This window comes from Paramagnetospirillum kuznetsovii (assembly GCF_003284725.1).
Taxonomy (GTDB): domain Bacteria; phylum Pseudomonadota; class Alphaproteobacteria; order Rhodospirillales; family Magnetospirillaceae; genus Phaeospirillum; species Phaeospirillum kuznetsovii.
On sequence record NZ_PGTO01000006.1, the window covers coordinates 1 to 55,701 of the forward strand.

The 55,701-nt window shown below is 64.8% G+C and carries 55 protein-coding genes (1 of these 55 only partly in view); 21 read left to right on the top strand and 34 right to left on the bottom strand.

Annotation, left to right across the window (positions count from 1 at the left end):
* Positions 1 to 453: electron transfer flavoprotein subunit alpha/FixB family protein (locus CU669_RS09625; protein ID WP_205119418.1), on the top strand; the 453-nt coding region annotated here is incomplete at its 5' end.
* A gap of 37 nt (positions 454 to 490) precedes the next feature.
* Positions 491 to 1,369: a 3-hydroxybutyryl-CoA dehydrogenase gene (locus tag CU669_RS09630; RefSeq protein ID WP_112144122.1), complete on the top strand. Its 879-nt coding sequence runs from the start codon at positions 491 to 493 to the stop codon at positions 1,367 to 1,369.
* A 60-nt stretch (positions 1,370 to 1,429) separates the two neighbouring features.
* Here the strand turns inward: CU669_RS09630 and CU669_RS09635 are convergent, their stop codons facing one another.
* The 4 genes from CU669_RS09635 to CU669_RS09650 form a co-directional block, all read right to left on the bottom strand.
* Positions 1,430 to 2,176: a PhoH family protein gene (locus CU669_RS09635; RefSeq protein ID WP_112144124.1), complete on the bottom strand. Its 747-nt coding sequence runs from the start codon at positions 2,174 to 2,176 to the stop codon at positions 1,430 to 1,432.
* A gap of 360 nt (positions 2,177 to 2,536) precedes the next feature.
* A complete protein-coding gene (locus CU669_RS09640) occupies positions 2,537 to 3,829 on the bottom strand; it encodes an HlyC/CorC family transporter (RefSeq protein ID WP_112144125.1) in 1,293 nt (430 codons plus the stop codon).
* 23 nt (positions 3,830 to 3,852) lie between these two features.
* Positions 3,853 to 4,962 (bottom strand): 3-dehydroquinate synthase, encoded by a 1,110-nt coding sequence (gene aroB, locus CU669_RS09645; protein ID WP_112144127.1) that lies wholly within the window; start codon positions 4,960 to 4,962, stop codon positions 3,853 to 3,855.
* Positions 4,959 to 5,528, bottom strand: coding sequence for a shikimate kinase (locus CU669_RS09650; RefSeq protein WP_112144129.1), 570 nt, complete (start codon positions 5,526 to 5,528; stop codon positions 4,959 to 4,961). Before CU669_RS09650 ends, aroB begins: the two co-directional genes overlap by 4 nt.
* Before the next feature lie 185 nt (positions 5,529 to 5,713).
* On the opposite strand from CU669_RS09650, the gene CU669_RS21575 reads away from it, so the two are divergent.
* Both CU669_RS21575 and CU669_RS09655 read left to right on the top strand, forming a co-directional pair.
* Positions 5,714 to 5,854 carry a hypothetical protein gene (locus CU669_RS21575; RefSeq protein ID WP_192884606.1) on the top strand — a complete coding sequence of 47 codons (141 nt, stop codon included), beginning with the start codon at positions 5,714 to 5,716 and terminating at the stop codon, positions 5,852 to 5,854.
* The gene (locus tag CU669_RS09655; protein ID WP_112144130.1) at positions 5,835 to 7,604 is read left to right on the top strand and encodes an antifreeze protein; all 1,770 of its coding nucleotides are present in this window, start codon (positions 5,835 to 5,837) and stop codon (positions 7,602 to 7,604) included. The genes CU669_RS21575 and CU669_RS09655 overlap by 20 nt, the downstream gene beginning before the upstream one ends.
* Positions 7,605 to 7,610: 6 nt before the next feature.
* Here CU669_RS09655 and CU669_RS09660 read toward each other — a convergent pair whose 3' ends face one another.
* From CU669_RS09660 to CU669_RS09670, 3 genes are all read right to left on the bottom strand, one after another.
* Positions 7,611 to 9,014 carry a hypothetical protein gene (locus CU669_RS09660; protein WP_239988641.1) on the bottom strand — a complete coding sequence of 468 codons (1,404 nt, stop codon included), beginning with the start codon at positions 9,012 to 9,014 and terminating at the stop codon, positions 7,611 to 7,613.
* A 211-nt stretch (positions 9,015 to 9,225) separates the two neighbouring features.
* The gene (gene ligA / locus CU669_RS09665; protein ID WP_112144134.1) at positions 9,226 to 11,313 is read right to left on the bottom strand and encodes an NAD-dependent DNA ligase LigA; all 2,088 of its coding nucleotides are present in this window, start codon (positions 11,311 to 11,313) and stop codon (positions 9,226 to 9,228) included.
* Positions 11,314 to 11,352: 39 nt separating this feature from the next.
* Positions 11,353 to 11,553: a DUF1127 domain-containing protein gene (locus CU669_RS09670; RefSeq protein WP_112144135.1), complete on the bottom strand. Its 201-nt coding sequence runs from the start codon at positions 11,551 to 11,553 to the stop codon at positions 11,353 to 11,355.
* On the opposite strand from CU669_RS09670, the gene gcvA reads away from it, so the two are divergent.
* Complete coding sequence (gene gcvA / locus CU669_RS09675; RefSeq protein WP_239988642.1) at positions 11,552 to 12,568, top strand: transcriptional regulator GcvA; 1,017 nt, start codon at positions 11,552 to 11,554, stop codon at positions 12,566 to 12,568. The genes CU669_RS09670 and gcvA overlap by 2 nt on opposite strands.
* 61 nt (positions 12,569 to 12,629) lie before the next feature.
* Here the strand turns inward: gcvA and CU669_RS09680 are convergent, their stop codons facing one another.
* The 11 genes from CU669_RS09680 to CU669_RS09730 form a co-directional block, all read right to left on the bottom strand.
* A complete protein-coding gene (locus CU669_RS09680; RefSeq protein WP_112144137.1) occupies positions 12,630 to 13,907 on the bottom strand; it encodes an alpha-glucosidase/alpha-galactosidase in 1,278 nt (425 codons plus the stop codon).
* A 25-nt stretch (positions 13,908 to 13,932) separates the two neighbouring features.
* Entirely contained in the window at positions 13,933 to 14,724 is a 792-nt protein-coding gene (locus CU669_RS09685) for a glucosamine-6-phosphate deaminase (protein WP_112144434.1), read from the bottom strand.
* A 13-nt stretch (positions 14,725 to 14,737) separates the two neighbouring features.
* The gene (locus CU669_RS09690; RefSeq protein WP_239988643.1) at positions 14,738 to 17,749 is read right to left on the bottom strand and encodes an HD domain-containing phosphohydrolase; all 3,012 of its coding nucleotides are present in this window, start codon (positions 17,747 to 17,749) and stop codon (positions 14,738 to 14,740) included.
* A gap of 88 nt (positions 17,750 to 17,837) precedes the next feature.
* Positions 17,838 to 18,536, bottom strand: coding sequence for a c-type cytochrome (locus CU669_RS09695; protein WP_112144141.1), 699 nt, complete (start codon positions 18,534 to 18,536; stop codon positions 17,838 to 17,840).
* Positions 18,537 to 18,618: 82 nt separating this feature from the next.
* A complete protein-coding gene (locus CU669_RS09700; RefSeq protein ID WP_239988644.1) occupies positions 18,619 to 20,655 on the bottom strand; it encodes a putative bifunctional diguanylate cyclase/phosphodiesterase in 2,037 nt (678 codons plus the stop codon).
* Positions 20,656 to 20,812: 157 nt separating this feature from the next.
* Entirely contained in the window at positions 20,813 to 22,705 is a 1,893-nt protein-coding gene (uvrC, locus tag CU669_RS09705) for an excinuclease ABC subunit UvrC (protein WP_112144145.1), read from the bottom strand.
* A gap of 422 nt (positions 22,706 to 23,127) precedes the next feature.
* Positions 23,128 to 23,907: an SDR family oxidoreductase gene (locus tag CU669_RS09710; protein WP_239988645.1), complete on the bottom strand. Its 780-nt coding sequence runs from the start codon at positions 23,905 to 23,907 to the stop codon at positions 23,128 to 23,130.
* On the bottom strand, positions 23,908 to 24,825 hold the full coding sequence (locus tag CU669_RS09715; protein ID WP_112144147.1) for a serine/threonine-protein kinase: 918 nt from the start codon (positions 24,823 to 24,825) through the stop codon (positions 23,908 to 23,910).
* An 82-nt stretch (positions 24,826 to 24,907) separates the two neighbouring features.
* On the bottom strand, positions 24,908 to 26,995 hold the full coding sequence (gene uvrB / locus CU669_RS09720) for an excinuclease ABC subunit UvrB (protein ID WP_112144438.1): 2,088 nt from the start codon (positions 26,993 to 26,995) through the stop codon (positions 24,908 to 24,910).
* A 23-nt stretch (positions 26,996 to 27,018) separates the two neighbouring features.
* Entirely contained in the window at positions 27,019 to 27,375 is a 357-nt protein-coding gene (locus CU669_RS09725; protein ID WP_239988646.1) for an HVO_A0114 family putative DNA-binding protein, read from the bottom strand.
* Positions 27,372 to 27,656: a toxin-antitoxin system TumE family protein gene (locus tag CU669_RS09730; protein WP_112144150.1), complete on the bottom strand. Its 285-nt coding sequence runs from the start codon at positions 27,654 to 27,656 to the stop codon at positions 27,372 to 27,374. The genes CU669_RS09725 and CU669_RS09730 overlap by 4 nt, the downstream gene beginning before the upstream one ends.
* Before the next feature lie 114 nt (positions 27,657 to 27,770).
* Here CU669_RS09730 and CU669_RS09735 point away from each other — a divergent pair, with 114 nt between their 5' ends.
* Positions 27,771 to 28,046, top strand: coding sequence for a type II toxin-antitoxin system ParD family antitoxin (locus CU669_RS09735; protein ID WP_112144152.1), 276 nt, complete (start codon positions 27,771 to 27,773; stop codon positions 28,044 to 28,046).
* Positions 28,039 to 28,341, top strand: a complete 303-nt coding sequence (locus CU669_RS09740) for a type II toxin-antitoxin system RelE/ParE family toxin (RefSeq protein ID WP_112144153.1) — start codon at positions 28,039 to 28,041, stop codon at positions 28,339 to 28,341. Before CU669_RS09735 ends, CU669_RS09740 begins: the two co-directional genes overlap by 8 nt.
* On the opposite strand, the gene CU669_RS09745 is transcribed toward CU669_RS09740, so the two are convergent.
* The 6 genes from CU669_RS09745 to CU669_RS09770 form a co-directional block, all read right to left on the bottom strand.
* On the bottom strand, positions 28,330 to 29,016 hold the full coding sequence (locus CU669_RS09745; protein ID WP_112144155.1) for an RluA family pseudouridine synthase: 687 nt from the start codon (positions 29,014 to 29,016) through the stop codon (positions 28,330 to 28,332). The two genes, CU669_RS09740 and CU669_RS09745, sit on opposite strands and share 12 nt — an antisense overlap.
* Before the next feature lie 93 nt (positions 29,017 to 29,109).
* Positions 29,110 to 31,923, bottom strand: coding sequence for an FAD-binding and (Fe-S)-binding domain-containing protein (locus CU669_RS09750; protein ID WP_239988647.1), 2,814 nt, complete (start codon positions 31,921 to 31,923; stop codon positions 29,110 to 29,112).
* Between the two features lie 113 nt (positions 31,924 to 32,036).
* Positions 32,037 to 32,693: a LutC/YkgG family protein gene (locus tag CU669_RS09755; RefSeq protein WP_112144158.1), complete on the bottom strand. Its 657-nt coding sequence runs from the start codon at positions 32,691 to 32,693 to the stop codon at positions 32,037 to 32,039.
* Positions 32,686 to 34,119, bottom strand: a complete 1,434-nt coding sequence (locus tag CU669_RS09760; protein ID WP_112144160.1) for a LutB/LldF family L-lactate oxidation iron-sulfur protein — start codon at positions 34,117 to 34,119, stop codon at positions 32,686 to 32,688. The genes CU669_RS09755 and CU669_RS09760 overlap by 8 nt, the downstream gene beginning before the upstream one ends.
* Positions 34,109 to 34,858 (bottom strand): (Fe-S)-binding protein, encoded by a 750-nt coding sequence (locus tag CU669_RS09765; RefSeq protein WP_112144440.1) that lies wholly within the window; start codon positions 34,856 to 34,858, stop codon positions 34,109 to 34,111. The genes CU669_RS09760 and CU669_RS09765 overlap by 11 nt, the downstream gene beginning before the upstream one ends.
* Before the next feature lie 111 nt (positions 34,859 to 34,969).
* Positions 34,970 to 35,572: an FCD domain-containing protein gene (locus CU669_RS09770; RefSeq protein WP_112144161.1), complete on the bottom strand. Its 603-nt coding sequence runs from the start codon at positions 35,570 to 35,572 to the stop codon at positions 34,970 to 34,972.
* A gap of 194 nt (positions 35,573 to 35,766) precedes the next feature.
* On the opposite strand from CU669_RS09770, the gene CU669_RS09775 reads away from it, so the two are divergent.
* Positions 35,767 to 37,398 (top strand): lactate permease LctP family transporter, encoded by a 1,632-nt coding sequence (locus CU669_RS09775; RefSeq protein ID WP_456095308.1) that lies wholly within the window; start codon positions 35,767 to 35,769, stop codon positions 37,396 to 37,398.
* 150 nt (positions 37,399 to 37,548) lie between these two features.
* On the opposite strand, the gene CU669_RS09780 is transcribed toward CU669_RS09775, so the two are convergent.
* Both CU669_RS09780 and CU669_RS09785 read right to left on the bottom strand, forming a co-directional pair.
* The gene (locus CU669_RS09780; protein WP_112144165.1) at positions 37,549 to 37,791 is read right to left on the bottom strand and encodes a DUF1178 family protein; all 243 of its coding nucleotides are present in this window, start codon (positions 37,789 to 37,791) and stop codon (positions 37,549 to 37,551) included.
* A gap of 65 nt (positions 37,792 to 37,856) precedes the next feature.
* Entirely contained in the window at positions 37,857 to 38,528 is a 672-nt protein-coding gene (locus CU669_RS09785; RefSeq protein ID WP_112144442.1) for a DUF2076 domain-containing protein, read from the bottom strand.
* 248 nt (positions 38,529 to 38,776) lie between these two features.
* Here CU669_RS09785 and groES point away from each other — a divergent pair, with 248 nt between their 5' ends.
* Entirely contained in the window at positions 38,777 to 39,064 is a 288-nt protein-coding gene (gene groES, locus CU669_RS09790) for a co-chaperone GroES (RefSeq protein ID WP_112144167.1), read from the top strand.
* A 24-nt stretch (positions 39,065 to 39,088) separates the two neighbouring features.
* A complete protein-coding gene (groL, locus tag CU669_RS09795; protein WP_112144168.1) occupies positions 39,089 to 40,747 on the top strand; it encodes a chaperonin GroEL in 1,659 nt (552 codons plus the stop codon).
* A 115-nt stretch (positions 40,748 to 40,862) separates the two neighbouring features.
* Here the strand turns inward: groL and CU669_RS09800 are convergent, their stop codons facing one another.
* Positions 40,863 to 42,182, bottom strand: a complete 1,320-nt coding sequence (locus CU669_RS09800) for a magnesium and cobalt transport protein CorA (RefSeq protein WP_239988648.1) — start codon at positions 42,180 to 42,182, stop codon at positions 40,863 to 40,865.
* A gap of 182 nt (positions 42,183 to 42,364) precedes the next feature.
* Between CU669_RS09800 and coaBC the strand changes: the two genes are divergently transcribed.
* From coaBC to CU669_RS09835, 7 genes are all read left to right on the top strand, one after another.
* Entirely contained in the window at positions 42,365 to 43,576 is a 1,212-nt protein-coding gene (gene coaBC, locus CU669_RS09805; protein WP_112144170.1) for a bifunctional phosphopantothenoylcysteine decarboxylase/phosphopantothenate--cysteine ligase CoaBC, read from the top strand.
* Positions 43,573 to 44,043, top strand: coding sequence for a dUTP diphosphatase (dut, locus tag CU669_RS09810; protein ID WP_112144171.1), 471 nt, complete (start codon positions 43,573 to 43,575; stop codon positions 44,041 to 44,043). The genes coaBC and dut overlap by 4 nt, the downstream gene beginning before the upstream one ends.
* Positions 44,040 to 44,495 (top strand): RrF2 family transcriptional regulator, encoded by a 456-nt coding sequence (locus CU669_RS09815; protein ID WP_112144173.1) that lies wholly within the window; start codon positions 44,040 to 44,042, stop codon positions 44,493 to 44,495. The genes dut and CU669_RS09815 overlap by 4 nt, the downstream gene beginning before the upstream one ends.
* 55 nt (positions 44,496 to 44,550) lie before the next feature.
* The gene (cysK, locus tag CU669_RS09820) at positions 44,551 to 45,519 is read left to right on the top strand and encodes a cysteine synthase A (protein WP_112144175.1); all 969 of its coding nucleotides are present in this window, start codon (positions 44,551 to 44,553) and stop codon (positions 45,517 to 45,519) included.
* A 150-nt stretch (positions 45,520 to 45,669) separates the two neighbouring features.
* Positions 45,670 to 46,470 (top strand): HesA/MoeB/ThiF family protein, encoded by an 801-nt coding sequence (locus CU669_RS09825; protein WP_112144177.1) that lies wholly within the window; start codon positions 45,670 to 45,672, stop codon positions 46,468 to 46,470.
* Positions 46,457 to 46,903, top strand: coding sequence for a DsrE/DsrF/DrsH-like family protein (locus tag CU669_RS09830; RefSeq protein ID WP_112144178.1), 447 nt, complete (start codon positions 46,457 to 46,459; stop codon positions 46,901 to 46,903). Before CU669_RS09825 ends, CU669_RS09830 begins: the two co-directional genes overlap by 14 nt.
* A gap of 91 nt (positions 46,904 to 46,994) precedes the next feature.
* A complete protein-coding gene (locus CU669_RS09835) occupies positions 46,995 to 47,465 on the top strand; it encodes a Spy/CpxP family protein refolding chaperone (protein WP_161539631.1) in 471 nt (156 codons plus the stop codon).
* Between the two features lie 60 nt (positions 47,466 to 47,525).
* On the opposite strand, the gene CU669_RS09840 is transcribed toward CU669_RS09835, so the two are convergent.
* The gene (locus tag CU669_RS09840; RefSeq protein ID WP_112144181.1) at positions 47,526 to 48,512 is read right to left on the bottom strand and encodes a 2-hydroxyacid dehydrogenase; all 987 of its coding nucleotides are present in this window, start codon (positions 48,510 to 48,512) and stop codon (positions 47,526 to 47,528) included.
* A gap of 199 nt (positions 48,513 to 48,711) precedes the next feature.
* Here CU669_RS09840 and CU669_RS09845 point away from each other — a divergent pair, with 199 nt between their 5' ends.
* Positions 48,712 to 49,161, top strand: a complete 450-nt coding sequence (locus CU669_RS09845) for an SH3 domain-containing protein (RefSeq protein ID WP_239988649.1) — start codon at positions 48,712 to 48,714, stop codon at positions 49,159 to 49,161.
* A 213-nt stretch (positions 49,162 to 49,374) separates the two neighbouring features.
* Complete coding sequence (locus CU669_RS09850) at positions 49,375 to 49,593, top strand: hypothetical protein (RefSeq protein WP_146747714.1); 219 nt, start codon at positions 49,375 to 49,377, stop codon at positions 49,591 to 49,593.
* A 3-nt stretch (positions 49,594 to 49,596) separates the two neighbouring features.
* Here CU669_RS09850 and CU669_RS09855 read toward each other — a convergent pair whose 3' ends face one another.
* From CU669_RS09855 to CU669_RS09875, 5 genes are read right to left on the bottom strand one after another with little or no spacing between them, the layout of a single operon-like run.
* Positions 49,597 to 50,172 (bottom strand): peroxidase-related enzyme, encoded by a 576-nt coding sequence (locus tag CU669_RS09855; protein WP_112144187.1) that lies wholly within the window; start codon positions 50,170 to 50,172, stop codon positions 49,597 to 49,599.
* Positions 50,173 to 50,185: 13 nt separating this feature from the next.
* Positions 50,186 to 50,608 (bottom strand): PaaI family thioesterase, encoded by a 423-nt coding sequence (locus CU669_RS09860; protein ID WP_112144189.1) that lies wholly within the window; start codon positions 50,606 to 50,608, stop codon positions 50,186 to 50,188.
* Between the two features lie 2 nt (positions 50,609 to 50,610).
* Positions 50,611 to 51,426, bottom strand: coding sequence for a universal stress protein (locus CU669_RS09865; protein ID WP_112144446.1), 816 nt, complete (start codon positions 51,424 to 51,426; stop codon positions 50,611 to 50,613).
* A 20-nt stretch (positions 51,427 to 51,446) separates the two neighbouring features.
* Entirely contained in the window at positions 51,447 to 52,583 is a 1,137-nt protein-coding gene (locus CU669_RS09870) for an acyl-CoA dehydrogenase (protein ID WP_112144191.1), read from the bottom strand.
* Complete coding sequence (locus CU669_RS09875) at positions 52,580 to 53,764, bottom strand: acetyl-CoA C-acetyltransferase (protein WP_112144193.1); 1,185 nt, start codon at positions 53,762 to 53,764, stop codon at positions 52,580 to 52,582. Before CU669_RS09875 ends, CU669_RS09870 begins: the two co-directional genes overlap by 4 nt.
* Positions 53,765 to 53,781: 17 nt before the next feature.
* On the opposite strand from CU669_RS09875, the gene CU669_RS09880 reads away from it, so the two are divergent.
* Both CU669_RS09880 and CU669_RS09885 read left to right on the top strand, forming a co-directional pair.
* Complete coding sequence (locus CU669_RS09880) at positions 53,782 to 54,126, top strand: nucleotidyltransferase family protein (protein ID WP_239988650.1); 345 nt, start codon at positions 53,782 to 53,784, stop codon at positions 54,124 to 54,126.
* Between the two features lie 34 nt (positions 54,127 to 54,160).
* Complete coding sequence (locus CU669_RS09885; RefSeq protein ID WP_239988651.1) at positions 54,161 to 54,472, top strand: HepT-like ribonuclease domain-containing protein; 312 nt, start codon at positions 54,161 to 54,163, stop codon at positions 54,470 to 54,472.
* Here the strand turns inward: CU669_RS09885 and CU669_RS09890 are convergent.
* Positions 54,459 to 55,701, bottom strand: partial view of an aldehyde dehydrogenase family protein gene (locus CU669_RS09890; protein ID WP_112144199.1) — the 3' portion only. It continues 248 nt past the right edge of the window; only the last 1,243 of its 1,491 coding nucleotides appear in the window; its start codon lies off the right edge, out of view — the gene reads right to left on this strand; the stop codon is at positions 54,459 to 54,461. The two genes, CU669_RS09885 and CU669_RS09890, sit on opposite strands and share 14 nt — an antisense overlap.

Sequence of the window (55,701 nt, forward strand, 5' to 3'; positions counted from 1 at the left end):
GCCCCGGTCGAAGCCGTGGCGGCTGGCGCCGATGCGGGCCTGTCGGCCTTCGTCGGCCAGCAATTGTCCAAGTCGGAGCGACCGGAACTGACCAGCGCCCGCGTCATCGTCTCGGGCGGTCGCGGCATGCAGTCGGGCGAGAATTTTCACCTGTTGGAAGCGGTGGCCGACAAGCTGAACGCCGCCGTCGGCGCAAGCCGCGCGGCGGTGGACGCCGGGTTCGTGCCCAACGACTTCCAGGTGGGCCAGACCGGCAAGATCGTCGCCCCCGACCTCTACATCGCGGTCGGCATCTCGGGCGCCATCCAGCATCTGGCGGGCATGAAGGACTCCAAGGTCATCGTCGCCATCAACAAGGACGAGGAGGCCCCCATCTTTCAGGTGGCCGATTACGGCCTCGTCGCCGATCTCTTCAAGGTATTGCCCGAACTCGCCGCCGAGCTCGGCAAATAATTTTCCGCTGCAACCGCCCATCATCCGGGAGCCATAAATGACTGCTATTCAGAAAATCGGTGTCATCGGCGCAGGCCAGATGGGGAACGGCATTGCGCATGTCTGCGCCGCGTCGGGCTTCGACGTGGTTCTGCTCGACATCAGCGACGAGGCCTTGAAGAAGGGTCTCGGCGTCATCGAGAAGAACCTCGGTCGTGCCGTCTCCAAGGGTAAGCTGACCGAGGCCGACAAGGCCGCCACGCTGTCGCGCATCAAGACCACCACCGCCTATGCGGATTTCGGCGATTCCGATCTGGTGATCGAAGCCGCGACCGAGGACGAGAAGGTCAAGCGCCTTATCTTCCAGCAGCTGTGTCCGGTGCTGAAGCCCGAGGCCCATATCGCGTCCAACACCTCGTCGCTGTCCATCACCCGCCTGGGCGCCGCCACCGACCGCCCCGCCAAGTTCATGGGCATGCACTTCATGAACCCGGTGCCGGTCATGCAGCTGGTCGAACTGATCCGCGGCATCGCCACCAGCGAGGAGACCTTCTCCCTGGTGCGCGACATGACCCTGACCCTGAAGAAGCAGCCGGTGTCCGCCGAGGACTTCCCGGCCTTCATCGTCAACCGCATCCTGCTGCCCATGATCAACGAAGCCGTCTACACCCTGTACGAGGGCGTCGGCTCGGTGACCTGCATCGACACCGCCATGAAGCTGGGCGCCAACCACCCCATGGGTCCGCTGGAACTGGCCGACTTCATCGGTCTCGACGTCTGTCTGGCCGTGATGCAGGTGCTGCACGAGGGCCTGGCCGACAGCAAGTATCGTCCCTGCCCGCTGCTGGTGAAGTATGTGGAGGCCGGTTGGCTGGGTCGCAAGACCGGGCGCGGCTTCTACGACTACACGGGCGAAACCCCGGTTCCGACCCGCTAAGGGGCATCCGGAAGGATCAAAGGGCGGGAGGCGAAAACCTCCCGCCCTTTTCGTTTGGTCTTAGAGAACCGTCAACATGGACGCCACCAGCGGATGGCGGACGATGTCCTTTTCATTGAGATCCACCACCGCCACATCCGACAGCACCCGCAGGCGATCGGCGATATCGGCCAGCCCCGACATGCCGGGCAGCAGGTCGCTTTGATCGGGATCACCGGTCAGGACCATGGTGGAATGCCAGCCCAGACGGGTCAGCAGCATCTTGATCTGGCCATAGGTGCAGTTCTGCGCCTCGTCGATGACGATGAAGGCGTTGTTCAGGGTCCGTCCGCGCATATAGGCGATGGGAGCGATCTCGATGGAGCCGTCGGCCAGCAGGGCGCGCAGGCGCTTACCGCCCAGACGGTCGGATAGGGCGTCATAGAGCGGCCTGAGGTAAGGCGCCAGCTTCTCTTGCAAATCACCGGGCAGATAGCCCAGCGACTCGCCCGCTTCCACCGCCGGGCGCGACAGCATGATGCGGGCGACGCGACCTTCCTCGAAGGCCTCCACCGCCGCCGAGATGGCAAGATAGGTCTTGCCGGTCCCGGCGGGCCCAAGCGCCAGCGTCAAATTCCCCTCGGCGATGGCGGCAAGCAGCCTGCGCTGGTTGTCGCTTTGCGGCCGAACCTTTCGAACATAGCTCTGATCGCGGTTTTCCTCTTCTCCCAGAGGGCTCCACCCTTGTTCGCCCCGACCCGTATTGGGATAGAGGGAAACCACCGGCTCGGACTTGGACGCGGCAATCCGCGTGGCGCGCTTGGCCATCTAGGACTCCTTCACAGTATGACGAGGGAAACGGGGCAAACAAAAAGGGCCTCTCGAAACGAGAGACCCTTGACGGAGGAGGTGGGGCCGACGGCCGCTTCCCGATTGGGAGCCGCCTTGTCCGGAAATGAAACCCGGTGCTCGGTCCTGGCATCGATACAACGTGGACTCCTCCATCCGCGATCAGTACCCAGGGAAATCTTAACCAAGCCGGACTCGCCTTGTCACCAACAAATCCGGCTTGTCATGGTGATGTCATACCATATGTAGGGTTAAGGCTCTGTGAATGGGGTCATAGTGAACAGCCGCGCTCGCAATGGGACGCCGTTTCCGGGAGCGCGGGCATCCTGCCCGCATGCCTTATTCGGCCGGGCTGCCGTCCTTGCCGGGGGGCGTGACCCGCAGGCTGGTGACCTGGTTGCGCTGGCGCTTCGCGATCTCGAAGCGGAAGCCGTAGAAGCGGAAGATCTGCCCCACATCGGGAATATGGCGGGCCTCGTGCAGGATCAGTCCGGCGATGGTGGCGGCCTCGTCGTCGGGCAGTCGCCATTCGAATTCGCGGTTGAGGTCGCGGATGGGGACAGAACCGTCGACGATATAAGACCCGTCCGATTGCGGCCGCACGCCCGCCACGGCTTCGTCGTGTTCGTCCGCGATGTCGCCGACGATCTCTTCCAGGATGTCTTCCAGGGTGACGACGCCCATCAGCGAGCCGTATTCGTCCACCACCAGGGCGAAGTGTTCGCGGCGCTGGCGGAAGGCCTGCAACTGCTCCTGGAGGGTGGTGGAATCAGGGATGAACCAAGGGGGCGAGGCCAGTTCCACCACGTCCAGCTTGTCCAGTTCGGCGTCCAGGCCGCGCACGGCGCGCAACATGTCCTTGGCGTGGATGATGCCGACGATGTTGTCGGGGTCGTCCTTCCACAGGGGCAGGCGGGTGAAGGGGCTGTTGACCACCTGATCCAGGATGGCCGAGGGGGCTTGGCCCGCGTCGATGGTCACGGCGTTGCGGCGATGGGTCATGATCTGGCCCACTTCCACGTCGGCCAGTTCCAAGATGGAGCGCAGCATGCGCCGCTCTTCCTTGACCTCGTCCTCGCCGGCATGGACCTCGATGGCGCCGCGCAGCTCCATCATGGAGGATTCCAAGGTGACCGACGAGGCGTAGCTGGCGCCGAACATGCGGAAGGTCAACCGAGTGACACCCTCCATGGCGCGAACAAACGGGGTCAGGATGAACACCACGGCGGTGACCGGCGCCGAGAAGAACAATGCCACCCGATTGGCATGATAAATGGCATAGGTCTTGGGCAGCACCTCGCCAAAGACCACGATGATGACGGTCATGCCCGCCGAGGCATAGGCGATGCCCGCATCCCCGAACATGCCGACCAGAACGCCGGTGGCCAGGGAGGATGATAGGGTGTGGGTCAGGCTGTTGCCGATCAGGAGTGCTCCGATCAGGCTGTGGCGGGAATCGATCAGGCGATTGACGCGCCGGGCGCTGACGTTGCCATCTTGCTCCAACTGGTGCATGGCTGGCCGCGAAACGGCGGTCAACGCCGTTTCCGTTCCGGCGAAGAAGGCCGACCCCGCCTGGAGGATGATAACGGCAACCACGGATAGGGTTAGGAAGAGGCTGGAGTCGATCATCGCTGTATTCCCCCAGTGTAAACTTACCGTCCGGCAGCCATCTCCGCCAGCATGGCCGCCAGCGCATCCTCCGGGACGTCCCGGGTCAGGAAGCTCTGGCCGATTCCCCTGGCCATGACGAAGGTGACCTTGCCGTCCTTGACCTTCTTGTCGCCCCGCATATGGTCCAGCAGGCGCGACACCTCCCACAACCGTCCGGAGGCGGGCAGGGCGCTGGACAGTCCCATGGCGTCCAGATGACGCTTGAGGCGTTCGCAGTCCTCGGCCGGAGCCAGTCCGATCTGGGACGACAGGCGAAGCGCCATGACCATGCCGATGGCCACCGCCTCGCCGTGCAGCATCTCGTCGGAAAAGCCGGTCTCCGCTTCCAGGGCATGGCCGAAGGTGTGGCCGAGATTGAGCAGGGCGCGCACGCCGCCTTCGCGCTCGTCGGCGGCGACGATGCGGGCCTTGGCGCGGCAGCTGACGGCGACCGCTTGGGCCAGGGCGTCCGGGTCGCCCGCGACCACGGCGGCGCCGTTGGTCTCCAGCCAGGCAAAGAACGGGGCGTCGTCGATGATGCCGTATTTCACCACCTCGGCATAGCCAGCCAGCATCTGGCGGCGCGGCAGGGTTTGCAGCGCCGAGATATCGGCCAGGACCAGACGCGGCTGGTGGAAGGCCCCCACCAGATTCTTGCCGTGGCGGGTATTGATGCCGGTCTTGCCGCCGACCGAACTGTCCACCTGGGCCAGCAGGGTGGTGGGAATCTGGACGAAATCGACGCCGCGCAGCAGGATCGAGGCGGCGAAGCCGGTCAGATCGCCGATGACCCCGCCGCCCAGCGCGACCACCATGGTGCCGCGCTCGGCCCGGGCCGCCAGCATGGCGTCCAGCAGGGCTTCCAGATGGGGGAAGTCCTTGGTCTTCTCGCCCGCTGGCAACACCGTGTGCATGGGCATGATGCCCGCGGCGACAAGGCTCTTTTCCACCCGCTCCAGATAGAGCGGCGCCACCTGATCGTCGGTGATCACCAGGGCGCGGTTGCCGCGCATGAGCGGCTGGATCAATTCGCCCGCCCGGTCCAGCAGGCCCGAGCCGATATGGATGTCGTAGGAACGCTCCCCCAGATCGACGGGGACAACCGTGGTCATTCTTTCAGCTCCAGATAGTCGATCAGGCCGCTCATGACACGGGCGACGGTGGCCTCGGGGGCCTCATCGGAGGAATCCACCGTGATGTCGGCCTCGGCATAGACCGGATAGCGGGTCTCCATCAGGCGTCCGAGGATTTCACGCGGATCACCCTGTTTGAGCAGGGGGCGGTGGTCGCGCCCCACCGTGCGCTTCAACAGCAGGTCGAGATCGGCGCGAATCCAGACCGAGATGCCGGTTTCCTTGATGCGTTGGCGGGTGGTGGGGTCGATGAAGGCGCCGCCGCCGGTGGCCAGGATCACCGGCGTCGCGTCCAGCAGGCGGGCGATGACCTTGCGTTCGCCCTCGCGGAAGCCAGCTTCGCCGAAACGGGCGAAATAGTCGCTGATGGTGCAGCCCGCCGCTTTCTCGAACTCGACATCGGCATCCACGAAGTCCAAGCCCAGGCGCCCGGCCAGCCGACGTCCGACGCAGGATTTCCCCGCCCCCATCAGTCCCACCAGAACCACCGTCCGCTCGATGCGCCCCATCAGCTCCGATGCCAGCAGGGCGAGATCCTCCGCCATAACGACTCAATCTCCCGGAATTCCAACCTGCCGGTGTTCAGCCGACGTTGATCATGGGCATGAGGGCCGATACACTGCCCATCGGAAACCATGCCCTATCAGGGCGTTGTAGCCGTCCCGCCCCGGCTGTGTCCAGCCCGGTCGTCCGTTGCCTCGCTTGTCCAATCGAAGGTTTTGCCTATCCCATGACCAAATTCGCCGTTGTTTCGGTTCTCGCGCTGCTGATCGTCGTTGTCGGCGGCGCCTTGTTTCTTTCCTCTTGGGACCCGCCGCCGCCTTCGGCCAAGGTCGAGAAGGTGGTGCCGGATGCCAAGTTCCCCCGCTAATCGTCTTGTGGTTCTGACCCTGGCGGCGCTGACGACAGGCGGGGCCGCCTTGGCCCAGCCCGTTGGCCAGCCCATGCCCCTGGGGCCGCCGGGCGCGGCGGAGCCCGGGTCGGCGCCGAACGTGTTGAAAGTGGTGCCGTCGCCGGTTCTCGACACCCAGCCGACCAAGCCCATGGCCAATGGCGAGACGCGCTTCCAGATGGAGGAGCTGAAGGCTCCCGATCTCGATGCCATCGGCACCTTGGACGACAAGCAGGGCGGCCTCGGTGCCGCCATGTGGCATGGAACCCCAGCCGCCTTGGTGCGCCAGCTTTTGCCGCAATTGCCCGCGGTGGCGGGGTCACGGGTGATGCGCTCGCTGGAACGCCGCCTGCTGCTCAGCGCCGCGACGCCGCCGGATGGCGGCAAGGGGCAGACGCCGCCGCTGCTGGAATTGCGGGCCGAGCGGCTTTACGCCATGGGCGAGATCGACGGGTTGGCGGGATTGCTGAAATCGGCGCCCAGTTCCGTGTCCTCGCCGGGCCTGACCCGGATCAAGATCGATACCTTCCTGCTGGCCGGTGATGTCAAGGCCGCCTGTGCCGAGGCCGCCACCCTGACCGGCGCCATCGATCCGCGCATGCAGGCGTTCTGCATGCTGAACAATGGCAAGGTGTTGGAAGCCAATATGGCGCTGGACCTGATGCGCGAGCGCAAGGACGCCGACCACGCCTTCATCGCCGCCGCCGAGGCCATGGCCGGAACGCCGCCCGCCAGGGTGGACAAGCTGCCCAATCCGACGCCGCTGCATCTGGCCGCCTTCAAGGCCGCCAAGATGCCGCTGCCCGCCGATGCGGCCAATGCCAGCCATCCCGCCACCCTGCGCGCCATCGCCGAGGCCCCCGGCCTGCCGGTGGATATCCGCATTCCGGCGGCGGAAAAGGCTGAATCCCTGGGCGTGCTTGAGACCGACAGCCTGCGCCGCATCTATGGAGCGGTCACCCTCACTCCGGCGGAGCAGCAGGCGGCCCAGACCCAGGGCGACAAGACGCCGCGCTCGCGCGTGCTGCTGTTGCGTGCCGCCCAGCAGGAACAGACGCCGTCCATCCGCGCCGAGCTGATCGCGCGCATCCTGGCGGCGGCGGCCGAGCGCGGCGCCTATTCGGGCACCGCCCGGCTGTATGCGCCCATCATCGCCGATCTGAGGCCCAATCCCGATCTGGCGCCTTTCGCTCCGGCCATGGCCCGCGCCCTTTACGCCGCCGGACGGCCGGAAGCGGCGGGGGCCTGGTCGGCCATCGCCAAATCCGATCCGTCCACCGCCAGGGCTGCCGACGATCTTTGGGCCTTGGCCCGCATCAACCGCATGGGCGATGCCGCCATGACCGCGCCGGAAACCTATGGCGCCTGGCTGTCCGCCCGCGAATTGCCCGCCGATCAGGCGGAACGTCGCGCCACGGTGGCCTTCGACCTGTTGCAGGCCATCGGCGAGAAGGTGCCCGCCCTGGAATGGCTGGCGGCGCCCCATGGCCCCCATCCGGTCCAGCCGGTGCCCGTCCGTGCCGATGTGAAGGCCTTGCTGCGCTCGGCGGCGGAAGGACTGCGCACCGGCGAGACGGTGATGCTGGCCCTGGCCGCCCTGGGCGAGGGGGGGCTCGACAAGGCCGATCCCGATCTGCTCAACCGGGTCGTGGCCTATCTGCGTCTGGTGGGATTGACCCAAGAGGCCCGCGATCTGGCGGTGGAGGCCGCGCTGGCCAACGGGGTGTAGCGGGCTCTACCGCCGCCCCTCGCCGGGGTCGTCGTCGAGCCAGTGGGGATCGACGCCGCCCCGACTCTTGCGGGTTTCCATCATCTTGCGCACATGGCTGAGATTGCGGGCGGCCACCTTGGCCGGGCCCTTGGCGCCGTGGGCCTGAAAGACTTCCAGCGCGCCGCCGAGCGCCTCTTCCGCCTCGGCCAGATGGCCGCCGCCATTGCTGTGGCGGTCCAGCATGAACAGGGCCGAGCCCAAGGTGTTCTGGGTCGCCGCCCAGGCCAGCGGCGTGCGTTCGCGGGTGCGGATTTCCAGCACCGAATGACAGGCGTCCACGGCGCGTTGCAGCACGTCGGTATTCTTCATCTGATCGCCATAGACTTCCAGCACCTGGGCGATGGTGTTCATGATCTCGGCCCAGCGTTGCGGCGTCTCCGTGCGGGAATAGACCTGAAGGGTCGCCTGCAACGCCTGGAGCGCTTCGCGCAGCAACTCGGTCTGGCCGGTCAGCAGGTCGAGACGGAACAATCCGCCACCGAGCTTGACCTGGGCCGAGGCCCATTCCTGCGGCATCAGGGCGCGGGGCAGGTTTTCCACCGCGAGACGCCATTCCTTGATGGCTTCCTCCCACAGGGCGGCGCCGTCCTTTTCGCGTTCGGCCTTGGCGGCGATGACGGCGGCGATGTGCTTGTGAAGAAGTCCGGCCTCCCAGGTGGGGTCGGTGCGGCCCAGTCGTCGCTGGGCCTGACGATAGGCGTTGATGGCCTTTTCGAACCAGGGCTTGGCGTCCTCGGCCAGACTGGCGACGGCGGTCGCCGTGGCCACATGCCCGAACACCAGTTGCACCGAGCGTTGTTGCGGCATGGTCAACTGGACCGGCGGCCGCAGGGCCAGGGCCTCGGCCGCTGCCGCGGCGGCGGGCAGCAAGCGGCGGCTGGCAGCCTTCTGGGCGTCGGTGGACGGGTCGATGGCGGCCAAGACGGCGGCGAACAGCAGATTGGCGGTCGGCTCGCCGAACTCCTTGGGCAATTCGATGCGGGTGGCGGGGCCGAAAGCGGCGGCGCGCTCGTCATCGGCGGTGGCGGTGGCCAATCGCAGGCGATAACCATCCTTGCCGAAATCGCCCCAGACCATCAGCTCGGCGTCTTCTTCCGCCACGGCATGGCGGGTGTTGAGAACCACCGAGGACACCAGCGAGGGGTCTTCCAGGTTGTCCAATTGGAAGACCTTGCCCAGGGCCTTGACCTTGAGGGCGGACCGGGCGGCCAGCGCCTGATTGAGGAAGGTGGCGGCCGAACCGTCGGCGTCGCCCGCCAGGGCCGCCACCAAGACGGTGAAGGACGGGGCTTCCGCCCCCTGCGGCTGTTGGGCCGTGGCGGTCGGCGGCGGCGGTTTGGGCTTGAACAGTCCGACGATGATGTCCATGAGCCCCAGCCTGTCGGCCGAATTCTCGGCGGAGGGTGGCTTGGCGGCTTTTGTCGGAACAGCGGGCACCGATGGGGCAGGGGCAGCGCCAGACGGAGCAAACCCGCGCGAGGCCGCGAGATCGCGTGCCCGCCTCAGTCGTTCCGCTCGTTTTTCGTCTTCTTCACTCGCCATGGATCAACCCTATACGGGAGAGTGACGCCCCGGGCAACTACTCGCCTATGAGGGCCAGCCATTCCTGTTCTGTCAAGGTGGCGACGCCAAGCTTGGCGGCGTCGGCGGCCTTGGACCCGGCATCGGCCCCGATGACCACGTAATCGGTCTTCTTGGAGACGCTGCCCACCACCTTGGCGCCCAAGGCCTCGGCGCGGGCCTTGGCCTCGGGGCGCGTCATGGTGACCAGGGTGCCGGTGAACACCACCGCCTTGCCCGCGACGGGCGAGGTCGAGGCTTCCACCTGCCGGGCGTCCTCGACCCTGCCGCCCAAGGCTTCCATGGCGGCGACCAATTGGTCCAGGGTGTCGCGGTTATGCGCCTCGGCGAAGAAGTCGAGCACGTCCTTGGCGACGGCGGGGCCGATGTCCTCGATGGAGGTAAGTTCGGCCAGGGCCTCCTCGGAGCGGCTTTGCATGGCGTCGCGCCAATGGGCCAGGCTGCCGTAGTGGCGCGCCAGCCGCTTGGCGGTGGCCTCGCCCACCTGGCGGATGCCGAGCGCGAAAATGAAGCGTTCCAGGCCCATGGTGGCGCGGGTGCGGATGGACTCCCACAGCTTGTCGGCCGAGCGCTTTCCCCAGCCCTCGCAGTTCTCCAGACGCGTCAGGCTGCGCCCATTGATCTCTTCCAGCCGGAAGATATCGGCAGGGCCGCGCACCAGCTCCCGGTCCCACAGGAATTCGATGTTCTTGTCGCCCAAGCCCTCGATGTCGAAGGCATTGCGCGAGACGAAATGCTTCAGGCGCTCCTTGGCCTGGGCGGCGCAGGTCAGGCCGCCGCCGCAACGGCGGATCACCTCGCCCTCGGGCCGGACGGCAAGGGCGCCGCAGACCGGGCAGTGGTCGGGGAAGACGAAATCCTGCGCCCCGCGCGGCTTTGCCTCCACCACGCCGACGATCTGGGGGATGACGTCGCCGGCCCGCTGGACGATGACGGTGTCGCCGACCCGCACGCCCTTGCGGGCGATCTCGTCCTCGTTGTGCAAGGTGGCGTTGGAGACCACGACGCCGCCCACATTGACGGGGGTCAGCCGCGCCACCGGGGTCAGCGCCCCGGTGCGGCCGACCTGGATCTCGATGGCTTCCAGCAGGGTGGTGGCCTGTTCGGCGGGGAATTTGTGGGCGATGGCCCAGCGGGGGCTGCGGCTGACCATGCCGAGGCGACGCTGCAGATCGATGTCGTCCACCTTGTAGACGATACCGTCGATGTCATAGGGCAATTGGGCGCGCGCCTCGCCCATCTCGGCGAAGAAGGCCAGCAATTCCGCCACCGAGGCGCAGCGGCGCGCCAGGGGATTGACCCTGAACCCCCAGGTCTTCAGCCGCTCCAGATAGTCCCAGTGGCTGGCGGCGGGCAAAGCCGAGGCCTCGCCCATGGCATAGGCGAACAGGCTGAGCGGCCGCCCGGCGGTGACCTTGGGGTCCAACTGGCGCAGGGAACCTGCGGCGGCATTGCGCGGATTGGCGAAGCTCTTGTCGCCCGCCGCTTCCTGCCGGGCGTTCAGCGCCAGGAAGTCGGATTTGGACATATAGACCTCGCCCCGGATCTCGATCAAAGCGGGGGCGTCGGGGCCGAGACGGCGCGGCAACTCGCCCTCGGGCAGGGTCAGCATATTGGCGGTGACGTCCTCGCCCTCGGCGCCGTCACCCCTTGTGGCGGCCTGGACCAGGGCGCCGTTCTCGTAGCGCAGATTGATGGACAGGCCGTCGATCTTGGGCTCGGCGGCATAGGCCAGCTTCGCGTCGGCCGCCAGCCCCAGGAAGCGCCGCACCTTGGCGTCGAATTCGGCCACGTCCTCGGGCGAGAAGGCGTTGTCCAGCGACAGCATGGGGATCAGGTGGCGCACCTGCCCGAAGCCTTCGGCGGGCTTGGCGCCGACCCGGCCGGATGGGCTGTCGGGGCGGATCAGATGGGGAAAGCGCGCCTCGATGGCGCCATTAAGCCGCTTCAGCGCGTCATATTCCACATCGGCGACAATGGGCGCGTCCAACTGGTGATAAGCCCGGTCGTGGCGCGCGATCTCGCGGGCCAGGCGTTCCAGTTCGATGGCCGCCTCGATGGGCGTGAGGTCTTCGATCTCGGTCATGCCAAGTCTTATAAATCGCCCGGCCGAGAAGAACCAGCCTCAGCCTTGCCAGAACGGCTTGTTCGATTCCTCCCACACGTCATTGCGCGACAGACCGATGTCGCGCAACTCGCGATCGGTCATCTCTGCCAGCCAGCGGCGGCCGGAGATACGCTCTTTCCAACGGGACAGCAGTCCGGCGGCTTCATCGATGAAGCGGCGGTCATGAAAAATCATAAAGGACGGAGTGGCTGTAAGCATGATCGGCCTCCTCGCGGTGGGCGGACGTGATTGCGATCATGGTGCGGCCGGAAGCGGCCCTTCGGCAAACGCGACTATTTCGCTGTCGGATGAGCTGGATTCATGCGGCGGGATCAAGCACACTGGTCCGACCATGAGCTATCGCCTGCCGCCGCTGACCACGCTTCGCCTGTTCGAGGCCGCCGCCCGCCTGATGAGCTTCAAGCTGGCGGCCGACGAGCTTGCCGTGACGCCCAGCGCCGTCAGTCACGGTATCCAGACCCTGGAGGATTGGCTGGGGGTGAAGCTGTTCATCCGCTACAACCGCAGCCTGGGCCTGACGGATGCGGGGGCCGCCTATCTGCCGCAGGTACAGCAGGCGTTGGACCTGCTGGCCAAGGCGACGGAAAACATTCCGGGCCGACGGCCCAGCGGCAAGCTGTCGGTCAGCTCCGCCCCGACCTTCGCGTCGCGCTGGCTGCTGCCCAGCCTGCCCCGCTTCCAGGTTTTGCATCCTCAGATCCAGGTCAGCATCGACACCCAGGCCCGGCAGGTGGAATTCCCCCGCGACGGCATCGATGCCGCCATTCGCCTCGCCAAGGGGCCGTGGGAGGGGCTTTACGCCCTGAAACTGTCGGACGAGTTTCTGGTGCCGGTCTGTGCTCCGGCCATTGCGGCAGGAATATCGACGGCGGAGGATCTTGCCCGCGTCACATTGCTGTACAATATCGCGGTGTCCACCGACTGGCCGTTCTGGTTCGAGGCCAAGGGCGTCCCCGCGGTGACGCCGCAAGGCTCGTCCAATTTCGATACGATTCACATGACCACCAAGGCGGCCATTCGCGGACTCGGCGTCGCCATCGGCCGACTGCCCATGATCCAGGGCGAGATCGACGCGGGCAATCTGGTCGCCGTGCTGGGGCCGCCGGTGGCCAGCCCCACCGCCTATTGGTTCGTCACCGGCCCGGATTCCCTGGCCCGCCCCGAGGTCAAGGCCTTCCGCGACTGGCTGCGCGACGAACTTTTGTCGGGCTGACTCATGCGGGCGGGACGCCCGCGCTCCAACGAGTTCCGGAGCGCGGGCGTCCCGCCCGCTTTTACACGCACTTGCGGATATAGGGCTTGTTCAACTCCCACAACTCGTCCAGCAGCTTGACGGCGGCGTCGGAGGAATTGGTCACCGGATCGGCCAGCAGCGCCTGCAAGGCCAGTTCCTTGGACGCGTGGACGGCGGCTTCCACCGCCAATTGCTGCGCCCCGGCGGGCATCAGGGCCAGCTTCTGGATGGCATCGGGCAGGGGGCCGAGCGAGACCGGGTGGATACCGGCGGCGTCCACCGTGGCGGGGACTTCGACGGCCAGATCGGGCGGCAGATTGGGAATTACCCCGTTGTTCATGACCACCGCCGATTCCAGGTAGTGGTGACGGTTGTTGATCATGCCGTCCACCACCACATTGGTGCGCTCGCCCACCGACTGGGTCCATTCGGTGGGCAACGGGCCTCCAGCCAGCACCGCCTCGATATCGGTCTTCAGCTTTTCGCGCTCGCGGGCGTCGGCCTCGTAGTCGTGGCCGTGCTCGCCGCCTTCCCAGCCGAAGGACAGATACTCGCCCATATGGTCGTCGGAGCATGACGGCCACAGGCCGTAGATCTTGAACATCTTGCGGCTGAAGGGCTGGAAGGTCGGATCGAAGGTCTTTTCCTTCTCGCGCAGCAGCGGATAGAGATCCTCGCCGGTCCAGCGGTGGCGGACTTGCAGCATCCACTGGAAATGGTTCAGTCCGATGCCCCAGCATTCGGCGTCGTGCCAGGAGATACCGGTGATGTTGCAGATGGCGCCCCGCGCCATGAAGATACCGTGGCACAGGCCCAGCACCTTGATGGGGGTGTATTTGGCCACCGCCAGCACGATGCGGCTTTCCGGGTTGGAGAAGTTGAGGAACAGGGCGTTGGGACACAGCTCCTGCATGTCGCGGATGATGTCGAAGATCAGCGGCAGGGTGCGCATGGTGAAGAACAGCCCGCCCGGCCCGCCGTTCTCGCCCAGGGTGTGGCGGATGCCGTGTTTCTTGGGGATCTCGAAATCCTGCTTCCACAGCCGCATGCGGTCGATGGCGATGGAATTGATGACGAAGCTGGCCTCGCGGAAGGCTTCACGGCGGTCGGTGGTGCTTTTGATGATCATGCCCGCCTTGCCGTCGCGGTTCATGCGCTCGGCCAGCGCCACCATGCGCGCCAGGGCTTCCGGGTTGTGATCCACCAGCACCAGGGTGCTGCCCGCCAATGTGTTCGACGAGAACATGTCGCGGAAGGTGGACAGTCCGAACGACATGCTGCCCGCGCCCAGGAAGGCGATCTTGGTGACGTTGCCCATGGTCCGATTCTCCCGAGGTTCTCCCTTAAGATTGATCCTTTCCGATGGCCTCCGCAAGACGCTGCGGGGCGGCAAGATACTCGGCCCTGAGGCAAAGCTTCGCCGCCGCCGCCTCGTCCAGCATGATGGTGGCGTCGGGATGCAGTTGCAGGGCCGAGGCCGGGACCATGGCGGTCACCGGGCCTTCGACGGCCTTGGCCGCCGCGTCGGCCTTGGCCGTGCCGGTCGCCAGCAGCATGATTTGCCGGGCCGACAAGATGGTGGCGATGCCCATGGTGATGGCAAGGTGCGGAACCTCCTCGTCGGGGCTGAAGCCGGGACGATTGGCGGCGCGGGTGGCCGCGTGCAGCGCGCCGAGATGGGTGCGGCCGACCAGGCTGGTTCCGGGCTCGTTGAACCCCATATGGCCATTGCCCCCCAGTCCGAGGATTTGCAGGTCCAGGCCGCCTGCCTGGGTGATGCGTTCTTCGTGCTCGGCGCAGAACACGCGGGGGTCACCCTCGGGGTTGCCCGGGACCAGATGGACCTTGGCGGGGTCCAGGGCGACCTGGTCGATGAAGTGGCGGCGAATGGCGAATCCGCAACTGGCCGGATGGTCGGCCGCGATGGGAAAATATTCGTCCAGGCCGAACAGGGTCACCCCGGAAAAATCCAGGCCCTGGCCGTGACGGCGGATCAGTTCGGCATACATGCCCTGTGGCGTTGCCCCGGCCGCCAGCCCGATCACCGCCTTGGGCTTTCGCCGAACCAAGGCTTCGACCAAATCGGCGGCACGCAGGCTGAGCGATCGCGCATCGGGAAGGATGATCACTGACATGGCCCGCGGCACCCTAGCCGAGATATTTCGCGATATCGACCTCGTCGATCTGTTCGGGCTTCAAGAACCGCTCGGCGTATTGGCGATAGACGCCAGACGACAGGAACAGGTCGAAGAGGTCGGGATCGATATGCTTGTCCTTTTTGAAGAAGCTGAGGATCTTGACGCATTCCGACAAGGTCTTGGGCTGCTTGTAGGGGCGATCCGAAGCTGTCAGGGCCTCGAAGATATCGGCGATGGCGGTAATGCGGGAGGGAACCGACAGTTCGGCCGAACCCAGACCGCACGGATAGCCGGTCCCCAGCAAGGTCTCGTGGTGGGAGCCCGCATATTCCACCACCCGCGACAGCTGTTTTGGGAAGGGCATGCGCTTGAGCATGATGATGGTCTGGATGATGTGCTCGTTGATCTTGAAGCGCTCTTCCTCGGTCAGGGTACCGCGTCCCACCGCCAGATTGTAGAGCTCGCCCATATTGTAAAGATTTTCCGGGATCTTGGTCTTGAAGCCGTAGCTGGGATCGAAGATGGCGGAATTGGCGGGGCGCGGAATGACGTGGTGCACCTTGTCGGCCAGCAGCGTTTCCTCGGCGGGGAGGGACTGCACCGGGTCGGAATAGCGCCGCAATTCCTCGTGAGACATGCCGAGGCGATCATCGAAGTGGCGCATCCAGGTCTGCGTCGCGATGGACTTCAAGCGCTCGACGCGGTCGGGGGCCATGAATTCGCCGCCCAAATTGCATTCGGCGATAAAGGCATAATCATCGATCAGCGCCGCCTTGCGGGCCTCGAAGCCCGCTTCCGCCTCGTCGTGGGGCATGCCTGCGGCAACCGCTTCCAGCATCTCGATGCGGGCGTCGCGCAGCAGAACCTCAAAGCGGGTGCGGACCTCGTGGATGCGGTTATAGATGGTTTCCAGCTTGGTGGCCTTATCGACCACGTATTCCGGGGTGGTGACCTTGCCGCAATCGTGCAGCCAAGCCCCGATCTTGAATTCGCGCCATTGCTCCGGCGTATGGAAGGCGAAGTCGGCCAGCGGCCCCTCGGTGACCTTGCAGGCCTCTTCCGCCAGCATCAGCGACAGTTCGGGGACGCGTTCGCAATGGCCGCCGGTATAGGGGCTCTTGGCGTCGATGGCGCCCGCGATGATCTGGATCATGGCGTCCATCAGGCGCTCCTGGGCATCCAGGAGTTCGCGGTTGTACAAGGCGGTGGCCGCCTGGGCCGCCAATGCCTCGACAAAGCGTTGGATTTGCGGCGCGAAGGGCACGATCTCGCTGCTGCCCTCGGGGCGGGCATTGATCAGTTGGACGGCGCCGATGACGTCGCCGCCACGCGGCTTCAAGGGCACCGTCAGGAACGAGGTGGAATGGTAGCCGGTCTTGGCATCGAACGCCTTGGTGCCCGAGAAATCGAAGCTGCCTTCGTCGTAGGCGTCGGGGATATTGACGGTCACCTGGCTGTGGACCGCATGGCTGACCACGTTCTTGTGGTTCTCGCGTCCGTCGGCGTCGAGCATGCTGACCGGCGGCAGCGACGGCGGCGGCTCGCCTTCGCCGCCCATCTTGATGTTCAAGCTGTCATTGCGAATGATCTGGAAGCGCAGATCGTTTTCGTCGCGGATATAGAGGGTGCCGCCATCGGCATTGGTCAGTTCCTTGGCCCCCAGCAGGATCATGTCCATCAGCTTGCCGGTGTCGCGCTCGGACGACAGGGCTATACCTAAATCGACCAGTCGCACCAACCGCTTTTGCGCGGACGCAAGTTCGGCCGAGCGACCGGCGATGGTGGCCTTCATCAAGCCGAAGGCCTCGGAGAGGTCGTGGAATTCCTTGATGAACGAGGCGCGGGCGGTTTGGCCCGAAAAATCGAATTGGCGGACTTTGTCGGCCTCGGCCACCAAGTGGCGGACCGAATTGGCGATCCGGCGGGCGAACAGGGTCGATAAAGGAACGACGATCAGCAGCACCAGCCCCGCCACTTTCAAAATGCGCAACTGCATTTCCTGGATCGGGCCGGTGAAGTCGGCGAACGGCGAAACCACGCCGATGGCAATGACCTGGCCGTTGCGATCCTTCCAATGGGTGATCTGGGTCAGGGCTTCGTCGCCATCGGAGGTCTTGACCAGGGCGGCGGCTTCGCCGGGAGGGGCGGAGGACAAAGCCCGCAGCAGTGGAGACTCGATGTCGCTTACCGTCGCCAAGGGGCCGATCGTCTTTCCGGATCCGCTTATCAGCGACGGCGTGACGGTGAGCAGGCGGTTCTTTTGATCAATCAGCGCCACGCCGCCCTGGGCCGAGATGGTCTGGCGTCCGACGAAACCAGATAGGCCCCGGAGCGTGATGTCGGCACCGAACACGCCGCTTCCATCGGGCAGGCGCTGCGAAGCGGTCAGGCCCGGCTCTTGAAGGGAGCTGAACAGATAGGCATCGGATAGGGTGCTGAGGGAATTGGCCATTGCGGCGCCGTACCAGGGCCTTTGGCGCGGGTCATAGGTGGGCGCTTCCTTGACGATGGTCCCGTCCATGACCGCCATGCCGTGGTCAAGGAAGGTCCAGGTTTCCCGGCGAACGCCGTCAGTTCCGACGGTGATGGCGCGGATGATGAATTGGCTTCCCACGGGAGCCTTATGCGCCTCGATGATGCGGCTGTCGTCACGGGTGGCGATCACCTGAAGGAAATGGCCGTCGGCGTGTCCGACATAGAGGGAATAACAGCCATCGTTCAGTTCCAGCACCCGGATCATGAAGGGGACGAGCGGATGGGCCACGGCATCGCCGCGTATGGGCTGGGCGGTGAACGGAAGGGCGGCCCCCAAACCGGCAAGATCGAGAAGGTCGTTGATCTGACCATCCACCCGGTCCACCACGCGGGCGGTGACTTGGGCGAAAAGCTGCCGGGCCGCATCCTTGGCTGCCTGCGTGCTGGCGAAGTAGATGCTGGTGGCGGTGGCGATGGTGAGGCAGGCGACGACAAAAGCAATGACCAGCACGATGCTGACCTGCAATCCCAGGCGCAACTTAAGCATCACCATCCCCTGCCTGTCATACCAATTTCCCGCGGGTGCCACGATATCAAGAATGTTTCAAATCACAAACCCTGAACAGCGTCGGGGGTCAGTCCAGCAGCCTTGACAGATACGCCCACAGATTGATCCAGTCCGCCTCCGATTTGGCCTTGAGGATGTCCAAATCCTCGTGGGGACGCTTGCCGGACAGGAAGGACGCGACCTGGGTCTTGAGATAGGCGATATGCTGGCCGGCCAGTGGCGGTTTCTTGACGCGCCCCTCCCCCTTGCGGCCGTGGCAGGGGGCGCAATCGGCGACGAAGAAGGCCTTGCCTGCCTCCAGGTCGCCTGCCTCGCGGGGGATTTGCAGCACCTTCTTCATGATCTGAAGGCGGGCATAGCCGTCCTTGGGCAGGTCGGCCGGTGGTTTGGTGTCCAACTTGACCTCGGACAGGAAGCGCGACACGTCCAGCACGTCGGCTTCGGACATTTCACGATCCACCGCGAAGGGGATCATGGGGATGTTCTCGCGCTCGCGGGTCTTGAACTTCTTGAACTGCTCGACGAGGTATTCGGCATTGAGGCCGCCCAACCGGGGATAGGCGCCGCCACCGCCGCCCGCCCCCAGGTCGCCGTGGCAACCGGCGCAGATGCGCATGACGTCCTTGGCGTTGTCGGGATCATAGACATAGGGCTTGCCCTTGATGACGACGCCTTCGAAGGGTGCCGCCACCACGTTGGGGGCGGCCAGCGCGATGGTTCCCCATGCGACGGCGACGGCCAGCGTCAGGCGAAGTCCCAAACTCATGGCACGTCTCATGGCGAATGCTCTCCGGCGGAAATCCTCCCCCGTCGGTATCCGCGGCGGTGGAATTTCGCTTTGAGCGTGGTCAAGTGGACAGCTTATCCACCGCTTTCGGCATGCCCAGATGGAAGCCCTGGCAGAGGTCGATGCCCATCTCTCGCAGCAGTTCCAGGGTGTCCTGGTCCTCGACGAACTCGGCGATGGTGATCATGCCGAAGCTCTTGGCCATGGAATGGATATGTTCGACCATGATGCGGTCGCGCGGGTCGGTGACGACTTGGCGAACGAAGGATCCCTCGATCTTGACGTAATCGACGGTGATGTATTTGAGGTAGAGGAACGACGAAAAACCGCTGCCAAAATCGTCGAGGGCGAAAGCCAGTCCCTGGGCCCGCAATTCGTTGACCATGGAGACCACGTCGCCGAAATGGGGCAGGGCCTCGCGCTCGGTGATTTCCAGCACCACCCGAGCCGGTGCGATACCGGCCTCGGCCAAACGACGGGGAATGCTCAGCATCCGTTCGCGGTTGGTGATGCTTTTGGCCGACAGATTGACGAAGACCTTGGCATTGCCGAGAATTCCCGCCGACATGGCTTCGAGGGCGCGGTCGAACACGGCGTCGTCGATTTCACCGGCCAGCCCAAGTTCCTCGGCGGCTTCGATGAAGTCACCGGCGCAAACGGCGCTGTCGCCGTCGACCACCCGTGCGAGAACCTCATAGGCGGCGATAGTGCCGTCGGCCGCCGCGACGATGGGCTGGAAGAACGGCACCAGACGGCCTTCCGCCAAGGCGGTGCGGACCATTTCCCCCTGGCTGAAGATGACGGCGGTGGTGTCGTCGCTCTCGCCGATGACCGCCACCTGATTCTTGCCCGACCGCTTCGCCTTGTACAGCGCGACATCGGCGGCGATGGACATCTTGCGGGCGTTCTCGGCATTGTCGGGGAAGCTGGCAAGGCCGATGCTGGCCGTCACCCGCACGCCGCCCACCGGCAGGCCAAGGGCCAGATCGGTGATGGTCTGGCGTAATTTGTCCGCCACTTGGCGGCCTTCCTCGGGGTCGGTTTCGGGCAGCAGGACGGAAAACTCGTCGGCGCCGACGCGGGCGACAACGTCGGTCCGGCGCACTTCGCGCACCAGCACGCTGGCGATTTCCTTCAAGACCAGATCGCCGATGGGGTGACCGAACGTGTCGTTGATGTTCTTGAAGTCGTCCAGATCGATATGGGCGATGCAGAAGGAATCCCCGGTACGTTTGGCTCGGTCGGCTTCGTGGTCGAGGAATTCGTCGAACTTGCGGCGGTTGTAGAGCCGGGTCAGTGGATCGCGGATCGACAGTTCCTCAAGTCGGTGCTGATAGTCCTCGACGGTGTAGAGAAGCTTGTTGAAATACTCCGACAGATCGGCGACCTCGCTGATGATGCCGCTGGTCTTCACCCGTCGGGACAAGTCGGTGTGCTGGATGATCTCCTGCATCAGTCCGACCATATTGGTGATGGGCAGCGCCACGAAGAACTTCAGCTTCAGGTACAAGGCCGCCGACAACAGCACCAAAATCCCGAAGAAATAGGCCAGCACGGTGTTCAGAACGTAGTCCAGCGACACCTTCAGCGAATGGATGGGATAGGTGATGTCGATGATGCCGTTGATGTCGCCCTGCTTCGCCATGGTATGGCAGACAAGGCATTCCTCCTTTGCCTTGACCGGATAAAGGTAGCGAATGCCGGTGGTTCCCGGCACCAGTGTCTCCTGGCCGGTCTCCAAGACCTGCTTGAGCAAGGGGTCGGAGCGTAGGGCTTCGAGATCGCCTGCCAGTTCTCCGAACTGGGAGATCACGGCGGGTCCACGGATGACGTCGATGCGCAAATCCGGCAGTGCGGTCTGCAGCCGTAAGATGACGTCGGCTATTTCGGACTTGCTCCAACCCTTGCGCATGGCGGCATACAGGGTTTCGAACACCAAAGTGGATGTCTGGCGTGCCTCGTCGCGGGCAAGGTCGCGAACGGACTTTTCGCGCACTTCTCCCGAAATCAGCATGACGACACCGAAGGCGAGTGCTGTGGCGAACAAGGAGAGGAGGAACACCACCCGCGTGATGCTGATCCTGGCCGGCTTATGCAACGGCAATCCCCTTCCTGGCATTCTGTTCTCCCACATGGGAGATGTCATATCGCCTTGGTCACCGGAAAGTCCATGAAATTGGGTATATTTGTGACGCGGCATGCCGAAAGGTGACGAAGCTGGCCGCTGCCCGCAAGCTATCCTCTCGGCTTACGCCTTATGCCCTCTGGTTGAAATAATCATTGATCTTTTGCGCCATGGCGCGACTGATGCCCTCGACCGAGGCAAGATCCTCGATACTGGCCGCCGCAACCTCGCGGGCGGAACCGAAATGGTGCAGCAATGCCTTCTTGCGGCGGGCTCCGATGCCGGGGACGTCGTCCAACTGGGACTGCGACAGTCCCTTTGAGCGCTTGGCGCGATGGGCGCCGATGACGAAGCGATGGGCCTCGTCGCGCAGGCGCTGAAGGAAGTACAGCACCGGGTCTCGGCTTTCCAGCGACAGCGGCGGCCGATCGGGCAGGAAGAAGCGTTCACGTCCGGCATTGCGGTCTGGCCCCTTGGCGACGCCCACCACGGCAACATCATCGATGCCGAGTTCCTCCAGGACGCCGAGGGCGGCATTGAGCTGTCCCTGGCCGCCGTCGATCAAGACCAGATCCGGCCACATTCCCTTGTCCTGGTCGGGGTCTTCCTTTTGGGCCCGCTTGAAACGGCGGGTCAGCACCTCGCGCATCATGCCGAAATCGTCGCCGGGGGTGATCTCCTCGGATTTGATGGTGAACTTGCGGTAGGCGGATTTCATCAATCCGTCCGGGCCGGCGACGATCATGGCGCCCACCGCGTTGGATCCCTGGATATGGCTATTGTCATAGACCTCGACGCGCTCTGGCATCGTCTCCAGTCCGAAGGCGGTGGCGACGCCTTCGAGCAGCTTGCGTTGGGCGCCGCTTTCCGCCATGCGCCGCCCCAGCGCCTCGCGGGCATTGTCGGCGGCATGCTCCACCAGGCCGACCTTGTCGCCACGCTGGGGCCGCAGGACCACGACCTTGCGGCCGGCCTTCTCGGACAGCGCCTTGGCGACGATGGCGATGTCCGCCGGTTCCGCATTGACCAGGATCTCGGCGGGCGGCGCCTTGTCGGCATAGAACTGCCCCAGGAAGGCCGCCATGATGTCCGGCGCCTCGGCCTCTTGGGCATGGATGGGAAAGTAGGACCGGTTGCCGTAATTGCAGCCCGAGCGGAAGAAGAAGACCTGGATGCAGACGCCGCCCCCCGCCTGATGCAGGGCGACCACGTCGGCTTCCTCGATTTCCGCCGGGTTGATGTCCTGGTGGGCCTGGATGCGGGCCAATGCGCGGATGCGGTCGCGCAGGACGGCGGCTTCCTCGTATTCCATGGCCGCGCTGGCGGCTTCCATGGCGGTGGCAAGGTCGCGTTGGATGCGCTGGCTGCGCCCCGACAGGAAGTCCTTGGCGCCTTCCACCAAGGCCATGTAGTCGGCGTGGGGGATGCGCTCGACACAAGGCGCGCTGCATCGCTTGATCTGAAACAGCAGGCAGGGGCGGGTACGGCTGGAAAACACCGAATCCGTGCACGAGCGCAGCAGAAAGGCCCGCTGAAGGGCGGCCAGGGTCTGATTGACCGCCCCGGCGGAGGCGAAGGGGCCGAAATACTCGCCCTTGCGGCTTCTGGCGCCGCGATGCTTCATCACCTGCGGCCAGTCGTGGTCGCGGGTCAGCAGGATGTGGGGAAAGCTCTTGTCATCCTTCAAAAGGATGTTGTAGCGCGGCCCCAGGGTCTTGATGAGATTGCTCTCCAACAGCAGCGCCTCGACCTCCGTCGAGGTGGTGACCACCTCCATGGCGGCGGTCTCGGCGATCATGCGCTGAATACGCAACGGCATCCGGTCGGGCCGGGTATAGGCCACGACCCGCTTCTTCAGGCTCTTGGCCTTGCCCACATAGAGAACGTCACCCTTGGCATTCATCATGCGATAAACGCCGGGCGTCCCCGGCAGGGTCGCCAGGAAGGCCTGGATAACCGCGACGCCTGCGGCCAAGGGCGCGGGTGTTTCGCGTTCGGAGGGAAAAACAATCGGCTGTGTCATGACCGGGGCCTTGCTGGGAGCAGCAGTTCGGACTGCCACAAAAGTATAAAATGCGGATAGGGCGCGCTTTTTTTCTTGCAGCGCGGGATATCCACGATTCCTGTGGATAAGTCTGTTGGCAAAGATGGGGGAGACTGGCCCCCCCCAAGAGTCTCCTAGGGTCTGGCCTCCGTGCCCATTTTGTGGGCAGAAATGGATGTATTTATAATTTTCAATAGCTTAGTCCGTGTCAAGCGCAAAGAATTTGCAAAGGTAGGATTATTTCTGTGGACAGCCCGCCGAGGTTCGGTGCAGCCCTGCCCGGCGGAGGGGCTGTGCAAAACCTGACATTTCCATCGCGTTACAAGGAGTTCCGGGGCGGTCTGAAGATGGTTTCGGTATCGAGCCGAACGGCTTAGTTGGTGCGCTGCGGCAAGGGCGGCCTATTCTCGCGGAGATCGATCACCGGTTGCCCAGCACAGATGCTGGCCACCGTCCAGGGCAATCATCTGTCCGGTGATGGATGGCGATGCGATAAGAAACCGAACAGTTCGGCATATTTCGTCGGCCGAGGTGGGGCGGCCCAGGGGCAATTCCGCGCTTTGGTCGGCGAATTGTTCGGCCGTTTGGCGTGTACTGGGCAAAGCGGGGCCCGGCCCGATGGCGACGACGCGGATGCGTGGCGCCAGGGCCAGGGCCAGGGTCTGGGTCAAGGTCCACAACCCCGCTTTCGACAGCGTGTAGGTGGTGAAGTGGGGCGTCAGGTTCCACACCCGTTGGTCCAGCAGGTTGATCACCACGCCTTCCGCCGATGCGGCCAACTGGCGGGCGAAGTCCTGAGCCAGGACGAAGGGGGCGCGCAGATTGACCTCCATGTGGAGATCCCAGGAGTCGCGGGTCGCGCCAAGGGCGTCGTCATACTCGAAGGCGGATGCGTTGTTGATCAGCACGCCCAGTGGCCCCAAGGCCTGGGTGGCGCGCGCCACCAGGGTGGAAACCTGCTCTTCGCGGCTCAACTCGGCATCCAGGGCGACCGCCTTGCCGCCCTTGGCGATGATTTCGTCCGCCACCGCCCGTGCCCCGTCCCCCGAGCGCCCATAATGAACCACCACCGCGAAACCGGCCGCCGCCAGATCAAGCGCGATGGCGCGACCGATGCGATGGGCCGCGCCGGTTACCAGGGCGGTCCGGGGAATGGATGCGGGGAAAGAAGAGCCGACCACTTAGGCCCCGGCCGCACCGGACCCGGCGGCGGCGGCGGCGCGGCGGGGCTGCGACACTTCGACCACGGGCTTGCTGGTCGCCGCGCGCGGTGGCGGAACCCGGTCCAGCCCCGCCAGCACTTCCCCGGCGTGGGGGGGGCGGCGATCCGGATCGGCATCGGTGCAGGCCCGGACCAGATCGGCCAGTTGCGGCGGAAAGTCTCCGGGCAGCTCAGCCGCCTGGGCGGTGGGATCGGGCAGGCGGCCGGTCAGCAGTCGATAGGCGATGGCGCCCAGGGAATAGACATCGGCCCGAGCGGTGACGGCGGTGGCGTTCTCGCGCTGCTCCGGGGCGGTATAGTCGGCGCCGCCCATCCAGTGGCCGGGCATGGGAAGGTTCTTTTCAGCCAGCTTGACCATGCTGAAATCGCACAGCTTGACCGCGCCGTTCTGGGTGGCGGTCAGCAGGATATTGGTCGGCTTGATGAAGCGGTGGACCATGCCGCGGCGGTGCAGGGCCATTGCCGCCGAGCTCAGTTGCTTCATGGCGACCAATGCCCGCATGGGGGCCATGCGGCGCGGCTTGTCGCGGTCATTGGCCAGTTGCTCTTCCGCCGGGTCGTCGAAGTCCTTGCCGATCTCATAGGGCAGGTGCGCCGCCATGAACGGCATGACGAAATAGGGGCGGCCATCGCTCAACTGCTCCATCACCTTGACGCCGATGATGTAGGGATGATCGAAGCTGGCCAGGGTCCGGGCCTCGGTCATGAAGCGGGTCAACTGCTGGGCGGGACTGAGCAGGCTGTCGTCGCCCGGTCGCGGGTCGAACAGCTTGATGGCCACCGGGACTTGGAGGTCCGGATCGTGGCACAGGAAGATCCGGTCGTAACCGGTGGTCAAGACCGCCTGATGGATGACGTATTTGCCGATGCGCTCCATGAAATTCCTATGCCCACCCAGCCCCAGTTGCGATCACTCTAGCAGACTGACTTTGGCGCGTCTTCCATGTCGAATGGCTTGGTCAGCGACGGTGGCTGCCCTTGCCCCGGGGCTTGCCCGAGGGCGCGGCGCGGTGCTTGGTTCCCAGATTGACCTCGATGCCCAGTTCCACCGCGTCCAGGCGGCGCAATTCGTCGCGCAGGCGGGCGGCTTCCTCGAATTCCAGATCGGCGGCGGCGGCCTTCATGCGCTTTTCCAGATCGGCCTTGATCTGGGGAAGGCTTTTGCCCACCGCGTGGCTGATGCCCGCATCGCCGGTGGGCACCGTCAGGTAGTCCCGTTCATAGACGCTTTGCATCACGTCGGTGATGGTCTTCTTGATGCTTTCCGGGGTGATGCCGTTGGCGGTGTTGAAGGCCTGCTGTTTCTCGCGGCGCCGATTGGTCTCGTCGATGGCATAGGTCAGGCTCTCGGTCATCTTGTCGGCATAGAGGATGACGCGGCCCTCGATATTGCGCGCCGCCCGGCCGATGGTCTGGACCAGCGAGGTCTTGGAGCGCAGGAAGCCTTCCTTGTCGGCGTCCAGGATGGCGACAAGGGCGCATTCCGGGATATCGAGCCCTTCGCGCAGCAGATTGATCCCCACCAGGACATCGAAGGCGCCGAGACGCAAATCGCGGATGATCTCGATGCGCTCCAGGGTGTCGATGTCGGAATGCAGGTAGCGCACCCGGATGCCGTGGTCGTGGAGGTATTCCGTCAGATCCTCGGACATGCGCTTGGTGAGCGTGGTCACCAGGGTGCGGAAGCCTTGGCGCGATACGGCGCGAATTTCGCCCAGCAGGTCGTCGATCTGATGCTCGACCGGGCGCACGATACAGACGGGGTCCACAAGGCCGGTGGGACGGATCACCTGTTCGGTGAAGACGCCGCCGGTGCGGTTCATCTCCCACGGGCCGGGGGTTGCCGAGACATGGACGGTCTGCGGCCGCATCAGTTCCCATTCCTCGAACTTCAGGGGCCGGTTGTCGATACAGGACGGCAGGCGGAAACCGTATTCCGCCAGCACGCTCTTGCGGTTGAAGTCACCGCGATACATGCCGCCGATCTGCGGCACGGTGACGTGGCTTTCATCGACGATCAGAAGGGCGTCCTCGGGCAGGTATTCGAACAGGGTGGGCGGCGGCTCGCCCGGCCTGCGGCCGGTCAGGTAGCGGGAATAGTTCTCGATGCTCTTGCAGTGGCCGGTGGTTTCCAGCATCTCCAGATCAAAGGTGGTGCGCTGGTCGAGGCGCTGGGCCTCCAGCAGCTTGCCGGTCTCGTTGAAGCGGTCCAGCGTCTCCTTCAGCTCCGCCTTGATGCCCTTGATGGCCTGGGTGATGGTGGGGCGCGGCGTCACATAGTGGCTGCTCGGATAGATGATGATCTCGGACAGCGCGCAGGTCTTCTCGCCGGTCAGCGGGTCGAACTCGTTGATGGATTCGATCTCGTCGCCGAACAGCGACAGCCGCCAGGCGCGGTCCTCATAGTGGACCGGGAAGATCTCCACCGCGTCGCCCTTGGCGCGGAAGGTGCCGCGTTCGAAGGCGGCGTCGTTGCGGGTGTATTGCAGCTCCACCAGCCGCTTCAGCATGTCGGAGCGGTCGATGCTGTCGCCCACTGCCAGCTTGATGGTCATGCGGGCATAGGATTCCACCGAGCCGATGCCGTAGATGCACGACACCGAGGCCACCAGGATGACGTCGCGGCGTTCCAGCAAGGCCCGGGTCGCGGCGTGGCGCATGCGGTCGATCTGCTCGTTGACCGCCGAATCCTTCTCGATATAGGTGTCGGTGCGCGGCACATAGGCCTCGGGCTGGTAGTAGTCGTAGTAGGAGACGAAATACTCCACCGCGTTGTTGGGAAAGAAGCTCTTCATCTCGGAATAGAGCTGGGCCGCCAGGGTCTTGTTGGGGGCCAGCACCAGGGCCGGGCGCTTGGTCCGGGCGATCACATGGGCCATGGTGAAGGTCTTGCCCGATCCGGTGACGCCCAGCAGCACCTGATCCTGCTCGCCCGCCACCACCCCGGCCGAAATCTCGTCGATGGCCTGGGGCTGGTCGCCGGCCGGACGATAGTCGGAGACGATCTCGAACGCCGCCTCGCCCTCGGGCAAGGGCGGGCGTTCCATGAAGTCGAAGGGCAGCGGACGGGTCACAGCACGAACCGGGCATCGACCTCGGCGAAGGGGGCGACGACGCTGTTTTGCGTCCGGGTCAGCAGGCCCAGCCGGGTCAGGGCCTCCACGTCGGTATGGACATTCTTGTAATCGCGGTGCAGATCGGCGGCCAGCGCCTTGATGCTGGGGACGTGGTGGTGGCGGACATGGCGCAGCAGGTGGAGGCGCTTAGGCGTCAGAGCCGCCAGCAGGGCTTCCAGGTCGCGGAAGGTGAGGTTGGCCTCATCCACCGTCTCGCCGCCCTCGGCCCGCTTCCAGGCGTCGACGAACCGCTGTCCCATATCCTCGGCCGTGCCGATATGAAGCCGGACATTGTCATTGGTGCTCATCATTCACCCCGCACGCGTCGCACGTCGGCCAGGAAATCGGCGATCAAGGCTTCCGGCGTGGTGAAGGCGTAAGCCTCCTCGCGCCCCTCCACATGGCGGTGATCGCCCTTGCCGCGTTCATTGTCGTAGCCCAGCAGCCGCTGGCCATCCTGGCCGTAGAACAAGCTGTACTTCAGACTGTGCCGACTTCCGGCCACCGGACTGGGAACGGCCCAGATGACCATCTCGATGATGGCCCCATCGGGATAGTCCATCCGGTCGTAGAAAAGTCGCTTGGCCTTCATATGGTGACAAATGCCATAGCGGCATGTATGGTGTCAAGGGCCATATCGGATCGCTTGATGCCTCTGAGTGAGTGTGACAGTGTAATAAGAGTTGTTGTCAGCCGGATTGCCGTCATGCGTACCAGCAAGCCCATCACCGTGACCCTCGGCCCTCAGCAGGCAAGCCTGGAAGCTCGTTTGGAATCGGGGGCCTATGGGTCCGCCAGCGAGGTCATTCGCGCCGGGTTGCGTGCGCTGGACCGTGAAGAGGCTGCGTTGGACGAGGTTCTCCGCCTCAAGGTCGCGGCCTCCCTGGCGGACGCCCGTCCCAGCGTCGCCGCCGAGGATGTGTTCGCCCGGTTGCGCGGTCTTCACGCCGAAATGGCGTCGGACGAAAAGAACAATGCATAGCATTGTCTTCCGCCCCCAGGCGGAGGCCGATCTTTTCGCGCTTTATCGCTATATCGCCGAAGCCTCGGGCAGAGGGCGAGCGGGTGAATACATCTCGCGCGTCGAGAAGGCTTGCATGGAACTGGCGTTGTTTCCCGAGCGCGGCACCCGGCGGGACGATATCGCCGCCGGCCTGAGAACCATTGGCTTCGAACGCCGTGCGACCATTGCCTTCCGTGTCCTGGATCAGGTGGTCGAGATCGTCGCCATCGCCTATGCCGGGAGGGAATTCGAGAGCGGTCCGTCAGACGGCTGACCACCCGCAGGCGGTCAGCGCCGCCACCATATGGGACGGCGGTGGCGCTTTGACATGGATGTGCTGCTTGCTGGGGGCTAGCGGCGGAATGCCCACCGACCGCGACAGCAAATGCAGCTTCTCCATGGTATTGGGATCGGCGCCGTAATAGGCGTCGCCCAGCAGGGGGCAGCCGAGATGCTTGGCATGTACCCGGATCTGATGGGTGCGTCCGGTGCTGGGTCTCCATTCGATCCAGGTGAGGTCGTCCAGGCGGCCCAGCACCTTCCAATCGGTGACGGCTTGCTGACCGGCGGGGTCGATCCGGATGCGCCAGCCCTCGCCGCGGGCCGAGACCTTGAGGATGGGGGCGTCGACGGTGCCGCTGTCCCGGGGCGGGCGGCCGAGGCAGACCGACCAGTAGCGCTTCTCGATGCGGTGCGCCGCGAACATGCGGCCCAGGCGCTTCAGGGCCTTGTCATGGCGGCCCAGCACCAGACAGCCCGAGGTATCGCGGTCCAGCCGATGGGCGAGGCGCGGCGGCTCGGCCCAGCCATAGCGCAGGGCGTCGAGATAGAGTTCCAGATGGTCGGGCGAATTGGGCCCGGCATGGACGGCAAGCCCCGCCGGTTTGTCCAGGACAATGACGTCCTGGTCCTTATGAAGGACGCGGCCCAGGATCTCGGCGGGGGTCATACTCTTCCGATCGTTGGCTTCGCGGGCATGCGGGCGGGACGCCCGCGCTCCGAAAAACCTTGGAGCGCGGGCGTCCCGCCCGCAACCCCTATTCTACCGCGTCACCCGATCCAGCAGGGTGACGATGGAGCGGTACGGCAGATCGGCGTGGTCGGCAAGTCCGATCTCGCAAGTCCGGTTGGAGGAATAGCCCGCCTCGCAGCCCTTCGGCACCTGATCGGCCAGTTTGCGGAGCGCGTGGTCGTTGAGTTCGGGATGGGTGAAGCCCTTGTCGCCCGCGAAGCCGCAGCAGCCGACGCCTTCGGGCGTCACCACCGTGGTGGCGCAGGCCTTGGCCAGGGCGGCCATCTTGTCGTCCAGGCCCATCTTGCGGGCGCCGCAATTGACGTGGACCAGCACCGGCTCCACCTGCTTGCGGGGATTCAAGCGCTGCAGCACGGCGTCGTGGAGGAATTCCACCGAATCCTGGACCTTGAGCCGCTCGCCCAGGAAGGTCTTCATCCTCCAGGTACAGGCCGAGGCGTCCATGACGATGGGCAGGCGGCCGTTGTCGCTGGCCTTGGCCAGGGCGGCTTCCAGCTCGGCGGCCTTGCGGTCGGCACTGGCCTGCAAGCCCTTGCTCTCGAAGGCCTGGCCGCAGCACAACCCGTCCACGCCTTCCGGCACCACGACGCGGTAACCGGCGCGTCCCAACACGCGGGTCATGACGGTGGGCAGCGAGTCCTTCTCCGGGTCGCCGACGGCCGGGCCCATGCTGCGCGCCGCGCAGGTGGGGAAATAGACCACTGCGTCGCCGTCGGCGGCGCCGGGCGACAGGGTATAGGCGGCGGCGGTGGGCAGATGCTTGCCGATCTTGGGCACCAGACCGCGGGTCAGCTTGCGCGCCGCGCCCGCCATGGCGGCCATGACGCCGGGCCCGGCAACTCGGCTGACCAGCCCGGCGGCGCCCAGTCCAATTTTGGTGGCGATCATGGCGCCGCCGTAGTGGCGCTCCGCCCAGTCGCCAACCGAGCGGACGGACTCGCCCAGGCGACGGCCGCGCAAGCTCTTGGTCAGGCGGCCGGTTTCGATGCCTACCGGGCAGGCGGTGGCGCACAGACCGCAGGCGGCGCAGGTGTCGATGCCCTGATAATCGTAAAGGTGGCGCAGTTCGGCGGCGGGATCGCCGACAGCGGCGAGCCTGGAAATCTCGCGCCAGCTGGTGATGCGCTGGCGGGGCGACAGGGTCAGGCCGTGGCTGGGGCACATGCGCTCGCAGAATCCGCATTCGATGCAGGTATCCACCAGCGCGTCGGCGGCGGGCAGCGGCTTCAGGTTTTCCAGATGGGCCTTGGGATTGGTGTCGAGGATGACGCCGGGATTGAGCAGGGTCTGGGGATCGAGCAGGTGCTTGATGTCCCACATCAGGGCGGTGGCCTCGGCGCCCCATTCCATTTCCACGAAGGGCGCCATGTTGCGCCCGGTGCCGTGCTCGGCCTTCAGACTGCCGTCATACTTCTTGACCACCAGTTCGCAGACGTCGTCCATGAAGTTGGAATAACGCTCGACCTCTTCCTTGGAGCCGAAATCCTGGGTGAAGACGAAGTGCAGATTGCCGTCCAGGGCATGGCCGAAAATGATCGCCTCGTGATAGGCGTGCTTGCGGCACAGATGTTCCAGATCCACCGTGGCGTCGGCCAGCGACTCGATGGGGAAGGCCACGTCCTCGATGATGACGGTGGTGCCCACCGGGCGCACCGCGCCCACCGCCGGGAACAGGCCTTTGCGGATCTTCCACAGCTTGCCGTATTCGTAGGCGTCATCGGTGAAGGCGGGGGCGAACAGGGTGGTGACGCCGCCCAGCACTTCTCCGATGGTCTTGATATTGGCGGCCAGTCCCTCGGCGGTCTCGGCGCGGGTCTCCACCAGCAGGGCGGTGACGCCCTCGGCCAGCCCGACGATCTGGGCCGGCATGCCGGGCTTGTCCTCCACCGAGCGCAGGGCGGCGCGGTCCATCAGCTCCACCGCCGAGACCGGCGAGGATTTCAGCAGCACCACGGCGCGGCAGGCCTCGGCGATATGGGGGAACAGCAGCAGGCCGCTGGCCTTGTGGGCGTGTTCGGGCACGGTGCGGTAGGTGATCTCGGCGATGAAGCCCAGGGTGCCCTCGGACCCGATCATCAGGTGTTGAAGAATGTCCAGCGGCTGGGTGAAATCCACCAGGGCGTTGAGGCTGTAGCCGGTGGTGTTCTTGATGGCGAATTTGCGTTTGATGCGGCTTGCCAGGGGCCCGTCGGCCCGAACCCGCTTGCCCATGTCGTCCAGCGCGGCCAGCAGCCCGGCATGGGAGGCCTGGAAGGCCTTGACGCTGTCGGGGTTGCCGGTATCGACCAGGGTGCCGTCGGCCAGGATCAGCCGCATGGAGGTCACGGTCTGGTAGGAATTGTCGGACGTGCCGCAGCACATGCCGCTGGCGTTGTTGGCGGCGATGCCGCCGATCTTGCACGAATCGATGCTGGCCGGGTCGGGGCCGATCTTGCGGGCGAAGGCGGCGAGGCGGCGATTGGCCTCGGCGCCGATGACGCCCGGCTGCAGGCGGATGGCGCGCCCCTCTTGCTCGACCACCGCCTGGGTCCAGCCGTTGCCCAGGATCATCAGGACGGAATCGCTGACCGCCTGGCCCGACAGGGAGGTTCCGGCGGCGCGGAAGGTGACCGGGGCACCATGGCGGTGGCAGGCGGCCAGCACCGCCATGACCTCGGACTCGTCGGCCACTTCCACCACCACTTTGGGGACAAGGCGGTAGAAGCTGGCATCGGTGCCATAGGCGAGGCGGCGCAGCGGGTCGGTGATCAGGCGGTGCGACGGGACGATGCCCGCCAGCTCGAACAGCAGGGAGGAAGGCCCCCCACCCCAACCCCTCCCCACGGAGGGGGAGGGGCTATCAATGGCCCCCCCTCCCCTCGATGGGGAGGGGCTATCATTGGACTCCCCTCCCCTTGATGGGGAGGGGGCGGGGGTGGGGTGAGCCGCAACGCCAGTCATTCCACCTCTCCCTCGATCACCAGAACAATCAATTCCTTGGGGCCATGAACGCCATAGGCCAGGGTTTGCTCGATATCGGCGGTCTTGCTGGGACCGGACACCAGTACCGCGTTGGTGGGCATGCCGGTGTTCCAGCCTTCGGCGCTCAGCGTCTCGGCCAGCGAATCGCGAATGCGCGACTTGTCCACCACCGCCACATGGATGGGGGGCAGCAGGCTCATCAGGCGCGGCTCGTCGGGTGTCGGCCACAGTACCAGCGAGCCGGTCTGGGCGATGCCGCCGCGCGCCAAGGTCACCGCCGCGTCCACCTCATGGACCAGTTGGTCCTTGATGTCCTCGACCGAACGGTCATAGGCCACCAGCTTGGGCGATTCGCCAGCGCTCCACGCCTGCGCCAGCCGGGCTCCGGTCGCGGTCTTGGGGGCGAACAGCACCGAGCCGACGCCCTTGTCGGCCAGGATGACGCGCAGGCGTTCCGGCCATTCGGCGGCGGGAACCTCGTGCACATCGGCATGGGCGGCTTCCAGCATGGCGCGGAACCGGGCCATGCGCTGATCGCCGAACGCGGGCGGAGTCCAATCGGGCAGGGCCGAGGCGGGGCGCTTGGGCGCGCCCTTCAGGCGGGCCATGATGCGGTCTTTGGCGCTACTCATTGGAAAATCCCCTCTCGCGGGCCAGCTGGTGCAGGCTCTTGGCGGCGAATTTCGGCTTGGTCCGCACGCTGGTCCATTGCTTCAGCATGGGGAGCGACGCGGGCATCAGATTGCCCACAAGGCCCATGACGCGGGTGGAAATCTTGTAGACGAGGGGCGAGGAATACATGGCGGTCCAGCCGCCCCAGCCCAGGCTGTCGGCCAGGGAGCGGGCGCTGCCGCCGCCCTTGACGGCCACGGAGGTGGGATGCACCGCCTCGGTCCGCAGGCGGGCCAGCAGGTCGGGAATGGGGATCTGCACCGGGCAGACCTCGGCGCAGGCGCCACACAGGGTGGAGGCGTGCACCTGATCTCCGGCGCAGTCGAGCCCTTCCAACTGGGGCGACAACAGCTTTCCGATGGGGCCGGGATAGGTGAAGGTGTAGGTGTGGCCGCCGACGCGCGTATAGACCGGACAGTGGTTCATGCAGGCGGCGCAGCGGATGCAGCGCAGCGTGTCGGCCAGTTGCACGTCGCTGTAGACGCGCGAGCGGCCATTGTCCAGCAGCACCAGATGGACCTCCTTGGGGCCGTCCTTCTCGCCCGGCTTGCGGGGGCTGCTGATCATGTTCACATAGGTGGTGATGATCTGGCCGGTGGCCGAGCGCGGCAGCAAGGACAGCAGCGGCGCCACGTCCTCCAGCCGCTCGATCACCTTCTCGATGCCGGTAACCGCGATGTGCAGCGGCGGCAGGGTGGTGGACAGGCGTCCGTTGCCCTCGTTCTCGATCAGCACCAGCGAGCCGGTCTCGGCCACCAGGAAATTGACGCCGGAGATACCGGCATCGGCGCCCGCGAAGGCGCCGCGCAGGGCGGCGCGGGCGGCGGCGCACAACTCGTCCACATCCTCGGTATAGGTCAGGTTCTTGATCTTGTCGGCGAACAGCTCGGCGATCTCGACCTTGTTCATGTGGATGCAGGGCATCACGATATGGGACGGCGCCTCGCCCGCCAGCTGGATGATGTATTCGCCCAGATCGGATTCCACCGGAGTGATGCCGTTGGCTTCCAGATGGGCGTTGAGATGCATCTCCTCGCTGACCATGGACTTGCCCTTGATCACCGTCTTGGCGCCCGCCTTTTGCAGGATGTCGAGGACGATGGCATTACCCTCCGCCACGGTCTCGGCCCAGTGGACCTTGATGCCGTTGCGGGTCAGGTTGGCTTCCAGCAGTTCCAGCAGTTCGGGCAGCTTGGCCAGGGCATTGGCGCGGATGGCGGCGCCTCGGGCGCGCAGGCTCGTCCATTCCTCCGCGTCGGCGAACTGGGCGGCGCGCTTGGTCATCAGACCGTCCATGGCGCGGCGGAAATTGGCCCGCAGCTTGGGGTCGTTCAGGGCGACATGGGCCTTGCCGGTGAAATCCGACTTGCGCGCTTCAACGGCCATGGCAGCGCTCCAGGATGAATTCGGCGATATGACGGCCGGTGAAGGGCTTGGCGGCTTTCTCGGCGGCGCCGTTGATATTCATCAGGCAGCCGCAATCGCCGGACACCACCTGGGTGGCGCCGGTCGCCTCGATGGAATTGACCTTGTCGGTCACCATGGCGGCCGAGACTTCCGGCTGCCTGACCGAGAAGGAGCCGCCGAAACCGCAGCATTCCTTTTCCCGGGGGTTTTCCACCAGGGTGACGTTGCTCAACTGCCGCAGCAGGGCCTTGGGCTGGTCCAGCACCCCCATCTCGCGCTGGGAATGGCAGGACGGGTGCCAGGTGATGGTCACCGGGCGGCCCTTGTCCGCCAGCTTGACGTCGAGCACCTCCACCAGAAACTGGGTCAGCTCGAAGACGCGGGCGGAGAAGGCGACGGCGCGGGCGTGGTCCGGGGTGCCCTCGAACATCTCGGGGTAATGGGTCTTCATCATTCCGGCGCACGATCCCGATGGCACCACGATGGGCCAGTCGCCGGGAAAGGCGTCCAACTGAAGGCGGGCGACGGCGCGGGCTTCGTCCTGGTGCCCGTTGTTGCGGGCGGGCTGGCCGCAGCAGGTCTGCTTCTGGGGAAACACCACCTTCAGTCCCTCGCGCCGCAGCAGCTCCATCCCCGCCAGACCGGCTTCGGGATAGAACATGTCGATCAGGCAAGTGCCGAAGAAATAGACGGAATCTGGACGGTCGGCTGCGGGCATGGACTTATCCTCGCGCAAAGGCCGACATCGTTGGTCGGCCCGTCATGGCTAGACCATTTTACATATTTCGTAAAGTGGTAAAATTATTTGTCCAACAAATTTCCGGCGGTTTCAGGTTCCCCGTGCCCGCCCGGTCAGATCCGATCCCGACCGGCGGCGAAGCGCGACTTCCCGTCGCGCATCGGCATGCTGGGCCTCGCGCAGGGCTTCCTCGATGGAATTGATATGGGTCTCGGCGGTATGGCGGGCCACTTCGGGATTGCCCTCGGCGATGGCCTTGAAGATGGCCTGGTGCTGGCGCAGGAAGCCTTCGCGCACGCCCCGGCGGCGGTAGAGGTCGGCGCGGTCGTAGAAGACCCCGCCGCGCAGCATCTCGAAGATGCGACGCATGACCTGGGTCATCACCTCGTTATGGGCGGCCTCGTAGATGGCGAGGTGAAAGTCGGCGTCGGCGGCGGCTTCCTGGCTGGGATCGTCCTGCCCGTGGGTGCGCTCCATGGCCTGGAGGCAATCGCGCAGCCGCGCCAAATCCGCCTCGCTGGCGCGTTCGGCGGCCAAGGCGGCGGCATTGCCCGCCATGACCCGGCGGAACTCCAAATAGTCGAAGGCGGTCTGCGGATGCGCCTGCAGCAGCCGGGCCAGCGGATCCATGGCCGGTTCCGATGGGGATTTGGCGCGGGTCTTGCCCGCCGTGGCCCGAATCGCTTGTGTCATGGCCTTAGGATAAGCGCTGCCATGGCGTTGTCCAGTCCCGGAAAATGGGCGGAATAAATTTTCCCATTTACAGAGATATGTGAATCGAGTTATCCACCGATGCAGAGTGGTATAAAAACTTTACCACAAACCAGACGCCTGCATCCGAGCGATGCGCCGTCCAGACCTCTAGGGGAGGAACTATGCAGCCTTGGATGCAGGTATACGACCCGGCCGGAAATCTCTGGCTGTCGTCCTTGATCGCCGCCATTCCGATTATCTTCTTCTTCCTCGCCCTGGCGGTGCTGAAGATGAAGGGCCATGTGGCCGGTACCATCACCGTCCTTCTCGCCATCCTCGTGGCGATCGTCTTCTATCAGATGCCTGTCACGGCGGCGCTGATGGCGGGTGTCCAGGGCTTCCTGTTCGGCTTGTGGCCCATCGCCTGGATCATCATCGGCGCGGTGTTCCTCTATAAGGTGACGGTCAAGACCGGCCAGTTCGAGATCATCCGGTCCTCGGTAGTCTCCATCACCGCCGATCAGCGCTTGCAGATGCTGATGATCGGCTTCTCGTTCGGCGCCTTCCTGGAAGGCGCCGCCGGTTTCGGCGCTCCGGTGGCCATCACCGCCGCCTTGCTGGTGGGATTGGGCTTCAACCCGCTCTATGCCGCCGGTCTGTGCCTGATCGCCAATACCGCCCCGGTGGCCTTCGGCGCCATGGGCATTCCGATCATCGTCGCCGGTCAGGTCTCGGGTCTCGATCCGTTCAAGATCGGCGCCATGGCGGGCCGCCAATTGCCGCTGCTGGCGGTGTTCGTGCCGTTCTGGATCATTTTCATCATGGACGGGGTCAAGGGAGTCCGGGAAACCTGGCCGGCCATCCTGGTCGCCGGTGGATCCTTCGCCTTCGGCGTCTGGTTCACCTCCAACTATATCGGGCCGGAACTGCCCGACATCACCTCGGCGTTGATCAGCCTGATCTGCATCTCGGTCTTCCTGAAGTTCTGGAAGCCCAAGAACATCTTCCGCTTCAAGGCCGAGGGCGAAGAGGAAAAGCATTCCCACGACTACACCGCCGGACAGGTGGCCCGTGCCTGGGCGCCGTTCCTGATCCTGACCGCCGTGGTGACCGTGTGGAGCCTGAAGCCCTTCAAGGCGCTGTTCGCCAAGGGTGCCGATCTGGCCTTCACCAATATCAATTGGGATGTGCCCGGCCTGCACAATCTGGTGTCCAAGGTTCCGCCCATCGTCGCCGCCGCCAAGGCCGTGCCTGCCGTCTATACCTTGAACCTGCTGTCGGCCACCGGCACCGCCATCCTGATCTCTGCCATCATCACCATCGTCATGCTGGGGATGAAGGGTTCCGAGGGGATGAAGACCTTCGGCGAGACCCTGAACGAGCTGAAGCGTCCCATCTACACCATCGGCACCGTGCTGGCCTTCGCCTATGTGGCCAATGCCTCGGGCCTGTCGACCACGTTGGCGCTGCTGCTGACCGGGGCGGGAAGCTCCTACCCCTTCTTCTCGCCGATCCTGGGTTGGCTGGGCGTGTTCCTGACCGGGTCGGACACCTCGTCCAATGCCCTGTTCGGCGCGCTTCAGGCCACCACCGCCCATCAGCTGGGAATCAGCGACATCCTGATGGTCGCCGCCAACACCACCGGCGGCGTCACCGGCAAGATGATCTCGCCCCAGTCCATCGCGGTGGCCTGCGCCGCCGTGGGCCTGGTGGGCCACGAGTCCAGCCTGTTCCGTTTCACCTTGAAGCACTCGATCTTCTTCGTGTGCATCATCGGCGTGATCACCACGCTGCAGGCCTATGTCCTGACCTGGATGATCCCGTAAAGCGCTTACCCTCCAGCATCCCCTGATGCCGGAAAAACTGGCCCGGATGGGAAGCCGTCCGGGCCTTATTTATGGAGTGATGAGGATACAACGAGCATCGCGTCGTCATGCGGGCAAGGCCCGGCGCGGCGACTGAGGGCTATAAAAAGCCTAGTGCTGGCCCGCCATGGGGCAGCCGCCGCATCCCATGGGGGTGCCGCAACTGGGGGCGGGCATGGGGGCCGCCGAGGATTTGCCCACATTGGGGGCCATGATGGCCTTGCCCACGTCCTTGTCGCCGCATTCGGGACAGACGAGGCTGGCGGCGTCCTTCTTGGCGTCGTAATCGGCGCTGTTGGAGAACCACTCCTCGAAGTGGTGATCGTGCGAGCAGCGCAGGGTGTAGAGAATCATATCCGGGTCACTCCGGTGAAAACCGCCCCCTATATACGGGAGCGGTCCTCACCATTGCAACGGTCTCAGAAGCTGTCGCCGCCGCCGTCGTCCCAGCCGCCACCGTCATAGCCGCCGTCATCGGCCACGCTGGTGTCGTATTGGGGCTGAGTGTCGCTGGTGGGCTGGGCGGCGGGCGGCGCCGATCCGTAGTAATTGTTGGTGATGTTCTCGGTCACGGGCGAAGCGCCGCCTCCCAAGCCTCCGCCATGGCCCCCCGCGAACATACCTGAAATGCTGTTGGCCAGCAGCATGCCGCCCGCCACGCCCACCGCGGCGCCGGCGGCGGTGCGCAGGAAGCTGCCGCCGCCCGAGGGCTGACCCCATGGGCTCTGCTGCTGGGGCTGGGCGTATTGCGGCGGGGCATATTGGGGCGGCGGGGCATATTGCTGCTGTTGCTGCTGCTGCGGCACCGAGGGAACCGAACCCCGCCCCCATGGATTGGCGGCCTGCTGGGCGAAGCCGCCCGACTGCGGGGCTCCGGCCAATTGGCGTTCCAGCTCGGCGATGCGGGCGTCGCGGTCCTTGATGGCGTTTTCCTGGACCACCACCGCTTCCACGAGATTATAGGCGGCGTCGGGCACGGCGCGCATGCGATCCGCGATCAGCGCCTCGGCCTCGCGGTCCTTTTGGCCACCGGCGATGCGGGACAATCGGTCGAACACGCTTAAAATCAGGTCACGGTCCTGGGGAGTCATGGCTTGGCCTTCCCGGTTGGCGAAACACGGCACAAGACTTAGGGAGGATTCGCCGAATGTCCATGGCGTTGATCCAAGCTTTCCAATTTTTCATGAAATGACAATGAATTAACCCCTGGCTTGAGAAAAATTTGGCCGAAGTCGCTTGACTCTGTGGCGGACGCCCCCTAGATGGTTGGCACTCGTCGCCGGAGAGTGCTAACAGCGCCCCGGCCGACTCGAAATCGTCTTAACGGAGGTTGTTCCTAATGAAGTTCAGACCGCTCCATGATCGCGTGCTGGTGAAGCGCCTCGACGCGGAAGAGAAGACCGCTGGCGGCATCATCATCCCCGATACCGCCAAGGAAAAGCCCATGCAGGGTGAAGTCGTGGCCGTCGGCTCCGGCACCCGCGGCGACGATGGCAAGCTGGTTGCCCTCGACGTCAAGGCTGGCGACCGCGTGCTGTTCGGCAAGTGGTCCGGCACCGAAGTGAAGATCGACGGCGACGAGCTGTTGATCATGAAGGAATCCGACATTCTCGGCATTCTCGCCTAAATCAAGACATAGAGGTTTAGAAACATGGCTGCCAAGGAAGTCAAATTCTCCACCGATGCCCGCACCCGTATGCTGCGCGGCGTCGATATCCTCGCCGACGCGGTGAAGGTCACCCTGGGCCCGAAGGGTCGCAACGTCGTCATCGAGAAGTCGTTCGGCGCTCCCCGCATCACCAAGGACGGCGTCACCGTCGCCAAGGAGATCGAGCTGGCCGACAAGTTCGAGAACATGGGCGCCCAGATGGTGCGCGAAGTGGCCTCGAAGACCGCCGATCTGGCCGGTGACGGCACCACCACCGCCACCGTCCTGGCCCAGGCCATCGTCCGCGAGGGCGTCAAGGCCGTGGCCGCCGGCCTCAACCCGATGGATCTGAAGCGCGGCGTCGATCTCGCCGTCGCCGCCGTGGTCGCCGACGTCAAGTCGCGGTCGCGCAAGGTCGCCACCAATGCCGAAATCGCCCAGGTGGGCACCATCTCCGCCAATGGCGAGAAGGAAATCGGCGACATGATCGCCAAGGCCATGGAAAAGGTCGGCAACGAGGGTGTCATCACCGTCGAGGAAGCCAAGGGTCTGGACACCGAGCTGGACGTGGTCGAGGGCATGCAGTTCGACCGTGGCTACACCAGCCCGTATTTCGTGACCAATGCCGAGAAGATGACCGTCGAGCTGGATAACCCCTATATCCTGCTGCACGAGAAGAAGCTGTCCGGCCTGCAGCCCCTGCTGCCGGTGCTCGAGCAGGTGGTCCAGTCCGGCCGTCCGCTGGTCATCATCGCCGAGGACATCGAGGGCGAGGCCCTGGCCACCCTGGTGGTCAACAAGCTGCGCGGCGGCCTGAAGGTCGCTGCCGTGAAGGCTCCGGGCTTCGGCGATCGCCGCAAGGCCATGCTGGAAGACATCGCCATCCTGTCGGGCGGCCAGGTCATCTCCGAAGACCTGGGCATCAAGCTGGAAAGCGTCAACCTCGAGATGCTGGGCACTTCCAAGCGCATCACCATCACCAAGGAAGACACCACCATCGTCGACGGCGCGGGCAAGAAGGGCGACATCGAAGCCCGTTGCAAGCAGATCCGCGCGCAGATCGAGGAGACCACCTCGGACTACGACCGCGAGAAGCTGCAAGAGCGTCTGGCCAAGCTGGCTGGCGGCGTGGCCGTCATTAAGGTCGGCGGCGGTTCCGAGATCGAGGTGAAGGAGCGCAAGGACCGCGTCGATGACGCCCTGCACGCGACCCGCGCCGCGGTGGAAGAAGGCATCGTCCCCGGTGGCGGCGTCGCCCTGCTGCACGCTGTGAAGGCCCTGGAAGGCCTGAAGAGCGGCAACCCGGATCAGGAAGTGGGCATCGGCATCGTTCGCCGCGCCCTCCAGGCTCCCGTGCGCCAGATCGCCGAGAACGCCGGTCACGACGGCGCCGTCGTCGCTGGCAAGATCGGCGAGTCCAAGGATCTGTCCTTCGGCTTCGACGCCCAGACCGGCGTCTACACCGACATGATCAAGGCCGGCATCATCGATCCGACCAAGGTCGTGCGCACCGCCTTGCAGGACGCCGCCTCGGTGGCTGGCCTGCTGATCACCACCGAAGCCATGATCGCCGAGCGTCCCAAGAAGGAAGCTGGCGGCATGCCCGGCGGCGACATGGGCGGCATGGGTGGAATGGGCGGCATGGGCGGCATGGACTTCTAAGTCCAAGCCTTCCACCGTATCGTTACGGAAGCCCCCTCCCGCAAGGGAGGGGGTTTTTCGTTTTTATGCCGCTCGAAGCGCGGGCGTCTCGCCCGCTTGCGGGGCGCTTCAGGTATCAGACAGCGCGGCCGGGCATGACCTTCGGCTTGACCTTGCGCTTCTCGACGCGCTTCAAGATCGCATAGGTGGCCCAGCCCACCAGCAGCATGACGATGGTGAAGGCGCTATAGGATACCGGCCAGGGAATGCCCTGGGTCATCATGGAGAATTCCGACATGCCGCCGACGCCCGCCAGCACGTTGAGCGGCATGAACACCACGCTGACCACCGTCAATTGAGTGACCCGGCGGTTCTGGTTGACGTTGATGAAGCCGATGGTGGCGTCCATCAGGAAGTTGATCTTGTCGAACAGGAAGGTGGTGTGGCTGTTCAGCGATTCGATGTCGCGCAGGATTTCCTTGGCATCCTCGGTCTGGGCCGGAGACAGGAAGCGGCCCCTGATCAGGAAGGAAACAGCGCGCTGGGTGTCGAGCATATTGCCGCGAATCAAGCCGTTGAGATCCTCTTCCTCGGCGATATCGGCCAGGATGCGGGCGGCGTCGGCGTCGCTGACATTCTCGCTCAGCACCTCCTGGCCGACCCGGCGCAGGATGGAATAGGTGTCTTCCAGCGAATCGGCGGAATATTCCACGTCGGCGCCATAGAGGTCCAGCAGCAAGTCCTTGCAGCCCAGGCTCTTGCTGGGCTGGTTGCGGGCACGCAGCCTTTGCAGGCGGAAGACGGGCAATTCCTCGTTGCGCACCGTGAACAGGACGTCGTCATGGATGATGAAGGCGACCGGCACGCTACGCGAGGCTCCTTCGCGATCCAGCAGGAAGTTGGAATGCAGGTGGACCTCGTCGCTTTCCTCCTCGTAGAAGCGGGCGCTGACCTCCAGGTCGGTCAGTTCCTCGGGGTCCGGCAATTCCAGCCCGCAATAGCGGGCGATCCAGCCGCGTTCCGATTTCGACGCCCCCAGGATGTCGATCCAGACCGGCCGCAGGGCTTCGAATTCCGCCCGCGATTCCACATCGACGATGCGCATGCGGCCGTCCACCGGCGTATAGGCGGTGATCTGGCCCTGGCGAAATTTCAGTTCCCTGGGGCCGGCCAACTGCTGGCCCAGCGCGCTGGGAAGTTCCCACAAGATGTCGTCGTGGCGGGCGGGGTCGACCAATTGCCAAAGGCGGGCGGCATCCTCGGCGGGCACGGCTTCCAGTATCTTGGCCAGCTCACCGGCGTTTTGGCGCGCCAGCACCTTTTCCAGTTCGACGATGTGCTGCTTTTGGACCAGAGTCTCCACCAGATCCTGATGCTGGGAACTCTGGGCGCGGACCATGCCTTCGACGATCTTCTGCTTGCCCAGCAGGTCCAGGACGGTTTGCAACGACATCATGCGGCTCCATTTCTGGCGCGACGACTTTTCCGTGGCAGGCCTTACCACCGAACGGGGCGGCATGGTAGTTCAAACCTGCACCGCTTGGAACGCGGAGCCGTTCGCCATTCCCCCTTGCGCCTCTCCCAACGGGTCGGTACGGTAATCACACTCTGACCTCGTATTTTGTGGGGGCCATTACAGTGCTCGACGGCAAGCGGGTTCTTCTGATCATTTCCGGCGGCATTGCCGCGTATAAATCACTGGAACTCATCCGCAGGCTGAAGGATCGCGGCTGCGCGGTGCGCTGTATCCTCACCAAGGGCGGCGCCAATTTCGTCACGCCGCTGTCGGTGGCGGCGCTGTCGGGCGACAAGGTCTATCAGGAGACATTCGATCTGACCGACGAGGCCGAGATGGGCCATATCCGGCTGTCGCGCGAAGCGGATCTGGTGGTGGTGGCGCCCGCCACCGCCAATCTGCTGGCCAAGATGGCCAATGGGATCGCCGATGACCTTGCCTCCACCGCTCTTCTGGCCACCGATAAGAAGGTGCTGGTGGCGCCCGCCATGAACACCATGATGTGGGAGCACGCGGCCACCCAGGCCAATCTCGCCACCCTCAAGACCCGTGGCGTCGCCCAGGTGGGCCCCAATGCGGGCGATCTTGCCTGCGGCGAGGTGGGGGCGGGGCGCATGGCGGAACCGGCCGAGATCCTGGCCGCCATCGAGGCCGCATTAGGCACGCCGGGACCGCTTGCCGGTAAGAAAGCGGTGGTCACCAGCGGTCCCACCCATGAGGCCATCGACCCGGTGCGCTATATCGCCAACCATTCCTCGGGCAAGCAGGGCCACGCCATCGCGGCGGCGCTGGCGGCGCTGGGCGCCGAGGTCACCTTGGTCAGCGGACCGGTCCATATTCCTGATCCCACGGGCGTAAAGGTGGTGCGGGTGCGCAGCGCCTCCGAGATGCTGGATGCGGTCAAGGCAGCGTTGCCTGCGGATATGGCGGTCTGCGCCGCCGCCGTCGCCGATTGGACGGTGGCCAACCGCGCCACCGAGAAGCGAAAGAAAAAGGCCGGGGCGCCGCCGCCGGTGATCGAGCTTGCCCCCAATCCCGATATCCTGGCGGCGGTGTCCAAAGGTGAGGGCTGTTCCCGGCCGCGTCTGGTGGTGGGCTTCGCCGCCGAGACCGAGACCCTGTTGGACAATGCCCGCGACAAGCTGGCGCGCAAGGGCTGCGACTGGATCGTGGCCAACGACGTGTCCGAGGGAACCGGAACCTTCGGCGGCGATTCCAATGTGGTTCATCTGGTGGATGCCAAGGGCGTCGAGGACTGGCCGCGCCTGGGCAAGGACGAGGTCGCCGCCCGCTTGGCCCTCCGCATCGCCGCCGTGCTGGGGGAGGGGAAATGAGCGTTGTGAGTGTTCAGTTGAAGCGTCTCGATCATGCCGCCGATCTGCCGCTTCCGGCCTACGAGACCGCCCATGCCGCCGGTATGGATCTGATGGCCTGCATTCCCGCCGACATGGATCTGGCGCCGGGCAAGCGGGCGCTGATTCCCACCGGCTTCGCCATCGCCCTGCCGGAAGGCTTTGAAGCCCAGGTGCGGCCGCGTTCGGGTCTGGCGGCCAAGCACGGCGTCACCGTGCTCAACGCGCCGGGCACCATCGACGCCGATTATCGTGGCGAGATCGGCGTCATCCTGATCAATCACGGCGACGTCGCCTTCGCCATCACGCGGGGCATGCGCATCGCCCAGCTTGTCATCGCTCCGGTCTGCCGGGCGGTCTGGGCGGACGTGGAATCGCTGTCGGAAACGTCGCGGGGAACCGGGGGATTCGGCTCCACCGGCACCGGCAAGAAGGGGGTGGGGGAATGATCCGTCCGTCGAAAAAGATGCTGTTCGCCATCGAGGCGGTTCTCGACATCGCCTATCATGCCGGTGGCGAGCCGGTGCAAAGCCGCGAGATCACCCGGCGCCAGGGCATTCCGCGGCGCTATCTGGAGCAAACCTTGCAACAACTGGTTCGTGCGGGCGTTCTGGTCGGCGTGCGCGGCCCCCGGGGCGGCTATCGCCTTGCCCGCGAACGCCGCCGCATCTCGGTGGGCGAGATCGTCCGGGTGGTCCGCGCCCTGGAAACCGCCGAAGACCCCTATCAGGACATGCCCGCCTCGGAACTGGGCAAGCTGGTCATCCGCCCCATGTGGGGCGATCTGTCGGAAGAGATCATGGGGCGGCTGGACGCCATCACCGTCGATGATCTCTGCATGCGCGCCTATAAGGGCGGCATTCCCAGCGAAGCCCACCAGAAGTTGGACTTCACGATTTAGTCATGCTAATGTGTAGTTAACGTCTTAACTACGGAATTTTTGTGGGGAATACATTATGGCCGCAGATACCCAGTCCGGCTCCGCGTTCCGGGGCAAGATCTACGACAACATCATCGACACCATCGGCGCCACGCCGCTGGTCCGCTTCAAGCGTCTGGCCGCCGAGGCCGGGGCCAAGGCCGATATCGTCGGCAAGCTGGAATTCTTCAATCCGCTGGCCTCGGTGAAGGACCGCATCGGCTTTGCCATGATCGAGGCCGCCGAGGCCTCCGGGCAGTTGAAGGCGGGCGGCACCATCATCGAGCCGACCTCGGGCAATACCGGCATCGCGCTGGCCTTCGTCGCCGCCGCGCGCGGCTACAAACTGATCTTGTGCATGCCGGAAAGCATGTCGCTGGAACGTCGTAAAATGTTGCAGTTGCTGGGCGCCGAGATCGTGCTGACCCCGGCCTCCAAGGGCATGACCGGCGCGGTGCGCCAGGCCGAGGAGCTGGTGGCGTCCACCCCTGGCGCCATCATGCCGCAGCAGTTCAAGAACGAGGCCAATCCCGCCATTCACGAGAAGACCACCGCCGAGGAAATCTGGAACGACACCGCCGGTAAGGTGGACATCATCGTGTCCGGCGTCGGCACCGGCGGCACCATTTCCGGCATCGGTCATGTGCTGAAGAAGCGCAAGCCCGGCCTGAAGATGGTTGCGGTGGAGCCCGAGGACAGCCCGGTCCTGTCCGGCGGCGCCCCCGGCCCCCACAAGATTCAAGGCATCGGCGCCGGTTTCGTGCCCGACATCCTGGATCGCGGCGTCATCGACGAAATCCTCCAGATCGGCAACGAGACCGCTCTCGCCACCGCCCGCAAGGCGGCCAAGCTGGAAGGCGTGCCGGTGGGCATTTCCTCGGGCGCCGCCATCGCGGCGGCCCTGGAACTAGGCACCCGGCCGGAAAATGCGGGAAAGCTGATCGTCGCCATCATCCCCAGCTTCGCCGAACGTTACCTGTCCACCGCCCTGTTCGATCAGGTGTAGGGTTCTCATTAGTCCCTCTCCCAGCGGGAGAGGGTGCCCGAAGGGCGGGTGAGGGAGAATTGGCGCCACTGGCAGCGGCGTCGGGCATTCCCCCCTCACCCCGGCCCTCTCCCTCAAGGGAGAGGGAGCCACGTTTGGAACCGCGTCGCCATGGACTTCACCGAAGAGCAGATCCACCGCTACGCCCGCCACATCATCCTGCCGGAGGTGGGCGGCGTCGGGCAGGAAAAGCTGCTGGGGTCTTCGGCCCTGGTGATCGGGGCCGGCGGGCTGGGCTCGCCGGTGATCCTGTATTTGGCGGCGGCGGGGGTCGGCACCATCGGCGTGGTGGACGACGACGACGTGGAGCTGTCCAACCTGCAGCGCCAGATCATCCACGCCACCTCGCGCATCGGACTGGCCAAGGTGGACAGTGCCGCCTCGGTGGTGGCCGACATGAATCCCGATGTGCGGCTGGTGCCGATCCGTCAGCGGCTCGACAAGGACAATGCCCGGGCCATTTTTCGCGATTTCCAGGTGGTGGCCGACGGCTCGGACAATTTCCCCACTCGCTTTTTGGTCAACGACGCGGCGCGGCTGGAAGGCAAGACGCTGGTCTCGGCCGCCATCCTGCGCTTCGACGGCCAGTTGGCCACCTACAGGCCCGGCGGGCCGTGCTATCGCTGCATCTACCGCGAGCCGCCGCCCGAAGGCCATGTGCCCACCTGTTCCAGCGCGGGCGTGCTGGGCGCCATCGCCGGGACCATGGGGGCCATGCAGGCCACCGAAGTGTTGAAGGAGCTGCTGGGCATCGGCGACAGCCTGGCGGGCAAGCTGGTGATCTATGACGCCCTGTCGGTCACCTTCCGCACCGTCAAGGTTCCCCGCGACCCCGGTTGCCCCCTGTGCGGCGACCATCCCACCATCACCGACCTGTCCGGCCACGGGAGCACCGCCAATGTCTGCGGTTGACCGGAGCGGCCCCGACAAGCTGTCCATCGTGGTGTTTTCCGGCGATTTCGACCGCATTCACTATGCCCTGGTGATGGCGGCGGCGGCGGTGGCCTCCAACACGCCTGTCACCCTGTTCTTCACCATGTGGGCGGGCAGGGCGCTGGAACGTCCGTTGGCCGACGGCTCGCCCGCCTGGACGCGGCTGAAATGCTCGGACGGCGCCGACGCCAAGGTCATGGATGACGGCTTCAAGGCCAAGGGCGTGGGCAGCTTCGAGGAACTGTTGGACGCCTGCGTGGCTTTGGGCGTCACAGTCATGGTCTGCGAGATGGGCTTGAAGGCCTTGGGCATGGACCCCGACGGACTGCGGCCCGATGTGCCGGTGACCAAGGGCGGCGTGGTCACCTTCTTGGCCGATGCATCCAAGACCGGGGCCATGCTGTTCGTCTGACCCGTTACCCAGTGTTACCAAATTGGTCGTCGGGCGGTTACACGCCAGGATCATAACGGTCACCATCGAAGTTCCAATCGAGGTGACCCAAATGAAGTCCTTTCCCCGCTATACCATTGCCTTGGCCGTTGTTCTCGCTGTCGCGGGCGCGGCAGGCATCGCCCGTGCCTCCGGCCCCATGGGCGGCGGCCCGGAGGGCATGGGGCGCATGTGCTCCGACATGGATGCCAGGATGGCGGGCAAGGCCGCCTATATGGAGACCAAGCTGGGCCTGACCGAGGCGCAGAAGCATGACTTCAAGGCGCTCAATGACGCCATGAAGGCCTCGCAAGAGCCCATGAAGAAGCTTTGCGCCGAGATGGCGTCCCAGCCCCAGGCCACCACGCCCCCGACCCGCATGGCGCAAATGCAGAAGATGATGGAAGCGCGCAGCGCCAATATGGCCACGATCATTCCCGCCATGACCAAGTTCTACGACGGTCTGACGCCCGAGCAGAAGAAGATCGCCGATTCGACGATGATGGGCGGCCAAGGTCACGGCCACGGTCCCATGGGGCACTGACCCCACCCAATGAAAAGCCCCCCGAGGCATCGCTTCGGGGGGCTTTGTCATCTTCGCAGTCTAGAACATGGAAGCAAGAACCCGGTCCGGCGGATGGTGGCCGTCGGCGAAGGTCTTGATATTGATCAGCACCTTCTCGCCCATGTCGATGCGGCCCTCGATGGTGGCCGAGCCCAGATGGGGCAGCAGCACCACGTTGTCGAGCGCCAGCAGCTTGGGATTCACGGCGGGTTCGTGCTCGAACACGTCGAGACCGGCACCGGCCAGATCCTTGCGGATCAGCATGCGGGTCAGCGCGTTCTCGTCGACGATCTCGCCGCGCGCGGTGTTGACCACATAGGCGTGCTTGGGCAGCAGCTCCAGGCGCCGGGCCGACAGCAGGTGGAAGGTGGCCGGGGTATGCGGGCAGTGGACGGTGACCACGTCCATGCGGGCCAGCATCTGGTCCAGGCTTTCCCAATAGGTCGCCTCCAACTCCTTCTCGATGTCGGGATGGACCTTCTTGCGATTGTGGTAGTGGATGGACATGCCGAAGGCCTTGGCGCGCCGCGCCACGGCTTGGCCGATGCGGCCCATGCCGATGATGCCAAGGCGCTTGCCCCAAATGCGGTGGCCCAGCATGAAGGTCGGGCCCCAGCCCTTCCAATCGCCCGAACGGATCAGGCGTTCGCCCTCGCTGATCCGACGCGGCACCGCCAGGATCAGGGCCATGGCCATGTCGGCGGTATCCTCGGTCAGCACGCCGGGGGTGTTGGTGATGGTGATGCCGCGGCTTCGCGCGCTGGCGAGATCGATGTGATCCACGCCGGTTCCGAAATTGGCGATCAATTTCAGGTTGGGACCGGCTTGGGACATGATGGCCGCGTCGACGCGGTCGGTGACGGTGGGAACCAGCACGTCGGCGGTCTTGACCGCCTCGATCAGCTCCGCCTTGCTCATGGGATGGTCATCGACGTTCAGCTTGGCGTCGAACAATTCCATCATCCGGGTCTCGATGACGTCGGGCAGCTTGCGGCTGACCACGACGACCGGCTTCTTATGTGGCATTTCTCTACTCCTCCCGGGGCCTGTCCTCACGACCTAGCAACTCGAAGTGCCCTTGTCCAGAGCCCTTTTTGAACTTCTTGAAAGTGACCTGCTCCACTCGCCTTGACCATCGGGTCGAAGCCACCCCTATAATGCCGCCGGAGGGATGATGATTTCGAGTCTGATCGGTGGATTTCTCGCGGCGATAATGGCGCTGTCCGTGGCTGCGTCCGCGTTGGCGGGCGAGGCCAGCGGCTTGCCCTTGCCGCGCTTTGTCTCTTTGCGATCGGACGAAGTCAATCTGCGCACCGGGCCGGGGCAGCGCTATCCCATCGAATGGATCTACGCCCGCAAGGATCTGCCCGTCGAGGTCATCGCCGAATTCGAGGCTTGGCGTAAAATCCGCGACTGGCAGGGCGCCGAGGGTTGGGTCCACCAAGCCATGTTGTCGGGCCGCCGCATGATGGTGGTGATCGGCAGCCAACGGCAATTGCGCGGCTCCGACGGAGACGCCACCGATACGCTGGCCATCGTGGAGGCGGGAGTCTTGGGGCGCCTGCTGCAGTGCCCGCGCAACCGCGACTTCTGCCGGGTCGAGGTGGGCCAGGTCCAGGGCTGGCTCAAGCGCGACGAAATCTGGGGCGTCTATAAAGGTGAGTGGATTGAATAATCAAAACCCATAAAATTTTATCAAAATGCAAAGAAAACTATCCTAAAGTTTAGGCCAATTTTGTCGCATCTCATACTTTAGAGTAATTTATTCCCTTCCTTCATCATCTGACGTATAATCCCATATCAAGATAGGCGTGGGCACAGTATTCACGTCTGGGGATATGGGCTGTGGCCGTCCGAGCTGACGGCCGAAGGACAAGACGAGGCGTCCATGACGCTGAGAACCGAAACGTGCAATATCCGACTGGTGTCGGACACAGGACGTCAGCTGATCGAAGCGGATGACGAGCAGGCGCTGATCGCCTTCACCCGCAAGACCCTGGCCTGTCCCAGACTGCGCGAATGTCCCTATGGCGATTACTGCACCATATTCGCGGCGTCCCTTCTGTCAGAGCGCGGCAAGCACCCCCATGAATGCGAAGACTACTGAGCGTTATCGGTTCATGGCGTGATATTCGGCATTGGGCATCATGTCCAATCCGTGCGCGACCCGGTTGGTGTAGTTGAAGAAGGCGGCCACGTCGCAGATATCGAAGATATCGTCGTCGGAAAAACCGACGTCACGGAGCGCGGCTCGGTCGGTCTCCCCGATGTCATGGGGCGCTTCGGTCAACTTCCAGGCGAAATCCAGCATGGCCTGATGGCGGGGCGACAGATCGGCGGCACGGTAGTTCATCACCATCATCTCGCCCAGCCGAGGATCGCCGGACAAGGCGCGCACCGCCTGGCCATGGGCGACAAGGCAGTAGTAGCAGCGGTTGGCCGAGGACACGGCCACGGCGATCATCTCGCGCTCCAACTTGGTCAGTCCCATGTCGTCTGCCAGCATCAGCTGGTTGTAGAAACGGGTGAACACCCGGAACTTCTCGGGCCGGGCGGCATAGGCCACCAGCACATTGGGGCGCATGCCCAGCTTCTCGTCGCATTTGGCCATGGTGGCGGCAATGTCGTCGGGATAGGCATCGGCCTTGGGCAGGGCGACGCGGGTGACGTGATCGGGCTGCGACATGGCTGCGCTCCTCCTATAGGCTCATCATGGTCGCCAGCATGGTGGCGACCAGCTTTTCCGCGCCGCCTCTGGCGCCGAACACATCCGAGCGCACCACCATCAGGGTCCGGCCCGGCTTGATGACCTGGGCCCGGGCAACCAGGGTCTCGCCTTCGGCCGGGTTCAGCAGGTTCAACTTGAACTCGACGGTCAGCACATTGGCGCCGACCGGCATCAGGGAAAAGGCGGCATAGCCGGCGGCGGTGTCGGCGATGGCGGTGGTGGCGCCGGCATGAACGAAGCCGTTCTGCTGGCACAGATCGGGGCGTACCGGCATCTCCAGCACGCAATGGCCGGGCTCCAGCGCCGCCATGCGGACCCCCAGGGTCCGCATGAAGGTCTGGGCGTCGAAGCTGGCTTTTACCCGGTCGCGGAAGCTAGGGTCTTTCGGCGTCATGCCTAGTTGGACATCAAGACCGGCACGGTCATATGGGCCAGGACGTATTTGGTGCCCGACCCGCGCTTGAGCGACAGGCCGTATTGACCGTGCGCCCCCATGACCACCAGATCGGCGCCAAGATCGCACAGCCGCGACAGCAGCATGTCCATCTTGCCGATATGCTCGCCCGCCAGATGCTCGCCGGTGGCCGTCACGCCGCAGGTGACCAAATGGTCGAGGACGTCCACATGGGGCACGTCGCCCATGGAGCTGGCGCCGCGATCCTGGGGCTTGTGCATGGACAGTACCGTCACCGACTTGGCGTTGAGCATCAGCGGCTTGGCGTCGTTGAGCGCCCGGACGGCTTCCTTGCCGGCGTTCCACGCTACCGCGATGCGCTCGCCGACGGTGGGGAAGGAACCGGTATGGGGAACCACCAGGACGGGGCGGCCGCAATTCAGGATGGTGTGTTCCACCAGTTCCTTGGGCACCAGCTTGCTCTTGGCGTCGATCTGACCCATCACCACCAGATCGGCATAGCGGGCGCAGAACATGGTCTCGGAGAGCACATGGCCGGGCTCGCCATGGGCCAGTTGCCACCAGCGTCCGGCCACCCCGGCGGCCTTGGTCTTTTCGGCGAACAGCGCGGCGGCGGCATCGCGGGCGGCGACAAGCGGGTCGCTGGCCTTGTGGGCGACGGCGCTGGGCTTGTGGCTTTCGATGCGGGCGAACAGGCCGGTCAGCCGCGCCCCGTACTGCTTGGCCAAGCCGACGGCGATATCGAGACGAGCGACGCAACGTTCGCTGTCGTCCATGTGAACCAGAATATCCTTCATGTCGAAACCCCCAACCATTGCTATTCGGTCGCCAAAGCCCTTGAGATCACCAGCCGCTGGATATCGCTGGTGCCCTCGTAGATCTGGCAAACCCGGACGTCGCGATAGATGCGCTCCACCGGGAAATCGGCGAGATAACCGTATCCGCCGTGAATCTGGATGGCGTCCGAGCACACCCGTTCCGCCATTTCGCTGGCGAACAGCTTGGCCATGGAAGCCTCCTTGAGGCAAGCCCTTCCGGCGTCGCGCAACGAGGCGGCGTGCAGCACGAATTGCTCGGCCGCCTCGATGCGGGTGGCCATGTCGGCCAGGCGGAAGGCCACCGCCTGATGTTCCAGGATGGGCTTGCCGAATTGCTTGCGTTCCTTGGCGTAGGCCAGGGCGAAGTCGAAGGCCGAGCGCGCCATGCCCACCGACTGGGCGGCGATGCCAAGGCGGCCGCCTTCCAGATTGGCCAGGGCGATCTTCAGGCCTTCGCCTTCCTCTCCCAGCCGCTGCGCGGCGGGAATGCGGCAATCGTCAAGGGTGACGAAGCAGGTGTCGGACAGATGCTGGCCCAGCTTGTCCTCGACGCGGGCGACATTGAAGCCGGGCGTATCGGTGGGGATGATGAAGGCCGAAATGCCGCGCTTGCCCGCCTGCGGGTCGGTGACGGCGAAGACGATGGCGGTCTGGCCGTTCTTGGCCGTGCTGATGAACTGCTTGGAGCCGTTCAGCACATAGGACTCGCCGTCCCGGCGGGCGCGGCTGCGGATGGAAGCCGCGTCGGACCCGGCCTCGGGCTCGGTCAGGCAGAAGCAGCCGATATGCGCGCCGCGCGCCATGGGGCGCAGGAAACGCTCCTTCTGCTCCTCGCTGCCGAATTTGAGGATGGGGGCGCAGCCCACCGAATTGTGCACACTCATGATGGTGGAGACCGGGCCGCAGCCCGCCGCGATCTCCATCACCGCCATGACGTAGGAAACGTAATCGGTTCCGGCGCCGTCCCATTCCGGCGGCACCACCATGCCGAGGAAGCCCAGTTCCCCCATCTCGGCCAGGGCCTCCTTGGGGAAGCGGTGCTCGCGATCCCATGTGGCGGCGTTGGGGGCCAGCTTCTCCTGGGCGAAGTTGCGCGCCATGTCGCGGATCAGCTGTTGCTCTTCGGTGGCGATCATGGGAGTTCCACCGCCAGGGCCGTCGCTTCGCCGCCGCCGATGCACAGACTGGCGATGCCGCGCTTCAGCCCGTATTGCTTCAAGGCGGCCAGCAACGTTACGAGAATACGCGCCCCCGAGGCGCCGATGGGATGCCCCAGGGCGCAGGCGCCGCCGTGGATGTTGACCCGGTCGTGGGGCAGCTTGAGGTCGTGCATGGCCGCCATGGTGACCACGGCGAAGGCCTCGTTGATCTCCCACAGGTCGATATCGCCCGCCTTGCGGCCGATCTTGTCCAGCAGGGCCTTGATCGCTCCCACCGGGGCGGTGGTGAACAGATTGGGGGCCTGGGCGAAGTTGGTGTGCCCCAGGATGGTGGCCAGCGGGCTGAGGCCGCGCTTATGGGCTTCCGAGCGGCGCATCAGCACCAGGGCGGCGGCGCCGTCGGAAATGGAGGAGGAATTGGCCGCCGTCACCGTGCCGTTGTCGCGGAAGGCGGGCTTCAGGGACGGAATCTTGTCCGGCTGGGCCTTGCGCGGCTGCTCGTCGATCTCGATGACGGTGTCGCCCTTGCGCCCCTTGAGGGTCAGCGGCGTGATCTCGCCCGCGAAGGAGCCGTCGGTCGACGCCTTCTGGGCGCGTTCCAGCGAGGCGATGGCGAAGGCGTCCTGGGCCTCGCGGGTGAATTTGTAGCTGTCGGCGCATTCCTCGGCGAAGCTGCCCATCAGGCGGCCCTTGGCATAGGCGTCCTCCAAGCCGTCGAAGAACATGTGGTCCAGCACCTTGCCGTGGCCCAGGCGATAGCCGCCCCTGGCCTTGTCCAGCAGGTAAGGGGCGTTGGACATGCTTTCCATGCCGCCCGCCACCATCACCCTGGCGGTTCCCGCCACCAGCAGGTCATGGGCCAGCATGGCCGCCTTCATGCCCGAGCCGCAGACCTTGGAGATGGTGGTGCAGCCCGCCGCCTGGGGGATGCCCGCGCCCAAGCTCGCCTGACGCGCCGGAGCCTGGCCCAGACCGGCGGGCAGGACGCAGCCCATGAATACCTCGTCCACCTGATCGGAGGCGATGCCGGAGCGCTCCACGGCGGCCTTGATGGCGGCGGCGCCAAGCTGCGGCGCCGTCAATCCGGCCAACTCGCCCTGGAAGCCGCCCATGGGGGTGCGGGCGGCGCCGACGATGACGATGGGATCAGTGGTCATGGGGATGCCCTTTGTCCTTGTATCGTGAATTTGCTAAACTACGCCTTATGGGACGTGCACAGACCCTTGCCGATGTGATCGCCATCCTGAAAGAGCATGAAAGCTTCTATCGGGGGAAGGGAGTCACGCGCCTTGCCGTATTCGGCTCCATGGCGCGCGGTGAAGCCGGTCCCGACAGCGATGTGGATCTGGTGATCGACATCGATCCGAACGCTAAGTTCAGTCTTCTGACCTTGTGCGGCGTCCAGAACGAGACGGCCGATTGGCTCGGGCGCGACGTCGATGTGGTTCTCCGGCGCTCGGCGAAGCCCCGGATTCTTCCTCATATCGAGCAGGACGGGATTGATGTCTTCCGCTTCTGAGTTGACTCGATTCCGATCCCGAGTCGAGGACATCTTGGATGCGATCACCCGCATCGAGGAGTTCATCGACCATGGCGGCAAGGCGGATTTTCTGGCAAACGGCATGCTGGTCAGTGCGGTCACGTACCAGTTGTTCATCATTGGCGAGGCCTCGCGGCATCTGGCTCCTGGCGTAGAGGGCAGGCATCCTTTCATTGCCTGGAGGGAGATGCGCGGAATGCGCAACGTGATCGCGCACGAATACGGCACTGTCGATCCTGGCGTCGTTTGGGATGTGGCCACCACCGATCTCGCTCCTCTCCGCGTTGCCCTGCTTGCCGAACGGGACTGGCTCACTTCATGTTGAAGATGATGGACTTCTTGTGGGTGAAGTGTTCCAGCATGGATTCCAGCGAGGCCTCCTTGCCGATGCCGGACGTCTTGACCCCGCCATAGGACAGGGTGGGCTGCACCACCAGATTCTGGTTCACCTGCACGAAGCCCGCCTCCAGGCGGCGGGTGGCGTCCATGGCGACCTTGATGTCGCGGGTCCAGATGGAGGCGGCCAGGCCGTATTCGGAATCGTTGGCCTGAGCGATGACGTCCTCGTAGTCGCTCCATTTGATGACGGCGCAGACGGGGCCGAAGATCTCTTCCTGGCAGATGCGGTCTGAGTTCTTCAGTCCGGTGAAGATCACCGGCTGGACGAAGCGGCCCTTGCTGAGGCGGGGATCGGTGGGCATGGCCGAGCAGACATGCTTGGTGGCGCCCTTGGTCTCCTCGCCCAGCTTGATGTAGGAGCGCACGCGCTCCAACTGGCCGTCGGAGACGATGGTGCCGATATCGGTCTTCTCGTCCAGCGGATCGCCCATGACCATGGCGTCCACCTTGGCCTTCACCTTGGCGATCAGTTCGTCGTGAATGGACTCGTGGACGAACAGACGCGAGGAGGCGGTGCAGCTCTGGCCCTGGCGGGTAAAGCGCATCCCGGCCAGGACGCCCGCCACGGCTTGGTCCATGTCGGCGTCGGCGCAGACGATCATGGGGCTCTTGCCGCCCAGTTCCAGGGTGACGGGGATCAGCTTCTCGGCCGCCGCCTTGTAGACGATGCGGCCGGTCTCCACCGAACCGGTGAAGCTCACCTTCTTGACGTCGGGGTGTTCCACCAGCGGCGCGCCGCATTCCGGGCCGAAGCCGGACAGCATGTTGAACAGGCCGGGCGGCAGGACGGTGTTCATGATCTCGGCGACGCGCAGCACGGTCAGCGGCGCTTCTTCGGCCGACTTGACCACCACGGCATTGCCCGCCACCAGGGCGGCGGCGGCCTTCATGGCCATCAGCAGCAGCGGCACGTTCCACGGAATGATGCAGGCGACCACGCCCACCGGCTCGCGCACGGTGACGGTCAGCATGTCGGGGTTGAAGGGGATGGTCTCGCCCTTCAACTCGCTGCCCAGCCCGCCGAAGAAGACGAACATGTCGGCCAGCACCCCGGCCTCGACCCGGCTTTCGGTGCGCAGCGCCTTGCCGGTTTCCAGCGCCACCAGACGGCCCAGCTCCTCCACATGATTGGACAGCACCCGGCCGCATTCGGCC

Excerpts from the sequence above, each read along its gene's own strand:
- groL (WP_112144168.1), top strand. The coding sequence starts at position 39,089 with ATGGCTGCCAAGGAAGTCAAATTCTCCACCGATGCCCGCACCCGTATG.
- CU669_RS09735 (WP_112144152.1), top strand. The coding sequence starts at position 27,771 with ATGCGTACCAGCAAGCCCATCACCGTGACCCTCGGCCCTCAGCAGGCA.
- CU669_RS09640 (WP_112144125.1), bottom strand. The coding sequence starts at position 3,829 with ATGATCGACTCCAGCCTCTTCCTAACCCTATCCGTGGTTGCCGTTATC.
- CU669_RS09745 (WP_112144155.1), bottom strand. The coding sequence starts at position 29,016 with ATGACCCCCGCCGAGATCCTGGGCCGCGTCCTTCATAAGGACCAGGAC.
- aroB (WP_112144127.1), bottom strand. The coding sequence starts at position 4,962 with ATGACCACGGTTGTCCCCGTCGATCTGGGGGAGCGTTCCTACGACATC.
- CU669_RS09690 (WP_239988643.1), bottom strand. The coding sequence starts at position 17,749 with ATGCTTAAGTTGCGCCTGGGATTGCAGGTCAGCATCGTGCTGGTCATT.
- CU669_RS09725 (WP_239988646.1), bottom strand. The coding sequence starts at position 27,375 with ATGATGAGCACCAATGACAATGTCCGGCTTCATATCGGCACGGCCGAG.
- CU669_RS09775 (WP_456095308.1), top strand. The coding sequence starts at position 35,767 with ATGCAGGTATACGACCCGGCCGGAAATCTCTGGCTGTCGTCCTTGATC.
- CU669_RS09680 (WP_112144137.1), bottom strand. The coding sequence starts at position 13,907 with ATGGGCAACGTCACCAAGATCGCCTTCCTGGGCGCGGGCAGCATGTCG.
- CU669_RS09760 (WP_112144160.1), bottom strand. The coding sequence starts at position 34,119 with ATGGCCGTTGAAGCGCGCAAGTCGGATTTCACCGGCAAGGCCCATGTC.
- CU669_RS09860 (WP_112144189.1), bottom strand. The coding sequence starts at position 50,608 with ATGACGCCGAAAGACCCTAGCTTCCGCGACCGGGTAAAAGCCAGCTTC.
- CU669_RS09765 (WP_112144440.1), bottom strand. The coding sequence starts at position 34,858 with ATGCCCGCAGCCGACCGTCCAGATTCCGTCTATTTCTTCGGCACTTGC.
- CU669_RS09800 (WP_239988648.1), bottom strand. The coding sequence starts at position 42,182 with ATGATGTCGTTGCAAACCGTCCTGGACCTGCTGGGCAAGCAGAAGATC.
- gcvA (WP_239988642.1), top strand. The coding sequence starts at position 11,552 with ATGATCGGCCTCCTCGCGGTGGGCGGACGTGATTGCGATCATGGTGCG.
- CU669_RS09635 (WP_112144124.1), bottom strand. The coding sequence starts at position 2,176 with ATGGCCAAGCGCGCCACGCGGATTGCCGCGTCCAAGTCCGAGCCGGTG.
- CU669_RS09835 (WP_161539631.1), top strand. The coding sequence starts at position 46,995 with ATGAAGTCCTTTCCCCGCTATACCATTGCCTTGGCCGTTGTTCTCGCT.
- CU669_RS21575 (WP_192884606.1), top strand. The coding sequence starts at position 5,714 with ATGACCAAATTCGCCGTTGTTTCGGTTCTCGCGCTGCTGATCGTCGTT.
- CU669_RS09730 (WP_112144150.1), bottom strand. The coding sequence starts at position 27,656 with ATGAAGGCCAAGCGACTTTTCTACGACCGGATGGACTATCCCGATGGG.
- CU669_RS09715 (WP_112144147.1), bottom strand. The coding sequence starts at position 24,825 with ATGGAGCGCATCGGCAAATACGTCATCCATCAGGCGGTCTTGACCACC.
- CU669_RS09815 (WP_112144173.1), top strand. The coding sequence starts at position 44,040 with ATGATCCGTCCGTCGAAAAAGATGCTGTTCGCCATCGAGGCGGTTCTC.
- CU669_RS09770 (WP_112144161.1), bottom strand. The coding sequence starts at position 35,572 with ATGACACAAGCGATTCGGGCCACGGCGGGCAAGACCCGCGCCAAATCC.
- CU669_RS09670 (WP_112144135.1), bottom strand. The coding sequence starts at position 11,553 with ATGCTTACAGCCACTCCGTCCTTTATGATTTTTCATGACCGCCGCTTC.
- CU669_RS09855 (WP_112144187.1), bottom strand. The coding sequence starts at position 50,172 with ATGTCGCAGCCCGATCACGTCACCCGCGTCGCCCTGCCCAAGGCCGAT.
- CU669_RS09755 (WP_112144158.1), bottom strand. The coding sequence starts at position 32,693 with ATGAGTAGCGCCAAAGACCGCATCATGGCCCGCCTGAAGGGCGCGCCC.
- CU669_RS09830 (WP_112144178.1), top strand. The coding sequence starts at position 46,457 with ATGTCTGCGGTTGACCGGAGCGGCCCCGACAAGCTGTCCATCGTGGTG.
- CU669_RS09875 (WP_112144193.1), bottom strand. The coding sequence starts at position 53,764 with ATGACCACTGATCCCATCGTCATCGTCGGCGCCGCCCGCACCCCCATG.
- dut (WP_112144171.1), top strand. The coding sequence starts at position 43,573 with ATGAGCGTTGTGAGTGTTCAGTTGAAGCGTCTCGATCATGCCGCCGAT.
- CU669_RS09780 (WP_112144165.1), bottom strand. The coding sequence starts at position 37,791 with ATGATTCTCTACACCCTGCGCTGCTCGCACGATCACCACTTCGAGGAG.
- CU669_RS09870 (WP_112144191.1), bottom strand. The coding sequence starts at position 52,583 with ATGATCGCCACCGAAGAGCAACAGCTGATCCGCGACATGGCGCGCAAC.
- uvrB (WP_112144438.1), bottom strand. The coding sequence starts at position 26,995 with ATGGAACGCCCGCCCTTGCCCGAGGGCGAGGCGGCGTTCGAGATCGTC.
- CU669_RS09660 (WP_239988641.1), bottom strand. The coding sequence starts at position 9,014 with ATGGACATCATCGTCGGACTGTTCAAGCCCAAACCGCCGCCGCCGACC.
- CU669_RS09740 (WP_112144153.1), top strand. The coding sequence starts at position 28,039 with ATGCATAGCATTGTCTTCCGCCCCCAGGCGGAGGCCGATCTTTTCGCG.
- CU669_RS09655 (WP_112144130.1), top strand. The coding sequence starts at position 5,835 with ATGCCAAGTTCCCCCGCTAATCGTCTTGTGGTTCTGACCCTGGCGGCG.
- cysK (WP_112144175.1), top strand. The coding sequence starts at position 44,551 with ATGGCCGCAGATACCCAGTCCGGCTCCGCGTTCCGGGGCAAGATCTAC.
- uvrC (WP_112144145.1), bottom strand. The coding sequence starts at position 22,705 with ATGACACAGCCGATTGTTTTTCCCTCCGAACGCGAAACACCCGCGCCC.
- CU669_RS09685 (WP_112144434.1), bottom strand. The coding sequence starts at position 14,724 with ATGTCAGTGATCATCCTTCCCGATGCGCGATCGCTCAGCCTGCGTGCC.
- groES (WP_112144167.1), top strand. The coding sequence starts at position 38,777 with ATGAAGTTCAGACCGCTCCATGATCGCGTGCTGGTGAAGCGCCTCGAC.
- CU669_RS09695 (WP_112144141.1), bottom strand. The coding sequence starts at position 18,536 with ATGAGTTTGGGACTTCGCCTGACGCTGGCCGTCGCCGTCGCATGGGGA.
- CU669_RS09850 (WP_146747714.1), top strand. The coding sequence starts at position 49,375 with ATGACGCTGAGAACCGAAACGTGCAATATCCGACTGGTGTCGGACACA.
- ligA (WP_112144134.1), bottom strand. The coding sequence starts at position 11,313 with ATGACCGAGATCGAAGACCTCACGCCCATCGAGGCGGCCATCGAACTG.
- CU669_RS09865 (WP_112144446.1), bottom strand. The coding sequence starts at position 51,426 with ATGAAGGATATTCTGGTTCACATGGACGACAGCGAACGTTGCGTCGCT.
- CU669_RS09630 (WP_112144122.1), top strand. The coding sequence starts at position 491 with ATGACTGCTATTCAGAAAATCGGTGTCATCGGCGCAGGCCAGATGGGG.
- CU669_RS09825 (WP_112144177.1), top strand. The coding sequence starts at position 45,670 with ATGGACTTCACCGAAGAGCAGATCCACCGCTACGCCCGCCACATCATC.
- CU669_RS09840 (WP_112144181.1), bottom strand. The coding sequence starts at position 48,512 with ATGCCACATAAGAAGCCGGTCGTCGTGGTCAGCCGCAAGCTGCCCGAC.
- CU669_RS09650 (WP_112144129.1), bottom strand. The coding sequence starts at position 5,528 with ATGGCGGAGGATCTCGCCCTGCTGGCATCGGAGCTGATGGGGCGCATC.
- CU669_RS09785 (WP_112144442.1), bottom strand. The coding sequence starts at position 38,528 with ATGACTCCCCAGGACCGTGACCTGATTTTAAGCGTGTTCGACCGATTG.